At 69.4% G+C, this 56,465-nt stretch carries 53 protein-coding genes and 1 tRNA gene (2 of these 54 cut by a window edge); 21 read left to right on the top strand and 33 right to left on the bottom strand.

Annotated features, from left to right (window positions below):
• Together EAO79_RS10455 and EAO79_RS10450 are read left to right on the top strand one after the other, a co-directional pair.
• Positions 1-1,282: the 3' portion of an L-serine ammonia-lyase gene (locus EAO79_RS10455; protein WP_124768937.1), read on the top strand. Its footprint begins 92 nt before the window's first position; only the last 1,282 of its 1,374 coding nucleotides appear in the window; its start codon lies off the left edge, out of view; its stop codon occupies positions 1,280-1,282.
• A gap of 72 nt (positions 1,283-1,354) precedes the next feature.
• Entirely contained in the window at positions 1,355-1,816 is a 462-nt protein-coding gene (locus EAO79_RS10450; protein ID WP_124768936.1) for a rhodanese-like domain-containing protein, read from the top strand.
• Between the two features lie 34 nt (positions 1,817-1,850).
• Here the strand turns inward: EAO79_RS10450 and EAO79_RS10445 are convergent, their stop codons facing one another.
• The 12 genes from EAO79_RS10445 to EAO79_RS10390 form a co-directional block, all read right to left on the bottom strand.
• Positions 1,851-3,782, bottom strand: a complete 1,932-nt coding sequence (locus EAO79_RS10445; RefSeq protein WP_124768935.1) for a thioredoxin domain-containing protein — start codon at positions 3,780-3,782, stop codon at positions 1,851-1,853.
• 21 nt (positions 3,783-3,803) lie between these two features.
• Positions 3,804-4,583 (bottom strand): DUF1684 domain-containing protein, encoded by a 780-nt coding sequence (locus tag EAO79_RS10440; RefSeq protein WP_079705432.1) that lies wholly within the window; start codon positions 4,581-4,583, stop codon positions 3,804-3,806.
• A 132-nt stretch (positions 4,584-4,715) separates the two neighbouring features.
• Positions 4,716-5,651: an ABC transporter substrate-binding protein gene (locus tag EAO79_RS10435; protein ID WP_079705431.1), complete on the bottom strand. Its 936-nt coding sequence runs from the start codon at positions 5,649-5,651 to the stop codon at positions 4,716-4,718.
• A gap of 89 nt (positions 5,652-5,740) precedes the next feature.
• Positions 5,741-6,547: an ABC transporter permease gene (locus EAO79_RS10430; RefSeq protein ID WP_079705430.1), complete on the bottom strand. Its 807-nt coding sequence runs from the start codon at positions 6,545-6,547 to the stop codon at positions 5,741-5,743.
• Positions 6,544-7,254 (bottom strand): ABC transporter permease, encoded by a 711-nt coding sequence (locus EAO79_RS10425; protein WP_079705429.1) that lies wholly within the window; start codon positions 7,252-7,254, stop codon positions 6,544-6,546. Before EAO79_RS10425 ends, EAO79_RS10430 begins: the two co-directional genes overlap by 4 nt.
• Positions 7,251-8,120 (bottom strand): ABC transporter ATP-binding protein, encoded by an 870-nt coding sequence (locus tag EAO79_RS10420; protein WP_124768934.1) that lies wholly within the window; start codon positions 8,118-8,120, stop codon positions 7,251-7,253. Before EAO79_RS10420 ends, EAO79_RS10425 begins: the two co-directional genes overlap by 4 nt.
• Positions 8,121-8,337: 217 nt before the next feature.
• Positions 8,338-9,837: an aromatic amino acid lyase gene (locus EAO79_RS10415; protein ID WP_124768933.1), complete on the bottom strand. Its 1,500-nt coding sequence runs from the start codon at positions 9,835-9,837 to the stop codon at positions 8,338-8,340.
• Positions 9,838-10,036: 199 nt separating this feature from the next.
• Positions 10,037-10,792 carry an ABC transporter permease gene (locus EAO79_RS10410; RefSeq protein WP_124768932.1) on the bottom strand — a complete coding sequence of 252 codons (756 nt, stop codon included), beginning with the start codon at positions 10,790-10,792 and terminating at the stop codon, positions 10,037-10,039.
• On the bottom strand, positions 10,792-11,703 hold the full coding sequence (locus EAO79_RS10405; protein ID WP_124768931.1) for an ABC transporter ATP-binding protein: 912 nt from the start codon (positions 11,701-11,703) through the stop codon (positions 10,792-10,794). Before EAO79_RS10405 ends, EAO79_RS10410 begins: the two co-directional genes overlap by 1 nt.
• The gene (locus EAO79_RS10400; protein WP_079705424.1) at positions 11,700-12,011 is read right to left on the bottom strand and encodes a transcriptional regulator; all 312 of its coding nucleotides are present in this window, start codon (positions 12,009-12,011) and stop codon (positions 11,700-11,702) included. The genes EAO79_RS10405 and EAO79_RS10400 overlap by 4 nt, the downstream gene beginning before the upstream one ends.
• 3 nt (positions 12,012-12,014) lie before the next feature.
• Positions 12,015-12,677, bottom strand: coding sequence for a hypothetical protein (locus EAO79_RS10395; protein ID WP_124768930.1), 663 nt, complete (start codon positions 12,675-12,677; stop codon positions 12,015-12,017).
• 328 nt (positions 12,678-13,005) lie between these two features.
• Positions 13,006-14,277, bottom strand: a complete 1,272-nt coding sequence (locus tag EAO79_RS10390) for an HNH endonuclease signature motif containing protein (RefSeq protein ID WP_124768929.1) — start codon at positions 14,275-14,277, stop codon at positions 13,006-13,008.
• A gap of 188 nt (positions 14,278-14,465) precedes the next feature.
• Here EAO79_RS10390 and hrpA point away from each other — a divergent pair, with 188 nt between their 5' ends.
• A complete protein-coding gene (gene hrpA, locus EAO79_RS10385) occupies positions 14,466-18,341 on the top strand; it encodes an ATP-dependent RNA helicase HrpA (RefSeq protein ID WP_124768928.1) in 3,876 nt (1,291 codons plus the stop codon).
• 147 nt (positions 18,342-18,488) lie between these two features.
• Here hrpA and EAO79_RS10380 read toward each other — a convergent pair whose 3' ends face one another.
• On the bottom strand, positions 18,489-19,340 hold the full coding sequence (locus tag EAO79_RS10380; protein ID WP_124768927.1) for a sulfurtransferase: 852 nt from the start codon (positions 19,338-19,340) through the stop codon (positions 18,489-18,491).
• 199 nt (positions 19,341-19,539) lie between these two features.
• Here EAO79_RS10380 and EAO79_RS10375 point away from each other — a divergent pair, with 199 nt between their 5' ends.
• From EAO79_RS10375 to EAO79_RS10365, 3 genes are all read left to right on the top strand, one after another.
• The gene (locus tag EAO79_RS10375; protein ID WP_205125846.1) at positions 19,540-20,172 is read left to right on the top strand and encodes a flavin reductase family protein; all 633 of its coding nucleotides are present in this window, start codon (positions 19,540-19,542) and stop codon (positions 20,170-20,172) included.
• A 96-nt stretch (positions 20,173-20,268) separates the two neighbouring features.
• Entirely contained in the window at positions 20,269-20,649 is a 381-nt protein-coding gene (locus EAO79_RS10370; protein ID WP_079705419.1) for a DoxX family membrane protein, read from the top strand.
• Between the two features lie 128 nt (positions 20,650-20,777).
• Complete coding sequence (locus EAO79_RS10365; RefSeq protein WP_124768926.1) at positions 20,778-20,993, top strand: hypothetical protein; 216 nt, start codon at positions 20,778-20,780, stop codon at positions 20,991-20,993.
• Positions 20,994-21,081: 88 nt separating this feature from the next.
• Here the strand turns inward: EAO79_RS10365 and nrdF are convergent, their stop codons facing one another.
• A complete protein-coding gene (nrdF, locus tag EAO79_RS10360) occupies positions 21,082-22,056 on the bottom strand; it encodes a class 1b ribonucleoside-diphosphate reductase subunit beta (protein WP_056007612.1) in 975 nt (324 codons plus the stop codon).
• Positions 22,057-22,115: 59 nt separating this feature from the next.
• Between nrdF and EAO79_RS19080 the strand changes: the two genes are divergently transcribed.
• The gene (locus tag EAO79_RS19080; protein WP_164486926.1) at positions 22,116-22,259 is read left to right on the top strand and encodes a hypothetical protein; all 144 of its coding nucleotides are present in this window, start codon (positions 22,116-22,118) and stop codon (positions 22,257-22,259) included.
• A gap of 143 nt (positions 22,260-22,402) precedes the next feature.
• Here EAO79_RS19080 and nrdE read toward each other — a convergent pair whose 3' ends face one another.
• The 3 genes from nrdE to nrdH all read right to left on the bottom strand — a co-directional run bounded on the left by nrdE (position 22,403) and on the right by nrdH (position 25,263).
• On the bottom strand, positions 22,403-24,508 hold the full coding sequence (nrdE, locus tag EAO79_RS10355; protein ID WP_079706251.1) for a class 1b ribonucleoside-diphosphate reductase subunit alpha: 2,106 nt from the start codon (positions 24,506-24,508) through the stop codon (positions 22,403-22,405).
• Between the two features lie 23 nt (positions 24,509-24,531).
• Complete coding sequence (gene nrdI / locus EAO79_RS10350) at positions 24,532-24,945, bottom strand: class Ib ribonucleoside-diphosphate reductase assembly flavoprotein NrdI (RefSeq protein ID WP_064296523.1); 414 nt, start codon at positions 24,943-24,945, stop codon at positions 24,532-24,534.
• An 84-nt stretch (positions 24,946-25,029) separates the two neighbouring features.
• Complete coding sequence (gene nrdH / locus EAO79_RS10345) at positions 25,030-25,263, bottom strand: glutaredoxin-like protein NrdH (protein ID WP_056007615.1); 234 nt, start codon at positions 25,261-25,263, stop codon at positions 25,030-25,032.
• A 353-nt stretch (positions 25,264-25,616) separates the two neighbouring features.
• On the opposite strand from nrdH, the gene EAO79_RS10340 reads away from it, so the two are divergent.
• On the top strand, positions 25,617-26,825 hold the full coding sequence (locus EAO79_RS10340; protein WP_079705417.1) for an MFS transporter: 1,209 nt from the start codon (positions 25,617-25,619) through the stop codon (positions 26,823-26,825).
• Positions 26,826-26,836: 11 nt separating this feature from the next.
• Here the strand turns inward: EAO79_RS10340 and EAO79_RS10335 are convergent, their stop codons facing one another.
• On the bottom strand, positions 26,837-27,403 hold the full coding sequence (locus EAO79_RS10335) for an NADPH-dependent FMN reductase (protein ID WP_124768925.1): 567 nt from the start codon (positions 27,401-27,403) through the stop codon (positions 26,837-26,839).
• A 48-nt stretch (positions 27,404-27,451) separates the two neighbouring features.
• On the opposite strand from EAO79_RS10335, the gene EAO79_RS10330 reads away from it, so the two are divergent.
• The 4 genes from EAO79_RS10330 (at position 27,452) to EAO79_RS10315 (ending at position 31,415) form a co-directional block, all read left to right on the top strand.
• Complete coding sequence (locus tag EAO79_RS10330) at positions 27,452-28,303, top strand: aldo/keto reductase (protein ID WP_124768924.1); 852 nt, start codon at positions 27,452-27,454, stop codon at positions 28,301-28,303.
• Between the two features lie 22 nt (positions 28,304-28,325).
• Positions 28,326-29,174, top strand: coding sequence for an alpha/beta fold hydrolase (locus EAO79_RS10325; protein ID WP_124768923.1), 849 nt, complete (start codon positions 28,326-28,328; stop codon positions 29,172-29,174).
• Between the two features lie 139 nt (positions 29,175-29,313).
• Positions 29,314-30,228 carry a DUF4349 domain-containing protein gene (locus EAO79_RS10320; RefSeq protein WP_124768922.1) on the top strand — a complete coding sequence of 305 codons (915 nt, stop codon included), beginning with the start codon at positions 29,314-29,316 and terminating at the stop codon, positions 30,226-30,228.
• Positions 30,225-31,415: an acyl-CoA dehydrogenase family protein gene (locus EAO79_RS10315; protein WP_124768921.1), complete on the top strand. Its 1,191-nt coding sequence runs from the start codon at positions 30,225-30,227 to the stop codon at positions 31,413-31,415. Before EAO79_RS10320 ends, EAO79_RS10315 begins: the two co-directional genes overlap by 4 nt.
• Positions 31,416-31,465: 50 nt before the next feature.
• On the opposite strand, the gene EAO79_RS10310 is transcribed toward EAO79_RS10315, so the two are convergent.
• Positions 31,466-31,744, bottom strand: coding sequence for a metal-sensitive transcriptional regulator (locus EAO79_RS10310; RefSeq protein ID WP_064296530.1), 279 nt, complete (start codon positions 31,742-31,744; stop codon positions 31,466-31,468).
• An 83-nt stretch (positions 31,745-31,827) separates the two neighbouring features.
• Here EAO79_RS10310 and EAO79_RS10305 point away from each other — a divergent pair, with 83 nt between their 5' ends.
• Positions 31,828-33,105 carry a DUF445 domain-containing protein gene (locus EAO79_RS10305; protein WP_124768920.1) on the top strand — a complete coding sequence of 426 codons (1,278 nt, stop codon included), beginning with the start codon at positions 31,828-31,830 and terminating at the stop codon, positions 33,103-33,105.
• Positions 33,106-33,117: 12 nt separating this feature from the next.
• Here the strand turns inward: EAO79_RS10305 and EAO79_RS10300 are convergent, their stop codons facing one another.
• Positions 33,118-34,224 (bottom strand): hypothetical protein, encoded by a 1,107-nt coding sequence (locus EAO79_RS10300; protein ID WP_124768919.1) that lies wholly within the window; start codon positions 34,222-34,224, stop codon positions 33,118-33,120.
• 130 nt (positions 34,225-34,354) lie between these two features.
• On the opposite strand from EAO79_RS10300, the gene EAO79_RS10295 reads away from it, so the two are divergent.
• The 3 genes from EAO79_RS10295 to EAO79_RS10285 all read left to right on the top strand — a co-directional run bounded on the left by EAO79_RS10295 (position 34,355) and on the right by EAO79_RS10285 (position 37,016).
• Positions 34,355-35,701 carry an MFS transporter gene (locus EAO79_RS10295; protein ID WP_241160848.1) on the top strand — a complete coding sequence of 449 codons (1,347 nt, stop codon included), beginning with the start codon at positions 34,355-34,357 and terminating at the stop codon, positions 35,699-35,701.
• Between the two features lie 72 nt (positions 35,702-35,773).
• Positions 35,774-36,739, top strand: coding sequence for an aldose 1-epimerase family protein (locus tag EAO79_RS10290; RefSeq protein WP_371413638.1), 966 nt, complete (start codon positions 35,774-35,776; stop codon positions 36,737-36,739).
• A 25-nt stretch (positions 36,740-36,764) separates the two neighbouring features.
• Entirely contained in the window at positions 36,765-37,016 is a 252-nt protein-coding gene (locus EAO79_RS10285; protein WP_079001938.1) for a response regulator, read from the top strand.
• A 62-nt stretch (positions 37,017-37,078) separates the two neighbouring features.
• Here EAO79_RS10285 and EAO79_RS10280 read toward each other — a convergent pair whose 3' ends face one another.
• Positions 37,079-38,539, bottom strand: coding sequence for a serine hydrolase (locus EAO79_RS10280; RefSeq protein ID WP_124768916.1), 1,461 nt, complete (start codon positions 38,537-38,539; stop codon positions 37,079-37,081).
• Between the two features lie 229 nt (positions 38,540-38,768).
• On the opposite strand from EAO79_RS10280, the gene EAO79_RS10275 reads away from it, so the two are divergent.
• Positions 38,769-40,232 carry an MFS transporter gene (locus EAO79_RS10275; protein ID WP_079705402.1) on the top strand — a complete coding sequence of 488 codons (1,464 nt, stop codon included), beginning with the start codon at positions 38,769-38,771 and terminating at the stop codon, positions 40,230-40,232.
• 13 nt (positions 40,233-40,245) lie between these two features.
• On the opposite strand, the gene EAO79_RS10270 is transcribed toward EAO79_RS10275, so the two are convergent.
• The 8 genes from EAO79_RS10270 to galU form a co-directional block, all read right to left on the bottom strand.
• Positions 40,246-40,908, bottom strand: a complete 663-nt coding sequence (locus tag EAO79_RS10270; protein WP_206428227.1) for a MurR/RpiR family transcriptional regulator — start codon at positions 40,906-40,908, stop codon at positions 40,246-40,248.
• A 185-nt stretch (positions 40,909-41,093) separates the two neighbouring features.
• Entirely contained in the window at positions 41,094-42,269 is a 1,176-nt protein-coding gene (locus EAO79_RS10265; RefSeq protein ID WP_086474686.1) for a mechanosensitive ion channel family protein, read from the bottom strand.
• Positions 42,270-42,920: 651 nt separating this feature from the next.
• A complete protein-coding gene (locus EAO79_RS10260) occupies positions 42,921-44,096 on the bottom strand; it encodes a N(5)-(carboxyethyl)ornithine synthase (RefSeq protein WP_124768914.1) in 1,176 nt (391 codons plus the stop codon).
• Positions 44,097-44,221: 125 nt separating this feature from the next.
• A tRNA-Ala gene (locus tag EAO79_RS10255) sits at positions 44,222-44,298 on the bottom strand.
• 51 nt (positions 44,299-44,349) lie between these two features.
• Positions 44,350-45,003 carry a hypothetical protein gene (locus EAO79_RS10250; protein WP_124768913.1) on the bottom strand — a complete coding sequence of 218 codons (654 nt, stop codon included), beginning with the start codon at positions 45,001-45,003 and terminating at the stop codon, positions 44,350-44,352.
• Positions 45,004-45,110: 107 nt separating this feature from the next.
• Positions 45,111-46,136 (bottom strand): hypothetical protein, encoded by a 1,026-nt coding sequence (locus EAO79_RS10245; protein ID WP_121289799.1) that lies wholly within the window; start codon positions 46,134-46,136, stop codon positions 45,111-45,113.
• An 84-nt stretch (positions 46,137-46,220) separates the two neighbouring features.
• Complete coding sequence (locus EAO79_RS10240; protein ID WP_241160847.1) at positions 46,221-46,874, bottom strand: GNAT family N-acetyltransferase; 654 nt, start codon at positions 46,872-46,874, stop codon at positions 46,221-46,223.
• A 135-nt stretch (positions 46,875-47,009) separates the two neighbouring features.
• Positions 47,010-47,903: a UTP--glucose-1-phosphate uridylyltransferase GalU gene (gene galU / locus EAO79_RS10235; protein ID WP_124768911.1), complete on the bottom strand. Its 894-nt coding sequence runs from the start codon at positions 47,901-47,903 to the stop codon at positions 47,010-47,012.
• Between the two features lie 153 nt (positions 47,904-48,056).
• Here galU and EAO79_RS10230 point away from each other — a divergent pair, with 153 nt between their 5' ends.
• From EAO79_RS10230 to mscL, 3 genes are read left to right on the top strand one after another with little or no spacing between them, the layout of a single operon-like run.
• Positions 48,057-48,656, top strand: coding sequence for a 5-formyltetrahydrofolate cyclo-ligase (locus EAO79_RS10230; protein WP_085511023.1), 600 nt, complete (start codon positions 48,057-48,059; stop codon positions 48,654-48,656).
• A gap of 32 nt (positions 48,657-48,688) precedes the next feature.
• Positions 48,689-49,030 (top strand): FmdB family zinc ribbon protein, encoded by a 342-nt coding sequence (locus tag EAO79_RS10225; RefSeq protein WP_124768910.1) that lies wholly within the window; start codon positions 48,689-48,691, stop codon positions 49,028-49,030.
• A gap of 51 nt (positions 49,031-49,081) precedes the next feature.
• Complete coding sequence (gene mscL / locus EAO79_RS10220) at positions 49,082-49,528, top strand: large conductance mechanosensitive channel protein MscL (RefSeq protein ID WP_124768909.1); 447 nt, start codon at positions 49,082-49,084, stop codon at positions 49,526-49,528.
• A gap of 36 nt (positions 49,529-49,564) precedes the next feature.
• Here mscL and EAO79_RS10215 read toward each other — a convergent pair whose 3' ends face one another.
• The 3 genes from EAO79_RS10215 to EAO79_RS10205 form a co-directional block, all read right to left on the bottom strand.
• Entirely contained in the window at positions 49,565-49,780 is a 216-nt protein-coding gene (locus tag EAO79_RS10215; RefSeq protein ID WP_124768908.1) for a hypothetical protein, read from the bottom strand.
• A gap of 16 nt (positions 49,781-49,796) precedes the next feature.
• On the bottom strand, positions 49,797-53,498 hold the full coding sequence (locus tag EAO79_RS10210; RefSeq protein WP_241160846.1) for an AAA family ATPase: 3,702 nt from the start codon (positions 53,496-53,498) through the stop codon (positions 49,797-49,799).
• Positions 53,499-53,633: 135 nt separating this feature from the next.
• On the bottom strand, positions 53,634-54,848 hold the full coding sequence (locus EAO79_RS10205; protein WP_124768906.1) for an ROK family transcriptional regulator: 1,215 nt from the start codon (positions 54,846-54,848) through the stop codon (positions 53,634-53,636).
• 116 nt (positions 54,849-54,964) lie between these two features.
• On the opposite strand from EAO79_RS10205, the gene EAO79_RS10200 reads away from it, so the two are divergent.
• Entirely contained in the window at positions 54,965-56,167 is a 1,203-nt protein-coding gene (locus EAO79_RS10200) for a glycosyltransferase family 1 protein (protein ID WP_124768905.1), read from the top strand.
• On the opposite strand, the gene EAO79_RS10195 is transcribed toward EAO79_RS10200, so the two are convergent.
• On the bottom strand, positions 56,130-56,465 hold the 3' end of the coding sequence (locus EAO79_RS10195) for a Gfo/Idh/MocA family protein (protein ID WP_124768904.1). 699 nt of this gene lie beyond the right edge of the window; only the last 336 of its 1,035 coding nucleotides appear in the window; the start codon falls outside the window, past its right edge; its stop codon occupies positions 56,130-56,132. The genes EAO79_RS10200 and EAO79_RS10195 overlap by 38 nt on opposite strands.

The raw sequence follows: 56,465 nt of genomic DNA, 5'->3' as shown, positions 1-56,465 counted from the left end.
CTTCGCCACCGGGCTCGCGGACGACGGCCTGCTCGACCGGGTCGACCGCGTCACGTGCTCGTTGTACGGATCGCTCGGCGCGACCGGCATCGGCCACGGCACCCCCGACGCTGTCGTCGCGGGACTCCAGGGGCTCACTCCCGAAGGGTGCGATCCCGCCGAGGTCCGCCGGGCCTGGAGCGACCACCCCGACGGCGCTCCCCTCGCGCTCGCCGGGACGCGGGCCATCGCGTTCTCGAAGGACGACGTCTCGTTCGTGCCCAGGACGAGGCTGCCGGGCCACCCGAACGCCATGACGCTGCACGCCTGGGATCAGCGGAGCGACCTCCCGGTGCGCTCCGAGACGTACTACTCGGTCGGCGGCGGCTTCATCCGTCGTGACGGCGACGACCCGAGCACGGTGCTGCCGTCGACACCCGTGCCGATGCCGTTCCGGACCGCTGAGACGCTCATCGGCCTCTGCGACGAGACAGGGCTCCCGATCGACGCGATCGCGAGACGCAACGAGGAGGCCCTGCGGTCCGCGGTCGAGGTCGACGCCGGCCTCGACGCCATCTGGACGGCCATGCACGAGTGCGTGACCGCCGGGCTCGCCGACACCGGCACACTCCCGGGCGGTCTCGGCGTCAAGCGCCGGGCGCGTGCCGTCCGTGAGCGCCTCGACGTGGCCGAGGCCGAGAGCGGGCGTGAGCTCCCCACGGAGTGGCTGCACGCGTTCGCCCTGGCGGTCAACGAGCAGAACGCCTCCGGCGGGCGGGTCGTGACCGCACCCACGAACGGGGCCGCGGGGATCATCCCGGCCGTCGGGAGCTACTACCTGCGGTTCGTGCCGGGCGCCTCGCTCGACGGGATCCGTCGGTACCTGCTCACGGCGACCGCCATCGGCTCGCTCTTCAAGGCGAACGCGTCCATCTCCGGGGCCGAGGGCGGCTGCCAGGCCGAGGTTGGCTCGGCCTGCGCCATGGCCGCCGGTGCCCTGTGCGCCGTCCTCGGCGGCACACCGCGTCAGGTCGAGAACGCCGCGGAGATCGCGATGGAGCACCACCTCGGCCTCACGTGCGACCCGGTGGGCGGGCTCGTCCAGGTCCCGTGCATCGAACGCAACGCGATCGCCTCCTCGACGGCCGTCAGCGCCGCACGCCTGTCCCTGCACGGCGACGGGACGCACCTGGTGTCGCTCGACACCGTGATCGAGACCATGCGCCAGACCGGCGTCGACATGTCGACGAAGTACAAGGAGACGAGCGAGGGCGGTCTCGCGGTCAACGTCATCGAGTGCTGAACCGCGGCGTCGTGTGACCGCGTGTTGCCGACCACCGTGGTCATCCGGGCCGCGGCCTCCTACGGTGGGCGCATGACCTCCACGCACGCGCCGTTCCTGGTGGACCCGCTCGTCTCCACCCAGTGGCTCGCGGACCATCTCGGCAGCGAGAGCCTCATCGTCCTCGACGCGAGCGTCGTCGAGCTGCCTGCGCTGGACGGCGGCCCGGTGCGACTGGTGAGCGGCTACGACCTGTACCTCTTCGACGGCCATGTGCCCGGTGCCGTGTTCGTCGAGCTGTTGGACGCGCGTCAGGGGCTCGGAGCATCCTCCCCGGACGAGGTCCGACGCGGCGCGGCGGCCATCGGCGTCACGGAGCAGCACACGGTCGTCCTGTACGACCAGTTGGACGGGCGCTCCGCCGAGCGCCTTCGTGCGGCGCTGACCGGAGCTGGATACAAGCGCGTCGCGCTCCTCGACGGCGGCCTCGGGCGCTGGCGCTCCGAAGCCCGCGAGCTGCGCTTCGGCCGACCGGACGGCACCTTCGGGGCCTGACCCACCCAGGTGTCGGGGCGACGGGCGCGCTGGTTCAGCGGGCGTCGAGCTGCGCCACATCCGTCACGGGGAGGCGGCAGACGAAGTCCCGGCAGTGGTAGGCGGTCAACCGGCCGTCGCGACTCGTCCGTTCGGCGAAGACGTCGAACCCGCTCGTCGTCCAGGCCACCGCCTGCCGCTCGGAGACCACCGCCACGACGTCGTCCCGGCGCGTCCTGACCGCGTCGCGCATCGCCCGGTTCGCCGTCGCGCGAGCCTCGTCCTCATCCGGATCCGCCCGATCCGGCCCGACGACGATCAGTTGCGACGCCGGCCCGGTGAGCGATGCCGCGAGGGCCAGACTCGCGCCGAACGCGGTCGGTGCCGACAGCGCAGCCGACGCGGCGAACCGGACCGCGCTCTCGGCGGCGTCCCGGAACCGGCCGTCTGCTGTCAGCTGGAACAGCAGCAGCGACGCGCGTCCGAGCGAGGAGATCCCCGAGGGATACGCGCCCTCCGACGGGTCGCCGTCGATCCGCATGCCCTGGGCCGACAGCACCGGGTCGCCGCCGCCCGGCAGGATGAAGCCGGCCACCGTGGCGGAGGAGGTGTCAGTCACGGTCTCGTCCGTCACGGTCTCGTCCGGCAAGCACCGGTCGACGAGGTCGCGGGCGACTTCCGCGTAGCGGACCTCGCCCGTCGCGAGGCCGAGACGCAGGAGTCCCTCCGCGAGCATCCCGTAGTCCTCGAGGGCCGCAGCCGCACCCGACCGCCGTTCGTCGAGCGAGGCCCGGGCGAGCGTGCCGTCCGAGGCGAGGTGGTTCTCGACCACCGCGTCCGCCGCCCACCTCGCTGATTCGATCCATTCGGGGCGGTCGAAGACCGTCGAGGCCTCCGCCAGCGCGCCGATCGCGAGCCCGTTCCAACCGGTGAGCACCTTGCGGTCAACGGCCGGCGGGGTCAGCGTCGCCCGGCCGTCGGCATCGCGTCGGTAGTAGCCACCCTCCGATCCGATGCCGTCGACGACGCTCTCGGAGTCCTGCGCCGACCCGAAGCCGCCGCTCGGCTGCTGCAGCGTGCCGATGAGGAACTCGGCGATCCCGGCGGCGACACTGGCCGCCCACGAGCTCGGGCGCTCGGCCCAGGCCCGCGTGTACGCGGTGAGGAGGAGCGCGTTGTCCGTCAGCATGCGTTCGTAGTGCGGCTCGGTCCAGTCCCGGTTGACCGCGTACCGGAAGAACCCGCCTTCGACCGGATCCCGGAGCGCCGATGCCCCCATCGTCCTGAGGGTGCGTTGCGCGAGGTCGACACCGCGGCGGGCGACCTCCCCCTCGCGCGGCGTCAGCAGGAAGTCGAACAGCGGGGCCATCGGGAACTTCGGAGCCGTGCCGAAGCCGCCGAGCTCCTGGTCCTCCAGCGCCTCGACCGCCACGATCGACGCGTCGAGGTCTCCGGGTTCCGGCAGTAGGGCGTCATCCGTGGACGACATCGTCTCGGCGATCGCCAGCGCGAGTCCGTCGGCGCTCGCGACGACCTGCTCCCGTCGCTCGGTCCACGCGACGCGGACGGCCTCGAGCACCTGCGGGAACGAGGGATGCCCGCGGAGCGGGACGGGAGGCGAGTAGGTCCCCGCGTGGAAGACGTGTCCGCGCGGCGTCACGAACACGTTCAGCGGCCAGCCCAGGTCACGGGTGAACGCGCCGGCGGCGGCGAGGTAACTGGCGTCGACGTCGGGATGCTCCTCGCGGTCCACCTTCACCGCCACGAAATCGCGGCGGAGGAGCTCGGCGATGTGCTCGTCCGAGAACGACTCGCGTGCCATGACGTGACACCAGTGACACGTCGAGTAGCCGATCGAGACGAGCAGGGGGACGTCACGACGGGCCGCTTCGGCGAAGGCCTCCGGCCCCCAGGGGTACCAGTCGACCGGCTGCTCGGCGTGCGAACGGAGGTACGGGCTCATCGCCTCGGCGAGCCGGTTCGTCATGCGGGATCCGTGGCCCGGGACCTACTGGCCGAGCGGCAGTCGCTCGCCCGCCGTGATCCGCGTGCGGAGCCGGTTGTTCGGCGCAGGCAGCGGGCACACGTAGTGGTCGCTGAACGCGCACGGCGGCAGGTACGCGCGGTTGAAGTCGACGAGGACGTGGCCGTCCGCGGTCGGGGCCGGCATGCTGATGAACCGGAACCGGTAGCTCTCGTCGCCACTCGTGCCGTCGGAGAAGACCGCCCAGAGTCCGTTCGGTCCGCCCGTGACCGTCAGCGAGACCGCTTCATCACCGAGCTCGAACTCGACCCGGCCGACGGGGGTCTCGGTCGTGACGTGGCCGTCGATCGACTCGGTCTCGACCGTGACGTCCGGGGACGGCACGAACCGCGCCGGCCGGATCCAGGCGACGTCGGGGGCGAACGCGCTGATGCCCGCGAGCGAGGTCCGCGTCGGCGCCTCCGGGTCGAGCACGCGGAGGGCGTAGACGCCGTCTCGCTCCATACCTCGGAGGAGCGCGTCGCCGAAGTGCAGTTCGTCACCGTGGACCAGCTCGACGCGGTCGGTCATGATCTGCGCGCCACTCGGCGTGGTCAGTCCGGTGCCCGTGAGCCGCTCACCGACGATGCCGGTCGCGTCCGCACGCCAGGTGCCTGGCGCGCCCTCGAGAGCGGTCGCCTCCTCGGTCAGCCAGTGGGTGAACCGGAGGGCGGCGATACCGTGGGGTGCTCGGACGGAACGCTCGCGAGCGGTGTGCCAGGCGGTCCAGGACGCGATGAACTCTGCGGGGGTCTCGGAACTCATACCCTGACGCTATCAACTCCTCAGGTGTCGGAGACCCCCTGGACATCCGGCTGCAGCCGGATGCGCTCCCCGCGAACAGCGCGATGGCGCCGCCCGGAGAACCGGACGACGCCATCGACGTGTGGCTGCTGCTCAGCTGAAGAGCTTCTTGTCCTTCAGCCAGTCGGCCGCGAGGGTCTTCGGAGCGGCCTTCTCGTCGCCCTGGTTGCGGGCGTTGAGCTCGATGAGGTCCTCGGTGGTCAGCTCCGCGGACACGGCGTTCAAGACCTCCTTGACCTTGTCGCTGGCCTTGGCCGAGTTGATCAGCGGCAGGACGTTCTGCGGGAGGATCAGGTTCTCCGGGTCCTCGAGCGTGACGAAGTCGTTCTCGGTGATCGACGGGGTCGTGGTGTAGATGTCGGCGAGCTGGACCGTGCCGTCGAGCAGGGCCGCGGTGGTCTGTGCGCCGCCGCCGTCGCTGATCGGGACGAAGGTGAGCTTGTCGGCGGGGACGCCGTACACCTCGGTCAGGCCCTTCGGGCCGTACGGGCGCTCAGCCAACTCGGGTGCGCCGCCGATGGCCAGCGGGATGGTTAGGGCCGCGAGGTCGGCGAGGCTCGTGACGTTGTTCGCCTCGCTGAACTCCTTCGTGACGTTGTAGGAGTCCTTGTCCTCCGCCTTGGACTGGTCGAGGACCTCGTAGCCCTTCGGCGTGGCCTCCTGGAGGGCGGAGTAGACCTCGTCGCTCGACGTGGCCGTGGCGGAGTCGTCGAAGAACTGCAGCAGGTTGCCGCTGTAGTCGGGGACGAGGTCGATCGAGCCGTCTTCGAGCGCTGCGATGTAGACGTCGCGCGCGCCGATGTTGAGGGACTCGGCCGTCTTGATGTCGTTGGCCTCGAGCGCCTGGATGTAGATCTGGGCGATGATCTCCGACTCGGGGAATCCGGCGGAGCCGACCGTGATCGTGTCGGATGCCGCGGTCTCCCCGGCGGTCGGGTCGCCTGCGGAGCAGGCGCTGAGCGCGAGGGCCGCGACGGCGGTCGCGGCGATGCCGACGGCGAGGCGTCGACCCTGTCGAACTGTGAACATGGTGTTTCCTATCTGTGATGGGCGAGAACGGTGGTGCCGTTGTGGGTCTGGGAGCCGGGCGGTGCTGTCACCCGGGATGATGGGACGCGTCAGTTGTTGCGGTATGCCGCGGTCTGCATGTTCGCCTCCGCTTCTGCGACGACGGGGTCTGGTGCGGTGGACCGGTCGTCGCCGGTGGTGGCGTGACCCCGGGTCTCGTCGACCCGCGTGTGGGTCGCCTGGACACCGCGCGGCACGACCGCGCGCTGCAGCAGCGAGAAGACGCCCTCGAGGATGAGGGCGAGCACGATGATGATGATCGAGCCGGCGAGCATCTGCGCGTAGTCGCGTACCGGGAGGCCGTCGAGGATGTAGCGACCGAGACCGGGGCCGTTGGTGAGGAACGCGACGACGGTGGCGGTCGCGATCGTCTGCAGGACCGCCGAGCGGACGCCACCGATCATGAGCGGGAGGGCGAGCGGGATCTCCACCTTGCCGAGGATCTGCCACTCGTTCATCCCGACGGCACGCGCGGCGTCGATGGTCTGGCGGTCGATCGACTCGACCCCGCCGTACGCACCGGCCAGGACGGGCGGGACGGCGAGCACGACGAGTGCGGTGATCGCGGGGACGAGACTCGTGCTGGAGAAGCCCCACCCGAGCGTGATGAGCGCGAGGAGTGAGAGCAGACCGAGGGTCGGCAGCGCCCGGAGCGCGCCGGTGATCGCGACCGCGATCTCCCGTCCCTTCCCGGTGTGCCCGATGAGGAGCCCGAGCGGGATCGCGATGACGCAGGCGATGAGGACGGTCAGGCCGGTCACGGCCAGGTGCTGGAGCACCCGCACGGGGATGCCGCCTGGGCCCTCCCAGTGCGCGGGGTCGAAGATCCAGGCGAAGGCGGCGAGGAAGTTGATCATGCTGCTCCTCCCCCGGCGGTCGCCAGCTCACGGGCTTCGGTGGCCGCGCGACGACGACGGATCGCGCCTTTCGAGCTGATCCGCGTCCACGGCATGAGGAGTCGGCCGAGGAGCACCAGCAGGACGTCGAACACGATCGCGATCACGACCGTCCCGACGATGCCGGTCAGGATCTCGATCGGGAACTGCCGGTTGTAGCCGTCGGTGAAGAGGTAGCCGAGGTTCGTGACGCCGATGAGGGCGCCGACGCTCAGCAGGCTGATCGTGCTCGCGGAGACCACCCGGATGCCGGCGAGCATGAGCGGACCCGCAAGCGGGAACTCGACCCGCCAGAACCGCTGGCCGGTGGAGAACCCCACGGCCTGTGCCGACTGCCGCACCCCGGCGTCGACGGCGTCGAGCGCGTCGGCGACCGTGCGGACGAGCAGGGCCACGGCGTAGATGGTGAGCGCGATCACGACGTTCGCCGGATCGAGGATCTTCGTGCCGATGAGGGACGGCATGAGGACGAACAGCGGCAAGGACGGGATCGCGTAGAGGATGCCGCTCAGTGTGAGCAGCACGCCACGCGACCACCGGTACCGGTGTGCGAGCCAGCCGAGGGGGAGGGAGATGAGGAACCCCAGGATGATCGGGGGCAGGCTCAGCTGGACATGGGTGAGGGTGAGGTCCCAGATCATGTCCCAGTTCGCGATGACCCAGCTCATGTGGATGCGCCGTCCTTCCGGACGTCCAGGCCAGGGCGGTCGCCTGCGCCGGGCCCGGCTCCGAGGACGCCGGCGGGGCGGCCCGACTCGTCGACGACCACGTCGCGTCCGTCGACGCGCTCGACGTGGAGCGTCCGCTGGCCACGATCGGCGCCGATGAACTGGGCGACGAAGTCGTCGGCAGGGTTGGCGACGATCTCGGCCGGCGTGCCGACTTGGGCGATCTGGCCACCCTTCTGCAGGATGACGACCTGGTCGCCGAGGAGGAAGGCCTCGTCGATGTCGTGGGTGACGAACACGATCGTCTTCGCGATGTCGCGCTGCAGTCGGAGCAGCTCCCGCTGGAGCTCGGCACGCACGAGCGGGTCGACGGCGCCGAACGGCTCGTCCATGAGCAGGATGTTCGGGTCGATCGCGAGGCCTCGTGCCACGCCGACGCGCTGCTGCTGGCCGCCGGACAACTGACTCGGGTACCGGTCGGCGAGCGCGCGGTCGAGTCCGACGGTGTCGAGGAGGGTGAGGGCGTCCGCCCGGGCCTGCTTCTTGTTGACGCCGGTGAGCATGGGCACCGTGGCCACGTTGTCGATCACGGTGCGGTGCGGGAGGAGACCGGAGTTCTGCATGACGTAGCCGATGCGGCGACGGAGACGAACCGGGTCGACGGCGGAGACGACCTCGTCGTCGATGACGATGCGTCCCTCGCTCGGGTCGACCATGCGGTTGATCATCCGCAGGAGCGTGGTCTTGCCGCAGCCTGAGGACCCGACGAAGACCGTGGTGGACCGCGACGGGATCGTGAGGGAGAAGTCGTCGACCGCGAGGGTGCCGTCGTCGAAGCGCTTGGAGACGTGTTCGAAGGAGATCATGCTGGACCGATGCCTCTTCTCTGCACGGCTGTTCGTGACAGGTCGTCTTCCAAGGGTCGTCGCCGCCGCGGTCGGTGGCTCGCTGAACGTCTCTCGGTCGGTGGTCCGAACCTACCGGAGGGCACTGACATCGCCCACCCCCTCGACACGTGTCGAAATACATGGCATGCGACGACGTGGGTGCGCCCTCGCACGTTCGCCGGCCGGCCGCCGTCGCTCAGGATCGGTCGACGCCCAACGCGGCGAGCGCCGCCGTGACGAGCTGCTGACCGTGCAGCTCCTGCTCGATCGCCGACCGGAGGCCGGCGTGGGCGACGGAGAACCCGACCGACCATCCGTCGTGCTCCGCCGGGCCGAGCGCGTCCGCCGCGACGACCGCCTCGACCGCCAGCACGTCCGCGAGGAGGGCGGTCGAGCGTTCCAGCAGTCGCAGCGAGGTCCCGGCGAAGGAGGCCGGGTCGTCCGAGTCCTCGTCCGGCACGCCGGCGGTGACGACCGGGGTCGCGAGCACGCGCAGTTCAGCGACGAGGTCCGCCGCCGACTGACCGAGCCGACCCGGTACGAGCCCGTGCCCGGTCCCCCGCGGGTCGACCCCGCCTCCGGTGATGCGTCCGAGCCGTCGCTCGGCGGCAGCAGCGGTGTGCGCGATGGCCGCGCGGAGCCCGTCGAAGGCGCGGGCGAGCCGCGCGCCATGCAGCAGCCCGCCCGTCCGCAGGACGCCCGACGCCTGATCGACGAGTGGGTCCTCCGAGGCCGTTCCGAGCGTCGCTTCCACGAGCTGGACGGCCGCCGTGACCTCGTCGGCGAGCGCACCGTTGATCTGCGGGGTCGCCCGGAGCCGCAGTCCGTCCCGGTCCCGTCCGCCGCGCGCACCCTCCGGGCCGACCGGCGTCGCCAACAACTCGGAGATCCGCTCGCCGCTGGCCCGGATACCCGCCGACGGGCTGCCGGCGAGGACCCTCGCGTCGAACGCCGGTCCTCGCCCGCCGAGCCCGGACCGCGCAGCGGCCCGCGACGAGAGCGCGCTCGTGGTGTCCGCCAGTCGGCTGAGCGCGCCGAGCCGGTGGAGTGCGAGCGCACCGACGCCGAGCGAGTAGGCGTTGTGGTGGACGAACGCCAACCCCTCGTGCACAGCGAGGTCGAGCGGTGCGAGCCCGACCCGCGACAGGGCGACCTGGGCGGAGAGCCGCTCACCCGCGAGGACCGCTTCCCCCTGCCCGATCACGAGCGTCGCGACGGACGCCAGGTGGGTCTCGTCGCCGTCGCCGAGGGAGCCGACGGACGGGATCACCGGGGTCACCCCACGGTTGAGGAGCTCCGCGACGAACACGGCCGTCTCGAGGCGGATCCCGGATGCGCCACGGGTCCATCCGGCGAGCCGGGCGGCGACCACCGCCCGAGCACGGTCCACCGAGAGCGGCAGTCCGATGCCGCCACGGCGGTCATGGACGACACGCTCCTCCACGGCCGAGGCATCGAGCGTCGCGGTGCGCGGAGCCGCTCGTCCCCCGGCGGGACCAGGGATCCGTGGACCCTGGGACCGAGGGCCCGGAGCACCGACGCCGATCGGCGTCGTCTGCCGGTCGACGACGGCCCGGCCGGCGCCGATGCGGTCGAGCGCCGGGGTGTCGAGGACGACGATGGCGTCGTCGCGGGACACGGCCACGAGGTCGTCGACCGAGATCGGGCCGATGCCGAACACGACCGGGGCTCCCATCAGTGCGCGCCCGTCGATCGGTCGGCGGCGTTCGTCTGGTCTGCGCTGTTGGACACGGGTCGCTCCATCCGCTCGTCATGGGCCGTGGTCCGGCCGGGATGGACGTCAGCGTACGAGCGCCTGGCGGCCGGTGCACGGTGTGTGTCGACGTGTGACAGCACACGGGGACGGTCGGTGCTCGGCGAGGTGTCCGTCGACCTCAGCGGTAGCGGCGGCCCTCGTCGCGACGGTAGAGAGCGAGGACCACGACGGTCAGGACGAGGGTCCAGGCCAGGACGCCGACCCACGACCACCACGGCAACTCGCCACCCTGGACCGCCCAGACGACGAGCTCCCGGGTCTGGCGGCTCGGGAGGAACATCGACAGCCGGTCGAGCCACGGGGCGAAGAGGAACGGTGGGATGAACAGTCCGCCGGCGAAGGCCAGCGAGAACATGACCACCTGCACCACCGCGATCGCGGCCTTGCTGGGGAGGGCGTACCCGATCGCGGTGCCCAGGAGCATGAACGGCAGGGCACCCACCAGGAGCGCCACGATGCCACCGAGCAGTCCTGTCGGAGTCGTGGTGGCGGCGGTCACGAGCGCACCGAGCACGACGACCGGTATGACGGCCGCGAACCCGAGGAGACCGACCGAGCACAGGTGCGAGAGGACACGGGCGACACCCGTCACCGGAAGGGTGCGGAGGTACGGATCCCACGCCTGCTCCCTCGCCTGGGCGATGGTCAGGCCGAAGCCGAACAGGGAGTTGGCGAGCACCGCGAAGACGATGAGGGAGATGACGGCCTGGGTCGCGATGACGGGATCGCCGGCGACCTGCGCCTGCGGGACGACGAAGAACAGCAGCGAGAGCGCGGGGAAGACGAGCGAGCCGATCAGCGCGATCGGGACGCGCACGGTCTCGAGCAGGGAGTACCGCGCGTGCAGGGCGGTGAGCTGGAGTGTGGTGGCCATCAGGCGGCGCTCCGTTCGACGTCCGCCCGGGCATCCGCGGTGAGGGTCAGGAACGCTTCCTCGAGGGTCGCGCCGCGCACGGCGAGATCGGTGAACGGGACCTCGGACCGGACGAGATCGCGCACGAATGCATCGGCGTCGCGGACGTCCAGTTCGACGACGTCACCGTCACGACTCGCCTGGACGACTCCGGCGAGCCGCTCCACCGCTCCGGGGTCGGTGGTCCGGAGCCGCACCCGGTGGATGCCGACGAGCCCGAGCACGTCGCGCAGTGGGGCATCGGTGATGACCCGTCCATCCCCCAGCACCACGACGCGCTCGGCGAGCGCTTCGATCTCCTCGAGGTAGTGACTGGTGAGGACGATCGTCGCCCCGAGCTCGTGTTGCCGGCGGATCGCGTCCCAGAGGGTCCGGCGGGCGTCGACGTCGAGGCCCGTCGTCGGCTCGTCGAGGAGCACGAGACGCGGTCTGCCGACGAACGCGAGTGCGACCGCGAGGCGGCGCTGCTGGCCGCCCGAGAGCGAGCCCGTCTGGCGTCGGAGGAGGTCGCCGAAACCGAACTGCTCCGCCAGGGCGGCCGTCGGCACGCGGTCTGCGAAGTGCCGTCCGACGAAGTCGACGACCTCTCCCACCCGGAGCGTGGGCGGCAGTGCCGTCTCCTGCGGTGTCGATCCGAGCCTGGTGCGGTTGACCGCTTGGGCGGGATCGCCGCCGAAGAGCGTCACCGTGCCGGTCGTCGGACGTCGGGTGCCCTGCAGCAGGGACAGCACGGTGGACTTGCCGGCGCCGTTGGGCCCGAGGAGCCCGACGAGCGAGCCCGGCTCGATACTGAGGTCGACGTCGTGCAGCGCGGTCACGTCGCCGTAGCGTCGTGTCACGCCCTCGAGGGTGGCCAGTGATGTGATCGTCATGATGTCCCCGTTCCCGACGCGCCGCCGAGCATCGCTCGGAGGCCGGTCATGTAGTCCTCGAACGCGCGGCGCCCGAGCGTGGTGAGTTCCAGGTAGGTGACCGGGGTGCGTCCCCGGTGGGTCTTCGTGACGAGGACGTAGGCGCCGTCCTCGAGTTTCCGCAGGTGTGTGGACAGGTTCCCGGCGGTCATGTCGAGCATCTCCTGCAGGCGGGGGAACGACATGCTGCTGTCCGCATCGATCGCCGCGAGCGTCGACATGATGCGCAGGCGGGCCTGGGCATGGATGAGGGGGTCGAGTTCCTCCATCGGTCACGCCGCCGATCGGTGGGCACGCCGACGGCGGGTCGCCTCGAGGAAGGTCGCGTACACGAGGAACCCACCTCCGCCGGCGATGGCCATGATGAGCGCGTTGCCAGGCGAGCCGAAGAACGGCGCGGCCATGCCGACCACGATGATCCAGATGCCCATGCCGTACATGAGGCGGTCGCGCCAGACTGCTCCACCTGCGAGGTACAGCAGACCGACCACGAGGCTGTAGATGGCCGGGTAGAAGATGGCGGCGAGTGCGGGTGCCATCCCGGCAGCGAACAGAGCGCCGCCGAACACCGCCGCTGCCGTGCACCCGATCGCCCAGGCGATGCCGTACATGGTCCCCTGCACCTGCTGTGCTCCCTGGATCCCGCGAGACACGCGGGAGCCGATGATCGACGACGAGACGATGCCGCCAACCATCAGGATCCCGAAGAGCCACCCGGCGACCGCCGGCGGGGTGGTGAACCAGGGGTTCTCGTCGCTCGCGGACCAGAGCGCGAGGAACCCGACGGTCCACGCGACACCCCAGATGTACACGATCGCGATGGTGGGCCTCGTGAAGATGTCGTCGACACGGCTCGCCTGTCGCTCCTGCAGAGCGAGCATGGCGGCCGGGTCGAGCGCATCCGAGCCGTCGGTGGGTTCCATCGGTGAAGTCATATCTACTTTGTAACGCAAACCACTCTGCGAAGCAACCCTATTTGCGACACAGCGCTAGACGTGCCCGCTTCACACCGAGGTGCCACAGCCCAACTGCCCTTCGACAGGCTCAGGGACCGGGTTCATCCGGCCGCCCCTCTCCCGCTCACCCTTCGACAAACTCAGGGACCGAATCACCTTCAGTGAACCTCTCCCGGTCACTGAGCCTGTCGAAGTGCGGCACAGCTCGGGGACCGAAGCGGTACGACAGACTTCTCCCGCTCACTGAGCTTGTCGAAGTGCCCACGAGGACCCACCCCCCTTCGACAGGCTCAGGGACCGGAACTGGTCAGAACGGTGCGGGGTCCGGTTCCGTTCGATGGCGTTTGCCGTCGGGTGTTGTCCACTCGAGGACCCCGCCGGGTCCATGATCGAGGTTCCACCCGGGGAGATGCTTCATCCGGTGATGATGTCGGCAGAGACAGGCGAGGTTACCGACATCCGTCGTCCCGCCGTCTTCCCATGCGACCGAGTGGTCGAGGTCGCAGGCCCGGGCTCGCCTGCCGCAGCCTGGTGCGCGACAGGTGCCGTCCCGCAGGCGGACCGCGCGTTGCAGGTCGGCCGGGACCCGGTATTGATTCCGCCCGACGGAGAGGACGGCGCCGGTTTCCGGCTGGACGAGGATCCTGGTGAAGCTTGGTGCGTTCACCGCGATGCGAGCCGCGGTCTCGGGGTCGATCGGGCCGTACCCGTCGAGCATCGCCGGGGCATCGCTCACGCCCGCCATGCTGAGCGCCGGCACCGTGATCTGCACCGTCGGCTTGATGTGCTCCTGCACCTCGATCGGATGCGGAAGCACCGGGCTCGACATCACGTCCTCGGGCGTGACGCCGGTGAGCGCGAGTGCTGCGAGGGCGTCGGCCTGCAGCTGGGCGCAGGTGCGGGTGTAGCCAGCTGCGCGAGATTCCGAGGCCGCTGCTTCGACGCGCTCGATGATGCCCTGGGCGATGGGTGCGGTGGTGAAGAGGTGCACCCATGCCATGCCGTCGGCTTCGGGTTCGAACGCGACCCGGCGGTCGGCTTCGGAGCGGGTTGCACGTGCGGTGATCGACTCGGGGTGGAGTCGCTCGCGCAGCACGCGGGCGCTCGTGCGGAGGCCAGCGGCCGTGGTGCGCTCGGCGACGACGAGGACGCGGTCGAGGAACACCGCCCGTCCAGCAGCAGGGACGTCGCAGAGCTGATCGGTGATCACCTGCGCATGCCGCGCCGAGATGTGGCCGGCCTCCAGCGACGCCAGCACGGCCGGTGCGTCATTGACGAGACGTTCGGCGTCGTTCGTTGCAAGCTGGACCGTCCGCTCCGGCATCCGGGTCGCCATCGCGAGAGCCGCACACGTCGACCGACGGGACAGCGCCCGACGCTCAGCTGGCGGAAAGGTCGCCGGGACCGTGACGTCCGCGAAGGCATCGGCATAGGCGGCGGAGCGGGCCAGCAGACGCGCCTTCCGTGCGTCCAAGACGGCCTGCTGCCGGTGGATCTCAGTCCACTCGTCCGAGAACTCCGCCAGCTGCGCGGCGTATTCGTCGCCGACGCGGATCGCGGCTGGCGTGGTCTCGGTCATGGAACAAGTTCATCATGGACCACTGACATTCCAGATGCCGAGTCGAAGCGACTGTGGAAGTTCCTCGTGCGCCCTTCGACAAGCTCAGGGACCGAAGGAGGTTACTCAGGGACCGGAGGAAGGGTTCGCCGCATCAGGAGGCCCGGAGCGGCAGCACACCGCGTCCAGCCCGATACGATGGAGGGCTGATGTCCGACCTCCGAATCTCCTACCCGCCCGAGCTGCCGGTCAGTGCCGCCCGCGCGGACATCGCGCGTGCCATCAGCGAGAACCAGGTCGTCATCGTCGCCGGGGCGACGGGTTCCGGCAAGACCACGCAGCTGCCGAAGATCTGCCTCGAGCTCGGTCGCGAGTCCATCGGGCACACGCAGCCCCGACGACTGGCCGCGCGCACGATCGCCGAACGCATTTCGGAGGAGCTCGGCCAGGAGCTCGGTGGCATCGTCGGCTACCAGGTCCGCTTCACCGATCAGGCGTCGAAGGCGACGAAGATCAAACTGATGACCGACGGCATCCTGCTGAACGAGATCCACCGCGACCGGATGCTGCGCAAGTACGACACGATCATCATCGACGAGGCACACGAGCGCAGCCTCAACATCGACTTCCTGCTCGGCTACCTCAAGCAGCTCCTCCCCCAGCGCCCCGACCTCAAGGTCATCATCACGTCCGCGACGATCGACCCGGAGAGCTTCTCGAAGCACTTCGACGGAGCACCCATCGTCGAGGTCTCCGGCCGCACGTACCCGGTCGAGATCCGCTACCGGCCGCTCGTGGCCGACGAGCCCACCGACGACGACGAGGACGCCCCGGAGTCCGAAGCCGCCGACCGCGACTACCTCGAAGGCATCAACGCCGCCCTCGACGAGCTGGCGCGCGAGTCGATGGGCGACGTCCTCGTCTTCCTGTCCGGCGAGACGGAGATCCGCGACGCCGCCGACGCCATCCGCGGGCGCAACCTGCCCGGCACCGAGGTGCTGCCACTCTACGGCCGGCTCTCCTCCGCCGACCAGCACCGCGTGTTCCAGCCATCGACCGTGGCAGGTCTCCGACGGCGCATCATCCTCGCGACGAACGTGGCCGAGACGAGCCTCACGGTGCCCGGCATCAAGTACGTCATCGACGCCGGAACCGCCCGCATCTCGCGCTACAGCGTGCGCTCCAAGGTGCAGCGGCTCCCCATCGAGGCGATCTCGCAGGCTTCGGCGAACCAGCGTTCGGGTCGGTCCGGCCGTACGAGCGACGGTATCGCCATCCGCCTCTACTCGGAGGACGACTTCGCGAAGCGCCCGGAGTTCACCGAACCGGAGATCCTCCGCACGAACCTCGCCGCGGTGATCCTCCAGATGATCTCCCTCGGCCTCGGCGACATCGCCGCCTTCCCCTTCCTCCAGCCACCGGACGCCCGGGGCATCAAGGACGGCGTCGATCTGCTGTCCGAACTCGGCGCGATCGAGACGCGCACCTTCGCCGACGGCTCACCTCGCGGCGGCGGTCCACGCCTCACGCGGGTGGGGCGCGACCTCAGCCGCCTGCCGATCGATCCGCGGTTCGCGCGCATGGTCGTGGAGTCGAAGCAGCACGGGGTGTCGCGGGAGGTGCTCGCGATCGTCGCGGCGCTCACCATCCAGGACCCACGCGAACGACCGCTCGAGCACCGACAGAAGGCCGACGAACTGCACCGCCGGTTCGTCGACCCCACGAGCGACTTCCTCGCCCTCCTGAACCTCTGGAACTACCTCGAGGAGAAACAGGACGAGCTGTCGTCGAGCGCGTTCCGTCGGCTCTGCAAGAACGAGTTCCTCAACTACCTCCGCGTCCGCGAGTGGCACGACGTCTACCGCCAGCTGCGTCAACTCGCGAAGCCTCTCGGCCTGACGATCAACGAGCCGGCGGTGAACCCCGACGGCATCCACAAGTCGCTCCTCGCGGGGCTCCTCTCGCACATCGGGCTGAAGGACCAGACCGTCGCTCCGGTCGTGAAGGGCCGGAACGCTCCACCGGCGACGAAGACCGCGAAGAAGGGCGACTACATCGGCGCCCGCCAGACGCGCTTCGTCCTCTTCCCCGGGTCCGCGCTCGCGAAGAAGCAGCCGAACGCCGTCATGAGCGCGGAACTCGTGGAGACGAGCCGGCTGTTCGCCCGCACCAACGCCTCGATCGACCCGGCGTGGGCGGAACAGATCGCCGGCGACCTCTGCAAGCGCTCGTACAGCGAGCCGCACTGGGAGAAGAACCAGGGCTCCGCCGTCGCCTTCGAGAAGGTGACCCTCTTCGGCGTGCCGATCGTGCCGCGCCGCCGGGTGCAGTTCGGTCGCATCGACCAGGAGCAGGCCCGCGAACTGTTCCTGCGGCACGCGCTCGTCGACGGCGAGTGGACCCACGACATCGGTCGCGACAAACTGTTCGACTTCCACCGCGCGAACCGACGGCTGCGCAAGGAGCTGAGTGAGCTCGAGGAGCGGACGCGACGCCGCGACATCCTCTTCGACGACGAAGCCGTCTTCGACTTCTACGACGCCCGCGTCCCTTCCGAGGTCTCGACGACGCGGGGCTTCGAGTCCTGGTGGCGCAAGACGCGCGTCGACCAGCCCGAGCTGCTCACGATGCGCCAGGAGGACCTCCTCCCCGAGGACGCTCCGGCGGTGGACGAGGACCGCTTCCCCGCCGAGTGGGTGCAGGCCGACCAGCGGTTGAAGCTCAGCTACCGTTTCGAGCCCGGAAGCGACGACGACGGCGTGACGGTCATCGTCCCGCTCGCCCTGCTCGACCGACTCTCGCCCGCGGGTTTCGACTGGCAGGTCCCCGGTCTCCGTCGGGACCTCATCACGGCGATGATCAAAGCGCTCCCGAAAGCCCTGCGTCGGAACATCGTGCCTGCGGCCGACTGGGCGGCGAAGCTGCTCGCCGAGCTCCCCGCCGACGTCCCGGCGGTCGCCCCCGGCAGTCCCGCCGCCGAGGACTCCTTCGCCACCCGTCTCGCGAACGCGATCAAGCGGCTCTCCTACATGGACATCTCAGCCTCGGACTTCGAGATGGAACGCGTCCCCGAGCACCTGCTCGTGACCTTCCGGGTCATCGATGAGCGCGGCCGGACGCTCGCCAGCGGCAAGGACCTCGTCGAGCTGCAGCAGCGCCTCAAGCAGCGCACCCGGGCGAGCGTCGCCAAGGTCGCGGCCGCCAGAGTGCCCAACGCCATCGAGCGCTCCGGGTTCACCAGGTGGGACTTCGACGACCTCCCCCGTTTCATCGACATTCGCCAGGAGGACGGCGTGATCCGCGGCTACCCCGCGATCGTCGACGACGGTACGAGCGTGTCGATCCGGATCATGAGCACGGAGGCCGACCAGGCCCGCGCCATGCCCGCGGGGGTGCGCCGCCTCCTCCTGCTCGCGATCCCGTCCCCGACGGCCTATGTGCAGCAGCACCTCAAAGCCAACGAGAAGCTCGCGCTCGCGACGAGCCCCTACCGGTCGACGCCGGCGTTGTTCGAGGACTGCCTCGCCGCCTGCATCGACGACGTCCTGTTCCGTGTGGTGCCCGACGGACAGGTGTTCTCCCGGCTGCAGTACGAGACGCTTCGCGACCGCGTGTCCGCCTCGGTCATGGACCGCATGTTCCAGACGGTCGCCATCGTCGCCCGCATCCTGCAGGCCGCGCGCGACACGGAGAAGGCCATGAAGGCGGCGACGAGCATGACGCTGCTCGCGGCCCTCACCGACATGCGAGGCCAGCTCGACGGACTGGTCTTCCCGGGCTTCGTCTCCCGGACGGGCTCAGCACGACTCGAACATCTGCCCCGCTACCTCGCCGGCATCCGTTACCGCGCCGAGCGACTGACGGACAACCCGAACCGCGACCGGGTGTGGATGACGGAGGCGCAGACGGCGTCGGCGCGGTTCGAGGCCGCCGGCGGCACGATCCCACTGCCCGCCGAGGCTCCGGAGCACCTCGTGAAGGCCCGGTGGATGCTCGAGGAGCTCCGGATCAGCCTGTTCGCCCAGCAGCTGGGCACGGCCGAATCGGTCTCGTTGCAGCGCCTGCAGAAGGTCCTCGCGAGCTAGCGCTCCCCGGTCCCTGAGCCTGGCGAACGAAGGGCTCCGCTCGCGGACCCCGTCCCTGAGCCTGTCGAAGGGCTCCGCTCGCGGACCCTAGTCCCTGACCCTGTCGAAGGGCGCATCTCGACGAGCTCGTTGTCCGGAGTCGGCGATTCAGGCGTCCGGTCCCGTCGCCACCGGACGCTCCGGGTGGTTCGCCCACTCGCTCCACGACCCCGGGTACAGCACCGGTTCGAAGCCGGCCAGGGTGAGTGCGACCGCGTTGTGCGCCGCGGTCACCCCACTGCCGCAGTAGGTCGCGACCGTCGCGTCCGCAGGCACGCCCGCGGCGAGGAACTGCTCGTGGAGGGCCTCGGGCGACAGGAATCGGCCGTCGGCGCCGACGTTGGCGGTCGTCGGCGTGCTGAGCGCTCCGGGGATGTGACCGGCCCGAGGGTCGATCGGTTCGACCTCGCCCCGGTACCGTTCGCCGGCGCGCGCGTCGAGCAGCACCCGTCCCTCGCCCGCCCACGTCGCGGCGGTGTCGATGTCGATGGTCGGCAGGACACCCGTCGTCAACGTGACCGTCCCGGGTTCCGGGACGACCTGGCCGCGCTCCACGGGCAGTCCGGCGTCCGTCCACGCCCGGAACGCGCCGTCGAGGATGCGGACGTCCGCGATGCCGGCGTTCCGCAGCACCCACCAGGCCCGTGCCGCCGACAGGCTCCTGAGATCGTCGTAGACCACGACGACGTCGCCGTCGTCGATGCCCCACGATCGCGCGGACGACTGAAGCGCCTCACGGTCGGGCAGGGGGTGGCGGCCTCGGACGGACGGTTCTCCGGTCGGCACGTGGTCGGCCAGCTCGTGGTCGAGGTCCACATACACGGCGCCGGGCAGGTGCCCCTCGAGGTAGGCGGGCCGGCCGTCCGGCGCGTCGAGTCGCCACCGCACGTCGAGGACGCGCACCGGCGTCTCGGAGGCGATCAGGGCTGCGAGGTCGTCCGGGGCGATGAGGATGGGCATGCGTCCAGCGTACGCACGCGAGGTCGACGCGACCCACGCCCGACCGCTCGGTCACCGTCACACCGGGTAACAGAGTTGCAGCTCCGGCTGGATGAGCGAAACGTAGCCTGTGCAGCGTCCACCGAATCGGCGTTGCAGCAGTCGTCCACAGTCGTTCGAAGGATCCCCCGTGAGCTCAGTCCACCCGGCAGCCGCCTCCGTGACCACCTTGCCGTCTCCCGTCGACGGTGGCGAGGTCGCCCCCGGTTTCGCCTCCCTGTCCCCCGACGACTTCAAAGCGGCGTTCCGTCAGCACCCGGCCGGCGTCTCGGTCATCACCGCGGACGACGGCAGCGGGCCGGTGGGACTCACCGCCACCTCGGTCTTCTCCGTCAGTGCGGAACCGCCGCTCCTCGTCTTCTCCGTGTCGTCGCTGTCCTCGAGCGCGCCGACCATCACCGCGTCCGACACCGTCGTCGTCCACCTCCTGGGTTCCGAGCAGCTGCACATCGCGAAGCTCTGCGCGACGAGTGGGATCGACCGTTTCGCCGACACCTCCATCTGGGACCGCCTGCCGACGGGCGAGCCGTACTTCACGGGCAACGGCGTCTGGATCCGCGGACGCATCGTCAACCGCATGGAGGCGGGCACCTCGACGGTCATCGCGGTGCACGCACTGGAGTCGAGCGTCTCGCAGCCACAAGCGGCCGAGGAGCCGGTCCGGGCCGAGCCTGCCGCCGAGGCGCCCGCTCCCGCCGCCCCGACGTTCAGCCCCAGCTTCGACGGCGCGCCGCTCGTCTACCACAACCGCACCTGGCACCGTCTCGACGCGAACTCGCAGATCGACGGCTGAGCGGCCTGCTGCTGGACATCTGTGCACTCGCAACCCGCCGTCGGTCCACCGATCTCCGGATAGCGTGGTGACATCACCATCGTCGAGAGGACCCTCATGGCTGGATCGAAAGCCCGCACCGCCGCACGTCTGCTGCTCGGAGGCGCACTCGTGTTCGCCGGCATCAGCCACCTGACCTTCGCTCGGAAGGACTTCCAGGCGCAGGTGCCGGAATGGGTGCCGATCGACGAGGACACCACCGTGCTCGCCTCGGGCGTCGTCGAGATCGCGCTGGGTGCGGCACTCGCCTCAGGCGTCAAGCGGACGGCCGTCGGCAACCTCGCTGCGGCGTTCTTCACCGCGATCTTCCCGGGCAACCTCTCCCAGTGGCTCAACCGCCGCGACGCCTTCGGTCTCGACACCGACAGCCGCCGGTTCACCCGGCTCTTCTTCCAGCCCGTGCTCATCGCCTGGGCCCTCTGGTCCACCCGCCGCTGACCACCAGCCGTCGCTGAGTCGCCCGAATCTGCGCGTTTCCGCGTCGGATTCGAACATCCTCGGGCGAGTCAGCGGCGCACGGCGGATCGCCAGGTAGTGTCGAGGACACCAGAGCCACAGGGAGAACGATGCTGACGACCGAAGCGACCATGGACGAGCTGCTCGTCGCCGAATCCGTCGAGACGCCGAGCGCCGGACGCAACGGTGTCGTGAGTCTCGTCTCACTCGTCGCCATCCTCACGATCGTGGTCACTGCGATCGCGGCGCTGTTCCTCCCGGTCGTCCAGGGCGCGACGGCGTTCTTCTACTTCTTCCTGGCCGGCTTCGGTGGCCTCGGCGGCTGACGCCGCTACACGCTGAACGCCTGAGGGCCGGATGGAATCGTGGATTCCATCCGGCCCTCGTGTGTTCAGCGCAGTGCTTGCGCGGTGACTAGAAGTCCCAGTCCTCGTCTTCCGTGACCACGGCCTTGCCGATCACGTAGGAGGAGCCGGAGCCCGAGAAGAAGTCGTGGTTCTCGTCGGCGTTCGGGGAGAGCGCCGACAGGATCGCCGGGTTCACGTCCGTGACCGTCTTCGGGAACATGGCCTCGTAGCCGAGGTTCATGAGCGCCTTGTTGGCGTTGTAGTGCAGGAACTTCTTGACGTCCTCGGTGAGACCGACCTCGTCGTAGAGGTCCTGCGTGTACTGCACCTCGTTGTCGTAGAGCTCATAGAGCAGCGAGAACGTGTAGTCCTTGACGTCGTCGCGCTCGGCCTGCGTCAGCTTCTCGAGTCCCTTCTGGAACTTGTAGCCGATGTAGTACCCGTGCACGGCCTCATCGCGGATGATCAGGCGGATCATGTCGGCGGTGTTGGTGAGCTTCGCGCGGCTCGACCAGTGCATGGGCAGGTAGAAACCCGAGTAGAAGAGGAACGACTCGAGCAGGGTCGAGGCGGCCTTCCGCTTCAGCGGGTCGTCACCGTGGTAGCGGTCGAGGACGATGGACGCCTTCTTCTGCAGGTTCGGGTTCTCGACCGACCAGCGGAACGCCTCGTCGATCTCCTTCGTGCTGCTGAGCGTGGAGAAGATCGAGGAGTAGCTCTTCGCGTGCACCGACTCCATGAACGCGATGTTCGTGTAGACGGCCTCCTCGTGCGGGGTGATCGCATCGGGGATGAGGGCGACGGCGCCGACGGTGCCCTGGATCGTGTCGAGGAGCGTGAGGCCCGTGAACACGCGCATGGTGAGCTGCTGCTCCTGCGGCGTCAGGGTGTTCCACGACTGGACGTCGTTCGACAGCGGGATCTTCTCGGGCAGCCAGAAGTTGTTGACGAGGCGGTTCCAGACCTCGACGTCCTTCTCGTCCTCGATCTTGTTCCAGTTGATCGCCTGGACGCGGTCGACCAGCTTGAGCTTCTCTGACATGAATTGGTGTCCTCTATCGGGAAGTGGGGTTGGCCCTTCGACAGGCTCAGGGACCGGTGATGCTGATGGCCCTCGACGGACCGGTGATACTCGTGGCCCTCGACGGACCGGTGATGCTGATGGCCCTCGACGGACCGGTGATACTCGTGGCCCTCGACGGACCGGTGATGCGGATGCCCTTCGACAGGCTCAGGGACCGGTGATGCTGATGGCCCTCGACGGACCGGTGATACTCGTGGCCCTCGACGGACCGGTGATGCTGATGCCCTTCGACAGGCTCAGTGACCGGGACCGGAATCCCGGTCACTGAGCCTGTCGAAGTGCGGATGACGAAGCGCGAAGCTCCTTAGAGCATGCAGCTGACGCAGCCGTCGACTTCCGTGCCCTCGAGCGCGAGCTGGCGGAGACGGATGTAGTAGATGGTCTTGATGCCCTTCTTCCACGCGTAGATCTGCGCCTTGTTGATGTCGCGCGTGGTGGCGGTGTCCTTGAAGAACAGCGTCAGCGACAGACCCTGGTCGACGTGCTGCGTCGCCGCGGCGTACGTGTCGATGATCTTCTCGGCACCGATCTCGTAGGCGTCCTCGTAGTACTCCAGGTTGTCGTTCGTCATGAACGGAGCCGGGTAGTACACGCGACCGAGCTTGCCTTCCTTGCGGATCTCGATCTTCGACGCGATCGGGTGGATCGACGACGTGGAGTTGTTGATGTAGGAGATCGAACCGGTCGGCGGGACGGCCTGGAGGTTCTGGTTGTAGATGCCGTACTCCTGGATGGACGCCTTGAGGGCCGTCCAGTCCGCCTGCGTCGGGATCTGCACGCCGGCCTGCTCGAAGAGCTCGCGGCCACGAGCCGTCTCGGGCTCCCAGACCTGGTCGATGTACTTGTCGAAGAACTCACCCGACGCGTACTGCGAGTCGGCGAAACCGTCGAAGGTCTCCCCGCGCTCCTTGGCGATGAGGTTCGAGGCACGCAGCGCGTGGAACACCACCGTGTAGAAGTAGATGTTCGTGAAGTCGATGCCCTCGGGGCTGCCGTAGTGCACGCGCTCGCGGGCGAGGTAGCCGTGGAGGTTCATCTGGCCGAGGCCGATGGCGTGCGACTTGTCGTTGCCATCCTCGATCGAACGCACCGAGGAGATGTGGCTCTGGTCGGACACGGAGGTGAGGCCGCGGATGGCGGTCTCGACCGTGCGACCGAAGTCGGGCGAGTCCATCGTGAGCGCGATGTTCAGCGAGCCGAGGTTGCAGGAGATGTCCTTGCCGATCTCCTTGTACGAGAGGTCCTCGTTGTAGGTGGTCGGCGTGTTGACCTGGAGGATCTCCGAGCAGAGGTTCGACATGTTGATGCGGCCCTTGATGGGGTTCGCCTTGTTCACCGTGTCTTCGAACACGATGTACGGGTAGCCGGACTCGAACTGGATCTCCGCGATGGTCTGGAAGAACTCGCGGGCGTTGATCTTCGTCTTCTTGATGCGGGAGTCGTCGACCATCTCGTGGTACTTCTCGCTCACCGAGATGTCGCCGAACGGTACACCGTAGACGCGCTCGACGTCGTACGGGGAGAACAGGTACATGTCCTCGCCCTTCTTCGCGAGGTCGAAGGTGATGTCGGGGACGACGACGCCGAGGGACAGCGTCTTGATCCGGATCTTCTCGTCGGCGTTCTCACGCTTGGTGTCGAGGAAGCGCAGGATGTCGGGGTGGTGTGCGTTGAGGTATACCGCGCCGGCGCCCTGACGCGCGCCGAGCTGGTTCGCGTAGCTGAAGGAGTCCTCGAGGAGCTTCATCACGGGGATGATGCCGCTCGACTGGTTCTCGATCTGCTTGATCGGTGCACCGGACTCACGGATGTTCGACAGCGAGAGCGCCACGCCGCCGCCACGCTTCGAGAGCTGGAGCGCGGAGTTGATGCCACGGGCGATCGACTCCATGTTGTCCTCGATGCGGAGGAGGAAGCAGGAGACGAGCTCGCCGCGCTGGGCCTTGCCCGAGTTGAGGAAGGTGGGCGTCGCCGGCTGGAACCGACCCGCGATGATCTCCTCGACGAGCGCGACCGCGAGCTGCTGGTCGCCGTCGGCGAGACCGAGGGCGGTCATGACGACGCGGTCCTCGAACCGCTCGAGGTAGCGCTTGCCGTCGAAGGTCTTCAGCGTGTACGAGGTGTAGTACTTGAACGCGCCGAGGAAGGTCTGGAAGCGGAACTTCTTCGAGTAGGCCAGGTCGTTGAGCTCCTGGATGAAGTCGAACGAGTACTTGTCGAGCACCGCCTGCTCGTAGTACTCCTTCTCGACGAGGTAGTCGAGCCGTTCCTTCAGCGAGTGGAAGAAGACGGTGTTCTGGTTGACGTGCTGGAGGAAGTACTCCCGCGCGGCCTCACGGTCCTTGTCGAACTGGATCTCGCCGTTCGGGCCGTAGAGGTTGAGCATCGCGTTGAGCGAGTGGTAGTCCATCTGGCTCGTCGACGGTGCGTCGATCACTGAAACTGGCGCTGCTGCCAAAATGATTCCAATCCATTGTGGACGGTGGTGACATCGTCCTGGGTTCCGAAGAGTTCGAAGCGGTACAGGTGCGGGACCTTGCATTTGCTGGCGATCACGTCGCCGGCAAGGCCATAGGCCTCGCCGAAGTTCGTGTTGCCGGCGGCGATGACCCCGCGGATCAGGGAACGGTTGGCCTCCACGTTGAGGAACCGGATCACCTGTTTGGGCACCGCTCCGTCGCCGTTGCCCCCGCCGTAGGTGGGGGTCACGAGGACGTAGGGTGCCGTGGCGTGCACGGCTTCGTCTTTCGCATACAGCGGGATCTGCAACGAGGGCAGGTCGAGCTTCTGCATGAAGCGATGCGTGTTGCCGGAAATGCTGGAGAAGTAGATCAGCCGTGGTTGCACGGGTGGCCTCCTCGTCGACGTCCGGACGGTCGGATGGTGCGGTGCTGCTGGAGCCGGCTCATGATGACGCCTGCGACCGTGGGCTCAAGCCAGACGTGCGGCGAGCTCTTCGATCTTGTCGGGACGGAAGCCCGACCAGTGGTCTTCCTCGGTGATGACGACCGGTGCCTGCAGGTAGCCGAGGGCCTTGACCTGCTCGAGCGCGTTCTCGTCGACCGAGAGGTCGAGGATGTTGTACTCGATGCCCTTGTTGTCGAGTGCGCGGTACGTCGCGGTGCACTGCACGCAACTGGGCTTCGTGTAGACCGTGATTGCCATAGCTCTTCGTGCCTTCCCCTCAAAATCTGGTGATTCCCACGGCGTCCTGCGCCGGGGTTCCAATACTACATATAGATGGCGGTCTTCAGGTCGACCACAAGGGCTAGTAGTTACAGCCCTGTAGTTTTCCACCGGGTTCTCCACCGTTTCGGGCGAGTTATCCACCGGTTCTCCACTGGGTACAACGCTCGTGGGCGACGCGAAAATCCCGGATTGACGGCCTTTTCTCCCCCGTCTGAGGGATATCTATCCACAGGCGAGATTCTCCGCCGCACCTCCGACATCCGTTGTCGGTTTGGGCGTGTCGCGGGCGTGTCGCGCGTGTCGGAACCGGTCCCTAGACTGGTGTCCTTGTGAGCAGCTACCGTGACCTTCTTCGTACCCCCGGCGTCGCCCGGATCATCGCGGCGCAGCTCACTGCACGCTTCCCGTTCGGGATGCTCTCGCTGGCCTTCCTGCTCCACATCGAGCAGGTCACCGGGTCCTACGGGGCCGCCGGGCTCGTCCTGGCCGCGACGAGCATCGGGCAGGCGATCGCCGGGCCTCTCACGAGTCGGTGGATGGGCGTCTGGGGCATCCGCAAGGTGCTCCTCCTCACCCTCGCGGTCTGTGCCGTCTCCGTCACGACCATCGCCCTCGTCACCATGACCGTCCCCGCCTACATGGCGGTCGGATTCGTCGCCGGGCTGAGCACGCCGCCCGTCCAGCCCGCGGTCCGCACCATCTACCCGAAGCTCGTCACCTCCCAGCAGCTCACCCCGCTGTTCTCCCTCGACGCCTCGGCCCAAGAGATCATCTGGGTGCTCGGGCCCGTCGTGACCACCTTCGTGTCCACCCAGGTCGGCACGGTCTGGGGCATCGCCCTGGCGGCGGTGATCATGGTCGTCGGCTGCCTGTGGTTCATCTCCTCACCGGAGGTCGGGCGCGTCCGCATCCCGAGGAGCCGTCGCAAACTCGGACAGGTGCTCAAGCGCCCACCGGTCCTCCTCGCCACCGTCGTCGGCTTCCTCCTCATCGGCGCCTGTTCGGCCGTCGAGGCGGGCGTCGTCGCGACCTTCGGGCACGACGGCCTCGAGGCCGGTATCGTCCTTGCGATCTTCTCGGTCGGCTCGCTGGCCGGCGGCCTCGCCCTCGGACACACCCCGATCGGTCCCTACGCGCTGGCGCGGCGCATCTTCATCGTCTTCGCCGGACTCGCCGTCGCGAGCCTCTTCCTCAACGCCTGGTGGCTGTCGGTCACCCTCTTCATCGCCGGCATCGGCATCGCTCCGGCCCTCGCCGTGCTGTTCGCCATCGTCTCGGCGAGCGTGAAGTTCAGCGACACCGCCGAGGCCTACGGCTGGGTCGGCACCGGCCAGCTCATCGGTGCCGCGATGGGGTCGGCGGCGGCCGGCTTCCTCATCGACGGCTCCGGAGCGGTCGGCGCGTTCTGGGTCGCCGGCGTGTTCGCGCTGTTCGGCTTCGTCATCCCGTGGATCGGTCACCGGTGGCACCCCGACCTCCGCGGCCGCGATGCGAGCCCCATCCCCGATACCGAGCCGATCAACACCCACCCGTCCTGAGCCGCCCTGCTTCAGTCGGCGGCGCGCAGCGGCGCGAGGGCCCCGTCGAGTGCGGCCAGTTCGCCCAGCAGCATCGGGAGCATCGTCGTCTGGCGGTCGTTGGGCGTCAACACCCCGTCGGCGATCTGCCGTGAGACGTACGGGATCTCCACGTTCGCACCGGTACTGACGAGGCCGAGTGCCTGCAGGACAGGTCGAAGCGCGACGACACCGCGGGTTCCGCCCGACAGCCCGCCGTAGCTGACGATCCCGACCGGCTTCCGCGCCCACTCGTGCATGAGGTAGTCGAGCGCGTTCTTGAGGGCGGGCGCGTAGCTGTAGTTGTACTCGGGCGTCACGAACACGAAGGCGTCCGTCCGATCGACCCGCTCGCTCCAGGCGATCGTGTGCGGGTGGACGTAGGCGCGCTTCCGCGGGTGCGCGGGCTCGTCCATGAACGGCAACGCCAGCTCCCGGAGATCGACCGCATCGACGGTGAACCGCTCGTCCGCCTCGGCCACACCCGCGACCCAGTCGGCGACGGCACCGCCCACCCGCTCGGGACGGACGCTCCCAGTGACGATCATGAGTTGCGGCATGGGCTCCCTTTCGACGGTGACGGTGGCCCTGTCGAGGATACTGGTGCCATGGCAGACAGCACCCCGACCGTCCCCCTCAACGACGGGCACACGATCCCCCAGCTCGGCTTCGGCGTCTACAAGGTCCCGGACCTGGCCAGCACCGAGATCGTGCAGACGGCGCTGGAGGTCGGGTACCGCCACATCGACACCGCCTCGCTGTACGGCAACGAGCGCGGCACCGGCGTCGCGATCCGCGAGTCGGGCATCCCCCGCGACGAGCTCTTCGTCACGACGAAGGTCTGGAACACCGATCAGGGGTACGAGGAGACGCTGCGCGCGTTCGACACGAGCCTCGACCTCCTCGGCCTCGACCACGTCGACCTGTACCTCATCCACTGGCCGGCCCCGCGCCAGGACCGGTACCGCGAGACCTGGCGCGCGCTCGAGCGGTTGCGGGCCGAGGGACGAACCCGCTCCATCGGCGTCTCGAACTTCCACCGCAGCCATCTCGAACGGCTCCTGGAGTCGGCGGAGGTCACCCCGGCCGTCAACCAGATCGAACTCCACCCGTTCCTCCCCCAGCGGGAGTTGCGCGCCGTCAACGCGGCACACGGCATCGCGACCGAGGCCTGGTCACCACTCGCCCGCGGCCGCTTCTTCACGCCCGCCGCGGACGGATCCGACGCCACCTCCGACCTCGGGGCCATCGCACAGAAGCACGGGCGCACGGTCGCGCAGGTCGTGCTGCGCTGGCACCTGCAGCTCGGCAACATCGTCATCCCCAAGTCGGCCACACCGGCGCGGATCTCGGAGAACTTCGCCGTGTTCGACTTCACCCTCGACGCCGACGACCTGGCCGCCATCTCGGCGCTCGAGAACGGCGAGCGCATCGGCACCGACCCGGACCGGCTCGACTGACGCGAGACCGTAGGCTGAACGCATGACCGAGCCCGTCGTCGACACCGCTTCCAGCCTCGCCGCCCGCACGATCACGCCCGTGGAGCTCCCACGTCACCGCTGGGGTCGCCACGACGCGCCGGCTCGGGCGCTCGTGGTCCACGGACTCGGCAGCAACGGTCCGAGCACCTGGCGCATCTGCGCAGCCCTGGCCGATCGCGGTTGGCTCGTGGAGGCGGTCGACCTCCGCGGCCACGGCGTCGCCCCTCGTGCGTTGGACTACCGGGTCGAGGCCTACGCCGCCGATCTGCTGGCCACCAGGCCGACCCCCGTGCCCGGCGTCGGGCACGCCGCGTGGGACCTCGTCGTCGGACACTCGCTCGGAGGCGCCGCCACGGCGGTCGCCGCCGCAGCCGATCCCCGATGGGCGGCGGCAGTCGTGCTGCTCGACCCCGCCATCGCGCTCGACGACCACGACGCCGAGATCATCCGGGCCAGCCAGGAGGCCGCCTTCGCCGACCACACGATCGCATCCGTCCGCGCGAAGAACCCCGAGTGGCACCCACTCGACGTGGAGATCAAGGTCCAGGCGGTGTCCGAGGCGAGCCGGTGGGCGATCGAGCAGACGAGCGAACAGAACCATCCGTGGGACGTCCGCCCCGCGGCGGCCGCTCTGCGCAACCCGACCTTCGTGATCGCCTCCGACCCTGAGGTATACAGCCTCTTCCGCGGCGCGCTCGCCGCCGAGGTCCTCGCCAACCGCCAGGTCAGCCTGACGATCGTCCAGGGCGCCGGTCACAACGTGCACCGGGACCGCCCGGCGGAGACCACGAAGGCCATCGGCGATTGGGCCGAGCTGCAACTCGAACAGCGGTCGCGTCGCGAGACCTGATCACGACCCGCTTCCCACGGTCCCTGCACCTCCGCGGTGCAGCGGCTCCCTCGGGTGATGCGCGTCGCGAGACCTGATCGTGACCCGCTTCCCAGGGTCCCTGCACCTCCGCGGTGCGGCGGCTCCCTAGGGTGATGCCATGAAGCGCTCCGCAGTGACCCGCACCACCACCGTGTTCGTCTCCGCCGTCCTCGTCGGGCTCGTCCTCTCGGGCTGCTCGGCCGGGTCGAGCACCGAGGCCGGCAGCGACTCGCGAGCTGCGATGCCCGCGCCCGGCCAGGTCGCCGGCGACGCGCAGGTCGGCGTCGACGGCGCCGCCTCCCCCGACCTCACGCAACAGCAGGTGGTCACGACCGGTTCACTCACCGTCACCGCTGACGACCCGATCAGCACCGCGACGGACGCCACCCGGATCGTCACCGACGCGGGCGGGCGCGTCGACAGCCGCGACGAGACTCCGGGCACCTCCGACCAGGCCGCGCAGGCGACCCTGATGGTCCGCATCCCTGCCGACGACTTCGACGACGTGCTCGCGCAGCTGCAGGCGCTCGGCACGGTGAACAACCTCTCCGTGTCCGCGGTGGACGTCACGGCACAGGCCGCCGACCTCGACGCGCGGGTCACCGCCCTCCAGGCCTCGGTCGACCGACTGCTCGGACTCATGGCGGCTTCGACCACGACGGCCGACCTCCTCGCCGCCGAGACCAGCCTGTCCCAGCGGCAGGCGGAACTGGACGGGCTGGTCGCCCAGCGCGACGCGCTCGCCGATCAGGTCGACTTCTCCTCCGTGTTCGTGAGCTTCGTGGCCCCAGGCGTGGTCGCGCCGGGTGTGCCCACCGACTTCTGGGGCGGCGTGGTCGCCGGGTGGAACGCGCTCGTCGCCGCCGCCTCGGGACTGGTCGTCGTGGTCGGCGTCCTGGTGCCGTGGCTGCTCCCCCTCGCAGTCGTCGCCGCGGTCGTGGTGCTCCTCGTCAGGTCGGGCCGTCGGCGCGCTGCTCGCCGCTCGCAGACACCTGCCACCTCGGCCGGGCCCGATGCGACAATGGACCGGTGACCGCTCAAGCGCAGCACCACCCGTCCGACCGATCGTTCGACCCTGCCTCGATCCTCAGTGACGGGCTCGTCGAGCGCATCCGCGAACGTGCCGCCGTGGCGGACCGTGAGAACGCCTTCTTCGACGAGGACCTCGCCGAGCTGCGAGCGTGCGGCTATCTCCGGGCGTTCGTCCCCGGGGAGTTCGACGGCCTCGGCCTCGGCCTGAGCGAGGTCACGCTGCTCCAGTCCCGGCTCGCGACCGCCGCCCCGGCGACCGCTCTCGCGATCAACATGCATCTCGTGTGGACGGGGGTCGCGCGACTGCTCCACGCCCGAGGAGACGACTCGCTCCGCTTCGTCCTCGAGGGAGCTGCCGGGGACGAGCTGTACGCGTTCGGGGTCAGCGAAGCGGGCAACGATCTCGTGCTCTTCGGATCCGACACCGAAGCCCGTCCGGGCCCCGACGGTTCCTATCGGTTCCACGGCCGGAAGATCTTCACCTCGCTGTCGCCCGCGTGGACCTGGCTGGGGACGACCGGGCTCGACACGACCTCGGCCGACGGTCCGAAGGTCGTCTACGGCTTCATCGATCGCTCACGCGGCGGTTTCGAGATCCTCGACGACTGGGACACCGTCGGGATGCGCGCCAGCCAGAGCAGGACGACCCTGCTCCAGGGGGCCGAGTCGACGGCGGAGCACATCGTCCGACGCCTCGATCCCGGGCCCAACCCGGACCCCATCGTCTTCGGGATCTTCGCCTGCTTCGAGACCCTCATCGCCGCCGTGTACACGGGCATCGGCGAACGCGCCCTCCGACTCGCGGTCGAGACCGCCCACCGGAAGACGTCGAAGAAGGCCGGAGGTGCGAGCTACGCGGCGGACCCCGACATCCGCCGTCGGATCGCCTCGGCCGCCATCGCGTACGACGGCATGCTGCCACAGCTCGCCGGCATCGCCCGGGACCTCGACGACGGGGTCGACCATGGCGCGCTCTGGTTCCCGAAACTCGTCGGGCTCAAGGTCCGCGCGACGGAGACCGCCCGCGAGGTCGTCGATCAGGCGATCCGGGTCGCCGGCGGCGGCAGCTACTTCGCCGCGAGCGAGTTGGGCCGGCTGTATCGCGACGTCCTCGCCGGGATGTTCCATCCCTCCGACGACGAGTCCGCCCACGCAACGGTCGCGAACGCCTGGCTCGGGCCCGCGTGACGGCTCTGCTCGGGCCCGTGCGACGGCTCGGGCCGGCCTGACGGCCCGGCTCAGCCGCGGTTGTTGCTGAGCTCGAAGATCCGCAGGAGCTCGCCGACCGCGGCGTCCTTGCTGTCCCCGCCCTCCTCGAACATCTGCGTGACGTGCGTCAGCAGGTGGTTCTCGACGAGCAGCTTGTTGAGGGACCCCAGCGACTTCTGGATGGCGAGCGACTGCGTGATGATGTCCATGCAGTAGTCCTCGTTCTCGATCATCTTCTCGAGGCCACGCATCTGGCCCTCGAGGATCTTCGTCCGGTGCAGGGCCCGCTTCTTGATGTCTTCGATCACCGGCTCAGGGTACCACCAGGGGGTACGGTGTCCTCCTGCTCCATCGGACCGGAGGACACGGGCGACGAGCCTAGGATGGGCGGATGACGAGCTCCCCCACACTCGAACTCACCGCTGCCGACGCGGACCGCGCGCGAGCCCTGCGCTCGATGAAGCGCCTGGCCACCGGACTGCTTCTCGTCATGGCGGTCATCTTCGCCGTCGCGTTCGCACTCGAGGGACGCTACCCGTGGTTGGCGTACGTCAGGGCCGCTGCGGAAGGCGGCATGGTCGGGGCGCTCGCGGACTGGTTCGCCGTCACCGCCCTCTTCCGGCACCCGCTCGGCATCCCGATCCCCCACACGGCGATCATCCCGAAGCGCAAGGACGAGATCGGCGTCAGCCTCGGCGAGTTCGTGGAGACCAACTTCCTCTCCGAGGAGGTCGTGCGGCAGAAGCTCGCGTCCGTCTCCGTCTCGGAGAAGCTCGGCGGATGGTTGTCCGAGCCCGCGAACGCCGAGCGGGTCACCGCCGAGGGGTCCATCGCGGTGCGGGGTCTGCTGGAGACGCTGTCCGACGACGACGTCCGCGAAGTCATCGAGGCGTTGGCGTCCAAACACCTCATCGACCCGCAGTGGGCCCCGAACATCGGCCGTTGGGTCGAGCACATCGTCGGCGTCGGCGCGCACCACGACGCGGTCGACCTCCTCCTCGACCGCACGGGTGAATGGCTGAGCACGAATCCGAAGGCGTTCGAACGCCTGGTCTCGAGCCGTCTGCCGACCTGGGTGCCGTCCTTCGTCGACCGGCTGGTGGACGACAAGCTCTACCGGGAGGCCGTGTCCTTCGTCCAGGCCGTCCGCGCGGACCCCGACCACCAGCTCCGTCATGCCCTCGACGGCTACCTCGGCGAGCTCGCGGAGCAACTGCAGCACGACGACGCGACCATCACCCGCTTCGAGAACGCCAAGCACGAGGTCATCGACAGTCCTCGTGTCCGGGAGGTCGCCGGTAAGACCTGGGCGGCCGCGAAGAGCGCGTTCCTCGAGGCACTCGACGCCCCCGACAGCGACCTCCGCGTGCGGATCGCCGGCACCATCGCGGACTTCGGCCGGCGACTGTCGACCGACCGGGTGTTCTCCACCCGCGTCGACACCCGCGTCGCGGACGCCCTGTCCTACGTCGTCACCCGCTACCGGCACGACATCGCGAGCATCATCACCGAGACCGTCGAGCGTTGGGACGCCCGGGAGACGACCCAGAAGATCGAGCTGCTCGTGGGACGCGACCTGCAGTTCATCCGCTTGAACGGCACCATCGTCGGCGCGCTCGCCGGCCTCGCGATCTTCACGGTCGCGCAGGCGGTCCTCCGCGCGTTCTGACGACGGGACAGGTCAGCGCTTCGGCAGCAGCTCCACGGAGATGAGGTTCACGACGTCGTTCGCGAGCAGGTCGAGCGACGCCTGATCGCGGCAGGTGAAGGTGAAGACGACGAGGATCCCCATTTTCGTGAGCGACCGGACGCCCCAGTACGTGCGCTCCCCCGAGGGCTGGGTCCATGACAGGACCCGGAACTCGATGAGGCCTCCACCGCTGTTGTAGTTCAGTTGTTCCGTCGTGCCGTCCGCTTTGACGTAGTCGGCCCCGACGTACTTCGCCATGTAGGCGTCGCTCGACTTCTCGTCGTCTCCGACCGCGATCTCGTCAGGCGTCAACGCGATGTTGCCGAGTCCGACGTCGCAGGAGGTCGCCGCGTTCCGGTAGATCTCGACGCCGTTCCGGTCCGGACCGATCGCCGCCCAGGACGAGTCCAGGTCGTTCGTCAGGTAGGCCGTCCATTCGGTGGGGACGTCCTGCCCGGCCGCGAAGTCGAGGTCGGGCGGGATGGAGACGTAGGTCTTCGTCGGCTCCGGCGTCGAGTCCGTCTCCGTGGGCGTCGGAGAAGCGGTCTTCGTCGGGGTGGCCGAGCGGGTGGGGCTCGGGTCCGCGACCGGTGCGCCCCCCTGCGTGAGCACGAGGGCGACGACGGTGATGATCGCCGCCAACACGAGCGGGACACCGACGGCCAGGGCGATGATGAGCCCCGTCCGCTTACGCTTCGGGGCACCGGGAGGCGGCGGTTGCTGGCCGTACCCGGGAGGGCCTTGCGGCGGCTGCTGCTGGTACGGGTTCTGCTGCGGCTGATACGGCTGCTGCGGCTGGTATGGCTGTCCGCCGGAGAGGTTCCGCTGCCCGCCATACGGGTTCTGCTGGTACGGGTTCTGCTGCTGCGGTCCCTGTCCGTACGGCGGCTGCTGCTGTCCGTGCGGGTTCTGCTGCTGCGGTCCCTGTCCGTACGGCGCCTGCGGCTGCTGCTGACCGTACGGGTTCTGCTGCTGCGGTCCCTGCCCGTACGGCGCCTGCGGCTGCTGGCCGGAGGGGTGCTGCGGCTGCTGACCCGTCGGCCAGTGCGGCGGGCGGGCGTCAGGCTGCTGCGGGTCGGGAGACGGTGCATCGGTCACGGGAGTGGCCTTTCGACGGAACGGCGGGCGGAGCGGGTGAACTGCCCGGCCGCACGCCTGCAGTTCGATGCCGTCAGCCTATCTGCGACGGACCGGCGCCGGTGGGCACATCCTGCACCAGAATGGTGACGTGTCCACCGCCCCCACCACACCCCGCACCCGCAGCGAGCGCCTCGACGCGCTCCCGTTCACCAAGGCACACGGGCGACTGCTCGTCGGTTCCGGCGTCGGCTGGGCCCTCGATGCCATGGACGTGGGACTCGTGTCCTTCGTGCTCGCCCAGCTCGCCGTGCAGTGGCAGCTCGGGAACACGGAGCTCTCCTGGATCGCCTCAGCCGGGTTCCTCGGCATGGCCATCGGTGCGACGCTCGGGGGCTTGCTCGCCGACCGGGTCGGACGGCGCCACGTCTTCGCGATCACCCTGCTCGTGTTCGGCATCGCGACGGGCGCGTCGGCCCTCGCCTGGGGACTCGGCGTGCTCATCGTGCTGCGATTCGTCGTCGGCCTCGGACTCGGCGCCGAGCTGCCCGTCGCCTCGACCCTCATGAGTGAGTTCGCCCCGCCACGGATCCGCGGGCGGATCATCGTGTTCCTGGAGGCGTTCTGGGCGATCGGGTGGATCGCCGCCGCCCTCATCGGCTATCTGGTCGTGCCGACGAGCGACGACGGGTGGCGCTGGGCGCTCGCCATCGGCGCGTTGCCCGCGGTCTACGCGGCCATCGTGCGGACGCGACTGCCGGAGTCGGTGCGCTTCCTCGAGTCGCGTGGGCGCCACCGCGAGGCGGAAACCGTCGTCCGCGAGTTCGAGGCCTCGGCGGGCGTCGCCCACCCGGAGCCAGCCGTCGACACCACCACCGACACCCCCGTGAGCGCCGGTCTCTCCGCCGGCGAGCGCCTCCGTGGGCTGTGGGTACCCACGCACCGCCGCGACACCGGTTCGCTCTGGATCGTGTGGTTCTGCGTCAACTTCTCCTACTACGGTGCGTTCATCTGGATCCCGACGATCCTCGTCGCCTCCGGGTTCTCCCTCGTCCGGTCCTTCGGTTTCACCCTGATCATCACCCTCGCCCAGATCCCGGGCTACGCCGTCTCGGCATGGTTGATCGAGGCCTGGGGCCGGAAGCAGACCCTCGCGACCTTCCTGGCGGGCTCCGCGGTGTCGGCGGTCCTGTTCGGCACGGCGACGACCGAACCGACGATCATCGTGTTCGGGATGTGCTTGTCCTTCTGCAACCTCGGCGCCTGGGGCGCCTTGTACGCGACCACCCCGGAGCTGTATCCGACAGCGCTCCGTGCGACGGGGGCGGGATGGGCCGCCGGCATCGGCCGCATCGCCTCGATCATCGCCCCGCTGTCGGTCCCGGTGCTCCTCCTCGCAGGACAGGCCCTGCTCTTCTCCGTGTTCGCCGCCTTCTTCGTCGTCGCCGCGGTCGCCGCACTGTTCCTCTCGGACATGCGCGGCCGCTCCCTCGACTGAGCCGCGTCCCACCGCCCGACCCGCACCGCCAGTCGGCCGGGTCGGTCGGCGTCGATGCGACAGAATGGGGCCGTGACCGAATCCACCAGCGCCGTGTCCCCGTCCGCCTCCGTCGACCGACGTCCGATCTCGGGACGTCGTGTCGATCTCGAGCACGGTGCGTACACCGCGTCGATCGCCTCGGTCGGTGCCTCATTGCGGTTCCTGCGGCACGACGGCCGAGACCTCGTGGTCCCGTTCGACGCCGAGGAGGTCCGTCCGGCGTTCCGCGGCGCCATGCTCGCCCCGTGGCCCAACCGCGTCGTCGACGGCCGATACACCTTCGCCGGCGTCGACCACCAGCTCGCACTCACGGAACCCGCTCGCGGTCACGCCCTCCACGGACTCGCCGCCTGGTCGGAGTGGGACCTCGTGTCGTCGAGCACGGCGTCGGCGGCGTTCCGCGTGGTCATCGAGGCGCAGGAGGGCTATCCGTTCCGCGTCCAGGTCACCGCGACCTACACGCTCGACGACGACGGACTCCGCACCGACGTCGAGGCGCTGAACCTCGGCGACGTCGACGCGCCCTACGGCACGGGACCGCACCCGTACCTCGTCGCGGGTGAGGGCCGTGTCGACGACTGGACGCTCGAACTGCCCGCCGCCGTGGTGCTCACCGTCACGCCGGACCGGCTCATCCCGGTCTCGCTGGAGCCGGTCGACACGGAGGCGACGGAGCACTTCGACTTCCGGTCACCCCGGGCCATCGGCGACACCTTCGTCGACCACGCGTACACGGCGCTCGATCGCGACGTCGACGGCCGGGTCACGGTGCGCGTGGCGACGCCATCCGGCAGCGGCGTCGCCATGCACTGGGGTGACGGTCTGCCCTGGGTCCAGGTGCACACGGCCGATCAGCCCGTCGCGGAGCTGAACCGACTGGGGCTCGCCGTCGAACCGATGACCTGCCCACCCGACGCCTTCTCGACCGGGACCGACCTCGTCGTCCTGGCTCCCAATACACCACACCGGGTGTCCTGGACCATCGCAGCACTCTGACAGTCGTCGGGGCTAGGCTGGCGACATGTCACAGACTCTTGCGAAACTCACCGGCGGCCCGCTCGACAGCGAGATCATCCCGCTCGAAGACGGTCAGGACGGCGAGCTCGTCCTACCCTACGGCGAAGGCCAGCTCATCTACCGTCCCGTCGGCGAAGCGACGAACACCGGCGACCACGACGGCCCGACGACGACCGACTACGAGTACGTCGAGTCGACGGAGGACATCTCCCCGACGAACCGCAACGGCAACGGCGACGACGACTCGATCGGCTGAACCGAGCCACACCGTTCCACCTGAACGCCGGTAGCTGAGCCTCAGCTGCCGGCGTTCGGCGTTCACTCCCGCTGGTCGTCGACCGTCACCGTGAAGGTCTGGACCCGGAGCGGAAGCACGGGTGTCATCCGGACCTCCAGGCGGAGGCGGCCCTCCGTCCCCTCGACGAACCAGACCAGGTGGTCCGGCGAATCGCAGATCGGCGTCGCACGTCCCGAAGCCACCTCGGCGATGCCACCGACGGCGGTGACAGCGGCGTCGACCGCCTCGCGTCGCTCGTCCAGCGGGCGGTCGAGGGCGACGTTCTCGGCGAACAGCGACGCGGCGACGCGGTCGTCCCAGTGCGACAGCAGCCCGGTCGCGGTCATCGACGCCACGAGGGTCTCCGGCCAGGGGCGGATCGCCGGTTCCGGCAGCTCACCGGAGGCCTTGGCGCCCGCGATCGCCAGCCGCAGGGCCTGTTCGGCGGGCTTCGCCACGGCGGCGTAGCCGGCGTTCTCGAAGGCGACGACGCCGAACCCCGATGTCGGGTGCCACCGCATGTGGGCGCTGTAACCGGGGTAGCCGCCCGAGTGCGAGACGAGCGTCCCGAGGTCGGCGTCCTCTTCGACGAAGAGGCCGAAGCCGTAGCCGAGCGCGAGTCTCGGCGGCACGCCGTCGAGGGTGGGCCGCGACGGAGCCAGCCGGTGCAGCTGCTGCATCTCGCGGCGGCTGGCGCTCGACAGTGGTCCGGTCTCGTCCCCGGTCCAGGCGCCGTCGAGCCAGCGCACCCATCCGATCAGGGTGGAGGCCGAGGCGAAGAGTCCGCCGATCGAGGAGAAGACCCCGGGGCCGGAGAACGGGACCTCGACGAATCGGCCGTCTCCATCGACGGCCCGTTCGCGGCGGACACGATGACCGGTCGCCGTGACCGCCCCGTCGCCCTCGGGTCGCTCGAACACGGCGCCGAGTCCGAGCGGCTCCAGCAGGAGCGAGGTCACCGCGTCGATGTAGGAGCCACCGGTCACACGCTCGATGACCTGCCCGAGCAACGCGTAGCCGAGGTTCGAGTAGGAGAACGCCGTCCCGGGTGTCGTGACGCATCGGACGCCGCGCACGAGCAGCCGCCGGAACTCGTCCACGGTGATCGACTCCTGGCGGTCACCCCACGGATCGTCCGTTCCGAGCCCACCCGACATCGTCAGGAGCATACGCACGGTCGGCCGGACGGCGACGCCGTCAGGGAGCACCGGCGCGAACTCCGGCACGAACCCGTCCACCGGCGCGTCCAGGTCGAGGCGACCGGCGTCGCGGAGGATGAGGAGCACGGCCGCGGTGAAACTCTTCGTGCAGGAGGCGATGCGGAACAGCGTGTCTGCGTCGGGCACCGGACCGCCCACGGTGACCCCGCCGAACCCCTGCTCGAACCGGACCCGCTCGCGGTCGAACACGGCGACGTACGATCCCGGGGCGACGCCGGAGGTGATCCGGTCCTGGAAGACCCGCGTGATGTCCGTCTCGGTGCTGTCCTCGACCAGGTGCATGCCGCCTCCTCCTCGACGGCCCTCGGCAGCCGTCCGCGATCTCGTCGCGCTTCGAGCGTACGACCACTCCGCGCCACCGGGCGCCATCGCACGGGGTGCCGGGCGTAGGGTGCTCCTCCGCCAGGACGAAGTCAAGGGGCACCGATCAGCGACGTCCGATGCCCGCCGCGGGAGTAGCGTCATCTCCCGGATCGACCGTCGACGGGACGGCCGTGGAAGGAGTCATTCCATGTCGAACACGTCGACCTCCGGGCTACCTGCCCCGGTGCGGAGCCTCGTCCCCGCCAGGATGGACCGATTGCCGTGGACCCGGTTCCACTGGATGATCGTCGTCGGTCTCGGCTTCTCGTGGGTGCTGGACGGCCTCGAGATCCAGATCGTCGCCTCCGCCGGGTTCCAGAAGTCGCTGGGTCTGTCGGCGGCGGAGGTCGGACTCCTCGGGACGATCTACCTCCTCGGCCAGGTGACGGGCGCCCTCGTCTTCGGCCGCATGGCGGACCGCCTCGGCCGCAAGAAGCTCTTCATCCTGACCCTCGCGATCTACCTCGTCGCGAGCGGCATCGCCGGCCTGTCCCCCACGTTCTGGTTCCTCGCCATCTTCCGGTTCTTCGCCGGCATGGGCATCGGTGGCGAGTACGCGGCGATCAACTCGGCCATCGACGAGCTCATCCCGTCGAAGTACCGCGGGCACGTCGACATCGCCATCAACGGCACCTACTGGGGCGGCGCCGCCCTCGGATCGGCGGCGAACCTGTTCCTGCTGAACACCGACTACTTCGCCGAGGACGTCGGCTGGCGCATCGGGTTCTTCATCGGCCCGGTCCTCGGTCTCGCCATCATCTTCCTGCGCCGCCACATCCCCGAGAGTCCGCGGTGGCTCATGACGCACGGTCGGGAACAGGAGGCGGAGGCCACGGTCGACGACATCGAGGCCACCGTCCGCAAGCAGGGCGGGACGATCGAGCCGGTCGACGAGTCGAAGGCGCTCACGGTGCAGGCCCAGGGCCACATCCCGATCCGGACCATCTTCGGCGTCCTCTTCTCGAAGTACCCGAAGCGCACCTTCGTCGGCCTCGCGATGATGATCACCCAGTCGTTCCTGTACAACGCGATCTTCTTCACCTACGCGCTCGTGCTGCAGAACTTCTACGGCACGAGCCCCTCGTCGACGCAGTACTACTTCTTCCCCTTCGCAATCGGCAACCTGCTCGGCCCACTCCTCCTCGGCAGGCTGTTCGACACCTGGGGTCGTCGCCAGATGATCTTCCTCACCTACGGGGTCTCCGGGGCGGTCCTGGCGGTTTCGGCGGTGCTCTTCAACGCCGGTGCGCTCGACGCGACGACCCAGACGATCTTCTGGTGCGTCTCGTTCTTCTTCGCCTCCGCCGGTGCGTCAAGCGCCTACCTGACCGTGAGCGAGATCTTCCCGCTCGAGCTCCGCAGCCAGGTGATCGGCTACTTCTTCGCGATCGGACAGATCGCGGGTTCGGTCGCGCCGCTGCTCTACGGGATCCTGATCGGTGACGGCACCGACCGCGGGCCGCTCACCGTGGGCTACTTCGTGGGTGCCGGCGTGATGGTCCTCGGCGGGTTGATCGCCCTCATCTTCGGCGTCGACGCCGCGCGGAAGTCCCTCGAGGACATCACGGAACCCCTGTCGATCGTGCGCGAGGGGAAGGGCTCGGGAAGCTGATCCCGGTCCGCGCTCAGTGCTCGTCGGAGACGTAGACCCCGAGCGTCTCGGCGAGGCGCTCCCGCTCCACCGCCCGACGGCCGGCGCCCTTGGCGCTGGCCGTCGTGAGCGTGGCGAGGATGTGCAGGGTGAGCGCGATCCCGATCGAGGAACTCGGGTGGCCGTCCTCGGCACGGCCGAGCACGATCGTCTCGTCGGCGTACGGGGTCAGCGGGGCGTCCGGCGCGTCCGTGATGAGTACGAGGCTGCCTCCCGCCTCGGCGAACGGGACGACGGAGTCGATCGTGTACTTCCGGTACCGCTGTAGCGACACGGCGATCATGACGTCGCTCGTACGCACGTCGCTCAGGACGTCGAGGGGACGCACGATGGTGCCGTCGATGAGCGTGACGTTCGCGAGGCCGTAGCTGAGGTCCGCGGCGAGGAGGGACGCGTAGGTGAACGACTTCGACGCCCCGATGAGGAATCGTCGCCGGGCGGAGACGATGAGGGCCGCTGCGCGTTCGAGGGCGCCGTCCGCCTTGGCCGAGGCGAGAGACTCCTCGAACTGCTTGCGTTCCTGCTCGAGGAGTCGGTGCTTCAGGACGGACGCGGAGCGTCGTTCGAGACGCTGCTCCGGGCGTTCGCCGGGGACGGCGGTGTCCTCATCGGTGAGGAAGAGGGTGTCGTCGTTCACGCGCGGTCTCCTTCGCATGCCGTCGCCGGGGTTCGGGCCGGCGCCGTCCGTTCGTGTCGGCAGCAGCACCGACGGCCCGCCGGCAGGTCACCCGGCGAGGTTCCCTTGATGGTAGCGACGGGAAGCGCATACAGGATCGCCGGAACGACAACGATTCGGTGCACACGCGTCCGGTCGTGCGACGGTCAGCGTTCGGGCTCGTCGTCCAGGTCGGGCAGGGTGATCGAGGACGTGAAGAGGCTCGCGCGCTGTTCGGCCTCGGCGCTGCCGCTGAACAGCCCGACGGGCTCGGTGACCGGCCCGCCGCGCTTCGGCACCGGACGAGGCTCCTGCTCGACCATCTGCACCCGGTTGCGCGGGATCGCCGACGGGTTCTGCGCGAGGATCCACTCGACCATCTGCTCGCGCACGAGGCACCGGAGGTCGAAGAGGGTCGGTGCGTCCACCGCGGTGACGAGGATGCGGATGCGCACGTAGCCGCCCACGGCGTCCGTGACCTGCAGGACCTGCGCCCGGCCGTCCCAGAGGTCGGTGCGGTCGAGGATGCGCTCCAGCTCGGTCCGCATGACCGCGGGGCTCACCCACCAGTCGAGGTCGAACTCGACCGACCCGAGCAGCTCGCTCGTGTTCCGCGTCCAGTTCTGGAAGGGCGTGGAGGTGAAGTAGGTGGACGGGAGCACCATACGGCGATCGTCCCAGATGCCGACGACGACGTAGGTGAGGGTGATCTCCTCGATCCGGCCCCACTCCCCCTCGACGATGACGACGTCGTCGACCCGGATCGCATCGCTGAAGGCGAGCTGGATCCCGGCGAACACGTTCCCGAGGACGGACTGCGCCGCGAGGCCGGCGACGATGCTCACGACACCGGCGGAGGCCAGCACGCTCGCCCCGACGCCCTGGACGCCGGGGAACGTCAGGAGGATCGACGCGACACCGACGATGACGACGACCGCGATCGCCAGGCGACGGACGAGCGCGAGCTGCGTCTGCATGCGGCGGGCGACCTTGTTGTTCGGGACGTCGATGCGGTACCGAGCCTGGCCGAGCCCGATGACGAAGGCGAGCAGCGCGGCGACCAGCCACGTCGCTGCGGCGATGACGGCGATCCGGAAGGTCTGGTCGATGAACCCACGGGCGGTCTCATCGGGAAGCGTCGCCGCAACCGCCGGCCACACGGCGACCAGGATCACGAGGGCCCGGAAGGGGTGCCTGGCACTCCCGGCGAGCGCACCCGGCCAGTCGCTCCGCCGCGCCGCCATCCGGAATGAGACCGACACGATCACGATGACGACGAGCGCTGCGATCAGCGCTATCCCGGCTGCTGCGGCGACACCCCACCAGCTCTGCCATACGAACATCCATGCCTCCTCGAGCCGGTCGTGCACTACGTGTTCCTCCGCCGGCCGATGCCGCACGGCGCAAGCGTCCAGCGTAGGGGCCGGCGCATGCCACGCTCGACCGCTTGCGCGGCCTGCCACGAACCTCTCAGGCCGAGTTCACGTGGCTGGCGCGTCCCACGTGAACCGAGCGAACCTCCCCGTTCACCGAGGTGGCACGGCCCAGACTGCCCTTCGACAGGCTCAAGGACCGAAGCACGCCGAACAGACCGCTCCCGGTCGCTGAGCCCGTCGAAGGGCGGCACAGCTCCGGGACCGCAGCGGTGCGGACAGACCTTTCCCGGTCACTGAGCTTGTCGAAGTGCCCACGAACAGGCCTCATCGTTCCGATTCAGTACGGGTGCACCTCTTCCGGTCACTGAGCTTGTCGAAGTGCCTACGAATGCCCTTCGACAGGCTCAGGGACCGGAGGGGGCCGCTCAGGGACCGGAGAGGGTTGCTCGGGGACCGGAGGGGGCTGCTCGGGGACCGGGGTGAAGCCGGGTGCACCTCTCCCGGTCACTGAGCCTGTCGAAGTGCACACGAGAGGCCTCCCGGGCGAGGTGCCTCCGTCAGCGGTACACCGAGAGGCCCGCCGCGGCCCCACTGCTCGCGCAGTCTGCAAAGAACCGATCAGCCCGGCAGGACCTCGTGCGGGTACTCGGCCGACCGGTGCTGGAACTCGGTGACCGCCGGGTTGAGGATGACGCCGTCCTGGATCTCGACGGCCCGCTGGACGGTCAGGCTGTCGGCCCAGGCGGCCGGTCCGGCCAGGACGGTGGGCAGGAACGGCAGCAACGCCTCGCTGTTCTCCCAGCTGGACGAGTTCCACAGGAGCGACGGACTGTGGTCGACCGCGTAGTAGTTGATCTCCCCGCGCCCGACGGTAAACATCGGGTCGTCGAACCCGGTGGTACGCGCCCATTCGAAGGCCATGCCCTCATCGCAGGAGACGTCCACGATGAGGCTGCCGGGCCGGAACGCGCCGAGATCGTCCTCACGGAGGTAGAGCAGTGGTGCGTTCGGGTCCTGCAGCGTGCAGTTGACGACGATGTCGCTCTCGGCCAGGAAGGGTGCGAGCGGAACGCGGCCCTCGTCGGTGATGACCTCGCTGAGGTACGGGCCGTCGTCGTGGTCGAACTGGATCATGCGGGCGGAATGGATGGGCGCCGCGACCGCCGCGACCCGGCGGTTGGTGAGCACGCGCACGTCGTGGATCCCATGGGCGTTGAGCGCGGTCACGGCACCTCGGGCGGTCGCGCCGAACCCGATGACCACGGCGGTCAGGCGACGGCCGTAGCTGCCGGTGGAGCCGCAGAGTTCCAACGCGTGGATCACCGAGCTGTAGCCGGCGAGCTCGTTGTTCTTGTGGAAGACGTGCAACCCGAAACTGCCGTCGGCGGCCCAATGGTTCATCGCCTCGAAGGCGATCAGCGTGAGTCGTTTGTCGATCGCGAGCTGCGTCAGCGCGGCGTCCTGGACGCAGTGCGGCCAGCCCCAGAGCGTCTGCCCGTCCCGGAGCTCCTGGACGTCCTCGAGCTGCGGTTTCGGCAGGAGGACGACGTCCGCCTGCGCGATGACCTCGGCGCGCGTCGCGAACGAGCGGACGTAGGGCGCGATCTCCTCGTCGGAGACGCCGAACCGGGCACCATAGCCGTGCTCCACGACGATCCGAGACCGGAACTCCTCCGGGATGCGCTCGAAGTGCGCCGGGTGGATCGGCACGCGTCGTTCGTCGGGTTTCAGCGAGGTACCGATCACCCCGAGGACGGCGTCGCGCTGCACGGTCGGTTCGGATGCTGCTGGCATGACTGCTCGTCCCGTTCACGGGAACCGAAGCGGCGCCGTGCCCCTGACCGTACAGGACGCGGGCGCCGCCGACGCCCGGAAACGCGACAACCCCGCACCGTGAGGTGCGGGGTTGTCGTTGCAGCTGGTGGACCCAAGGGGATTCGAACCCCTGACCCCCTCGATGCGAACGAGGTGCGCTACCGGACTGCGCCATGGGCCCAACTACTCGTCCAGGCTAGCAGAACCGGCGAGCCGTTTCGAACCGGCCGCGCTAGTCCTCGTAGGGGTTCGGGCCGTCGTCGACCGGCATGCTGCCGTCCTTCGGATTGGCGGCGATGAGGGCAGCGAGGTCGAGATCGCGGAACCAGCGGAGCCGCTGGCTCCGGGCACGCCGATAGTGCTCGTCGACGACCGGCTCGTCGAGGACCCGGTCGAGCTTCGCCTGGATGGCGCGCTCCAGGTCACCCCACGCACGCTCACGAGCGGATTCCGCGATCGCCGCGACGAACTCCTCGTCCTCGCTCACCCGACGGAGTTCGGCGGCGAGCCCCGAATACACCTCGCGGCGACGGGACAGGGCACTCAGGTCGCCTGCACGGTAGTCGTGCTGGTGACGCGCACTCCCCCGACGCTGGAACGCCGTCTGGCGCGCCTCCCGTGCGAGGTCGGCGTACTCCTCCTGCTCGTCGGCCATGCGCCCCAGCTCACGCCGGACAGCCGCCTGCGTCGCCTCGGCGTCGTAGGACGCGCCGTCGCGGAGTGCGCGCTCGATGATCCAGTTCGTGACCTCGACCACGGTCCAGGACCGCGCGATGAGGAGGCCTTCCTCGACCGCGTGCTCGACCGGCGGCGGAGCCACCTCAGGGGGCGCGACGTAGGGCTTCATCGGCTTCCGCCGGCTCTTCCGCCACACGCCCATGGTCACCTTTCGCGTTCCAGGGCGTCGACGAGAACCGAGCGACGAACCCCCTCGACGAGTCTATCCGTCGCCGGTGACCGGTTCATGAACGACCGGACGGGCGCGGTCGGGACTCAGCCCGCGGCGCGGCGACGCTGCAGCAGGGTGGAGCCGCCGGCAGCGATCTCGCCCTCGTCGATGACACCCATCGAGGCGAAACGGCTCGGGGCCGGCTGCGGTTCGACGCGCTCGGGCTGCGGAGCGGCGACGGGCTCCGGACGACGGACGATCGTCGGTACGACCGGCGCGAGACGTTCGGCGCGGGAGGCGATGGCCTCCTGCATGGCCGCCTGGCGCAGGCGATCGTAGGCGTCGGCCTTCGCCAGCTCAGCGGCAGCCGACGATCCCTCGGAGAGGTGGAGCGGCTTCGGGATGGACGTCGGGGTCCACGTCTGCGCCTGCGACGCCGCCTTGACGGGCTCGTTGTACTCGAAGAGCGCCGACTCGACACGCCTGGTCGTGACTGCGACCGCCGGTACCGGCGCGACGGCACGGTGGGCGATGCGCGACATCCGGGAGAGCGCAGAGAGAGCGAGCAGACCGACGACCGTGGACGAGATACCGAGAACGAGACCGCCACCCGCGAGGAACGCGGTCACGCCGGAGCAGAACCCGATGATGGAGGCGACCAACACGGTGGTCGCGAGCAGTCTGGAGCGACGACGGCTTCGCGCGAGCTTCGCCGCTCGGGCGTTGCGCTGCACGGCACGGGCTGCGGCAGCGGCCGCACGACGAGCATCCTCCGCGGCACGGGCGGCGGCTTCGGCCTGCACAGCCCTGGCCTCCTCCTCGCGGCGGATCCGGTCGGCTTCGGCGAGTTCGACGCGCGCCGCGGCCTCGGCCGTCGCCTTCGTCCTGGCCTCGAGCTGCTTGAGGAGCTTGCGCTGCGCGGCGACCTCACGCGACGTCGCCTCGAGGCGGACGGCCTCCGGGACCTCAGCCGTCTCGGCGAGCACACGGAGCGTCTGCTGCAGCCGGATCGCGTTGCGCTCGCTGGCGGAGAACTGACTGTCACGCACCCACGACGGCACCAGGTATACCAGCCACAGCATCGCTGCGACCAGAATGATCACCCCACCGCTCAGGAATCCGCCGTCCATGTCCCTGACCGTAGCGGGTGCAACGACCGGAGACGGGCAGTCGTCGGGTGTGTCCCCGGATAGAGGGGGAAAACGGATACCGGGTCAGCGAGAGGGGAACGGCGACGCGGCCGCGAGACGGTCGGCCTCGGGGATCACGCACGCGTCCTTCGGGACCTGGCCGTCCAACCACCGGTTCAGGACGCCGCCTGGGACTTCTTCGCGGACGAGGCCGAAACAGAAGTGGTCGCGCCAGTCGCCGTCGATGTGGATGAAGCGGCGCCGCAGTCCCTCGTACCGGAACCCGAGCTTCTCGACGACCCGCAGGCTCGGAGCGTTCTCGGGCCGGATGCAGATCTCCAGACGATGGAGCTGCAGGGCGGTGAAGCAGTGGTCGGTGGCCAGGGCGGTCGCGAGCGGTGTGGCACCGAGACCCGCGAACCGCTGCGAGACCCAGTAGCCGATCGACGCCGAGGCCAGCGATCCGTAGGTGATGCCGGAGACGTTGAGCTGGCCGGCGAACTCCCCGTCGACCTCGATGACGAACGGGAGGCCTGCGCCCGAGCGTGCGTGGTTCTGCAGCGACCGGATCGCCGCACGGCTGTCGGCGGGGACCGGGCCGTAGGGGCTCGTCGCCTCCCAGCGGCGCAACCAGGCTCGGTTCTCCGCGAGCTCGCGCTCGAGCGGCCTCGCGTCACGGACCTTGATCGGCCGGATGCTCACTCGCCCACTGCTCAGAACGGGTACGACCTGCGCCACCGTGCCACCCCTCTCGCGTTCTGTGGTGAGCCTAGTGGAGCGCTCACCGATGCACCGACACCACGTCGTCGACAGCATCGCGCCCCGAGATCCGCAGCTGCGGACCCGGGGCGCGTGGTGTGTCGTCGGGTGGACTCAGTCCAGGTTCCCGGCGAAGCCCTTGAGCCACGGACGCAGCTCGGGACCGAGGTCTTCGCGGTCGACGGCGAGCTGCACGATCGCCTTGATGTAGTCGAGGCGGTCGCCCGTGTCGTAACGACGGCCGCGGAAGATGACGCCGTAGACGCCGCCCGTGCCTTCGACGTCGGCGGCCATCTCCTGGAGCGCGTCGGTCAGCTGGATCTCGCCACCCTTGCCCGGCTCGGTGCGCTCGAGGATCTCGAACACCTCGGGCTTCAGTACGTAGCGGCCGATGATGGCGAGGTTGGACGGGGCGTCCTCCTTCGCGGGCTTCTCGACGAGCCCGGTCACCCGGACGACGTCGGGGTCGTCGGTGGCCTCGACGGCTGCTGCACCGTACATGTGGATCGAATCGGGGTCGACCTCCATGAGAGCGATGATCGTCGCGTTGCGCTTGTCCTGCTCGTCGAGCATGCGCTCGAGGAGGACGTCGCGGGCGTCGATGAGGTCGTCGCCGAGGAGCACGGCGAAGGGCTCGTGGCCGACGTGGCGCTTGGCCCGCAGGACGGCGTGGCCGAGGCCCTTCGGGTCTCCCTGGCGCAGGAAGTGGATGTCGGCGAGCTCACTCGACTCGTTGACCTTCTCGAGGCGCTGGGTGTCGCCCTTCTTCGCGAGGTTGAGCTCGAGCTCGGTCACGCGGTCGAAGTGGTTGGCGAGGGCGTTCTTGTTGCGGCCGATGATCATGAGCACATCGGCGAGCCCGGCGCTGACGGCCTCCTCGACGACGTACTGGATGGCCGGCTTGTCGACGACGGGGAGCATCTCCTTCGGCAGGGCCTTCGTCGCCGGAAGGAACCGGGTGCCGAGACCTGCTGCGGGGATGACTGCTTTGGTAACACGAGTGGTCATGAGGGAAAACCTATCGTGTGGAGCCGGGGAAGTCGCCGAATACCCCCTCGATCGAGGGTGAAACCCCCTGAACCCCTGGACGAGGCGACGGATGTCGGCTATGAGGTCGGGCAACGAGCCGGGCGCGACGACGAGCCGTTTAGAATGGGTCGCATGACGAGCCCCGCCGAACACGAGAAACGAGCGCTGCGCGCCGAGCTCCGTGAGCGGCGGGAGCTGCTCACCTCCCTGGAGAAGGAGCGGTCGACCACCGGCCTGACGGACAACCTCCGAGCCCTCGTCTCCCGCTTCGGCGCGACCTCCATCGCCTGCTACCTCTCCTCCCCGAGCGAGCCCGACACCCGTCCCTTCCTCCAGTGGGCGCAGGAGGCGGGCATCCGCATCCTGTTCCCCATCACCCGCACCGACGGGCTCCTCGACTGGACGATCGGCGAGGAAGGCATCGAGACGGTGGGCTTCGCCGGCACCCCCGAGGTCGTGGGTACCACCCTCGGTCCCATCGCGATCAACGACGTCGACCTCATCCTCGTCCCCGCGGCCGCCGTCGACGCCCACGGCATGCGCATGGGCTGGGGTCGCGGGTACTTCGACAAGACGCTCGGCTCGATGGAGCGCTGCCCGCCCGTCTACGCCGTGCTGTACGACACCGAGATCCTCGACGAGGTCCCGAGCGAGATCCACGACGAACCCGTCGGCGGTGCCGTGACCCCGAGCCGCATCCTCGACTTCGACCAGGTCAGACCGCGCCGCTGAGCGCGCCGACCCACCACATCCCAGGAGACCCCGTGCCCACCTACGCCTACCGCTGCACCGAGTGCGGCAACGCCTTCGACGTCCAGCAGTCCTTCACCGACGACTCCCTCACCGAGTGCCCGGCGTGCTCCGGCAAGCTGCGCAAGCTGTTCAGCGCGGTCGGTGTCACGTTCAACGGCTCCGGCTTCTACCGCACGGACTCCCGCGCCGGTGCCGGCAAGGGCTCGAGCTCCATCCCGGCCTCCTCGAAGTCCTCGGAGGGGTCGTCGAGCTCGTCCTCCTCGGACACCAAGGGCGGATCCTCCTCGTCGGGCGGCTCCTCCAGCTCCGGCTCCAGCGCCACACCGGCCTCCGCCGGGAGCGCCACGTCCTGAGCCGGTAGCGTAGCCAGGGTCCTGCCCATCCCCGATCCTCAGGGAGACCCCATGCTCAAAGGCTTCAAGGAGTTCATCCTCCGCGGCAACGTGATCGACCTGGCCGTGGCCGTCGTGATCGGGGCCGCGTTCACCGCCATCGTCAACTCGCTCGTCGAGAACATCTTCAACCCGCTGCTCGGGGCGCTCTTCCGCGCGGAGAGCCTGAACGACGCGTTCAACGTCTCCATCCCGACGGTCGATGGCGACCCTGCCGTCATCCACTTCGGCGCGTTCATCGGCGCGACCATCCAGTTCCTGTTGGTCGCCGCCGTGGTCTACTTCGTCATCGTGCTGCCGATGAACCACTTCAAGCGCGTCACCACGAAGCCGACGATCGCCGACGAGGCCGCAGCACCGAGTGAGCTGTCGCTCCTCACCGAGATCCGCGACGTCTTGAAGACGGGCACGAGCGCTCCGCTGCCGCCCGCACGCGACGACACGACCGACGGCCGCTAGTCCGGCTCGTCCAGCAGCACTAACATCCCGTCCCGCTCACCAGTGGGGCGGGACGTTGCGTTGCAGCTCGTCGTCGTTGCCGCCGCCGCCAGCGGGTTCGACGGTGCCGCCCCAGGCGGCGTCGGTGTCCTCCGCCGCCTTGACGGGATCGGCCGGCAGCTGCGGCGCGGGATCCGTTCCGGGAGCACCGGGGCGGATCGCCCGCCTCGATCCTCGGGGGCGGACGATCCGTGGCTCCTGATCGTCCTGCATGATCAGTGTCCGACCATCAGTGGCGCGGGACCTGCACGGCGATCGGCGCGGTGTCGAGGTGCTCGGTCGTGTTGAGCCCGAGCACACCGGCCACACGCTGCGCGACCGCCTCGGCATCGGCGAAGAGGTCGAAGCTGTGCACGCGGACGTAGTGCCAGCCGAGGCGGCGCAGGACGTCGGGGCGGAGCCGCAGCGATTCACGGAGGCTCGCGTCACCCAGTTCCTCGTCGCACTCGACGACCACGGCTCGGCCACCCCACGAGGCGACCAGGGCGAGCTTGCCGCGGTAGCCCATGTCGACCCGCATCCCGAGCGTCTCGAGGCGCGTCGCGAGGTCGACGAGCATCGGCTCGGCCTCGTGCGTCGCCTGATCCTCGGAGGCGCGGCGCGACGTGTCCGTGAGGATGCGTGCGAGCGCGAGGATGCCGTGCTGGATCCGGTTCTGGTCGAGGTCTTCAGGGCGGACGCAGGAGACGATCACCATGGACCGCCGTGCGCGCGTCATGCCGACCGCGAGCAGCCGGTCACCGCCGGGCTGGCCCAGCGCTCCGAAGTCGGACAGGACCCGACCGTGCGGCGTCAGGCCGTACCCGATCGAGAAGATGACGCGGTCGCGGCTCTCGGCCACGGACTGCTCGAGCGTCAGGACGGTGAACGGTTCCGCCCGCTCGCGGAGGAGGAAGTCGGAGAGGTCGGCACGACGGGAGAACGCTGCGAGGACCGCCTGCTGGACCCGGACCGCGTGCTTGTCGCTCGCGGTCACGACCATCAGGGATTCCTTCGGACGGTTCGAGGCGTGCTCGAGGACGAGTTCCACCACTCGTTCGACCTCGACGTCGACACTCTCCACCGCTCCGGTGACCGGGTCGGGCATGCCGAGCCCGCCGGGCACGTAGTCGAGGCTCAGGCTGCCGTGGCCCAGGAACGAACCCGCCCACGGCAGGGAGTCGATCTGGCCACCGTAGAACCGCTCGTTGACGAGTTCTGCGAGGTCCTCGCCTCCCGCGCGGTAGGAGCGCGTCAGCATGAGGGTCGGCAGGACGGAGCTCAGCTGTTCGAGCGCGGAATCACGGTGCAGCTCGGCGATGTCGGCGTGCTGCTCGGGCGTCGCCTCCTGATCCGACAGACGGATCTCGAAGGGCGACGGACTCTGCGTGACCGGGTCACCGAAGGCGACGACCTGACGCGCACGACGGATGGCGTCCACGTTCTCGGCGAGGAGCGTCGCCCCAGCGTCGACGAGGAAGACGGCGTCGAAGGACGCACTCTCGGGGATGCGAGGCACCTCGTACGGCGAGACGAGCCAGACCGGAGCGAGGACGCGGGACAGCGTGGGTGCCGCCTGCTCGAGCTCGGCCGCTCGGAGTGGTCGATCGCGCTTGAGGAGCGCCCGGAGCGCCATGCCCTCGGTGGCATGGTCGACGAGACCGATCTTCCAGGTGTCGGCCAGCAGCGAGGCGAGGAGCTGCCCGGAGGCGGAGGCGTGCGCCTCGTCCACCAGCCGGAAGTCGGACTCGAGACGCTCGACGACGCTCGTGTTCGCGCCGAGCAGGCCGCGGTCCTCGGTGAGCACGAGTTCGAGCATCGACTGCCACCAGGCGAGTTCGAGCTCGTCGGCGAGGCGCGTCCGCGGCACGTGCCGCTGGGACAGGTCGATGATGAGCTCGCCGAGACCCTGCTCGCGCAGGCCGGCGAGGATCGCGGTGCGCTCCTGGAGGTTGTGGAGGACCTCGGACTCGGCGGCGAGCTCGGAGATGGTGCGGACGAGACTCGGGATCGCGAGGCGTCCGAGGCGGTCCGGGGTGTCGGCGATACCGAGCGGCTGGTCGACCAGCTCGAGCTTCGCAGCGACCGTCTGGTACGCCTGCTCGACGTCCGCGATGCCGAGCGGCACCTCGGGCGGCGCGCCGGTCGTCACGTAGCGCTGCCACAGGGTGCGCTGCTGCTGGATCCGACGGAGGGCGGCGTTCATGTCGGGCACGTGTGCGCCGGGCCGCAGGTACTCCTTGGCCAGGGCTTTGAGTCGCCGGCGGCTCGCCGACGACATCGCGGCGGAGTCCTTCCGCGGGCTCGTCGCGACGATGAGGTCGGCGAGCGACCGGTCGAAGACGTCGGGCTGGAAGCGGTCGAGCGTCTCGCGGATGTCCGCGAGGAGTCGCAGGTAGATGCCCAGCTCGTCGATGGACTCGAACGGCCGCATCTGCGTCTGCCCGATGAGCCCGTACGCGCGCTCCAGGAGCTGCGGCAGGTCCTTACGGTGCAGGCGCTTGGCGAGGTCGTGGGTCTCCTGGGCTTCCGCGGTCGTGTCGAACGACGCGCCGTACCAGGGCGAGTCGCCCGGACCGTAGCGGAACTCGCCGAGGGCGGCCGCGCCTTCGAGCGCCTCCGCCGCGCGGGAGCGGCCTGCGGCGAGCCCGACGAGCGTCTGGCGGTCGAGCCGGACCAGGGTTCCCGGAGGGTGCGGCAGCTTGGAGAGCTTCGAGAGTGCTTCGAGCGCTTCGATGACCGAGACCCGCAGGTCCGGGTCCTTCGCCTGCAGCGAGGTGCGGTAGTCGATGAGGACCCGACGCAGCCGGACGAGTGCGTCGTCGACCTCGCCGACCTGCGGCGGGATCGCGCGCTCGTTGCGCGTGATCGCCTGGATGAGGTCGCGGCGGAGGGTCGACGGCGACGCGCACAGACCGGGCAGACCGACCTTGGTCAGGCGGTGGCGGATGCCCTCGAGCGTGGAGCGGCGGGGGCTGACGACGAGGACGCGCTTGTGCTGCGACGCGAGCACGCCGATCGCGTTCACGATGGTCTGCGTGCCGCCCGTGCCCGGAAGCGTCGTGACGACGAGCGAGTTGCCGGCACCGATCTGCGCGATGACGTTCTCCTGCTCGACGTCCGCGTCGAGCAGGAGGGTGTCGGTCGACGGCGGGCGGTCGTCCTGGCCCGGCGCGTCGACGGGCGTGAAGCTGCTGCGCACGAGGCCGACCGCACCCTCGTCGCCGGCGACGGCGTCGAGGATCGGGTGGTCGAGCTTGGCGGCGTCGTCGAGCAGGGAGTGACCGACGGCGGCGAACGAGGAGACGAGCAGACGCGGCTGGACGGTGAACCACTCGAGCCCGGCGGCGAGCGAGCGGAGGCGGTCGATGACGGGCTGCGGCTTGAAGACCCCGCCCGATTCACTCAGCGCGACGAACTCGTCGGGATCGAGGACGATGCCGAACTGCTCGCGGAGGGCACGGACGAGTTCCGGGTTCGCGGTCGTGGCGCCGCGCAGCTTGACCTCGTAGTCGCGACCGTACCGGCGGATGGCCAGCGGCCGGAGCAGGACCGGCGCGCTGAAGTCCTCACCCTGATGCGTCCACTGGGCGAGACCGACGGCGAGGTGGACGGCGTCGATGCCGCGGACGGTGGAGAGCTCGATGCCCTTCGTCGTGATGCGGTCGGCGGCGCGCTTCGCACCGCGGAGCGCGATCTCGTCGCGGATGAGGTTCGACAGCAGCGTCGATTTGCCCGAGATGAACTGCGGCAGACCACCGGGATGCGTCGAGCTGAGCTCCACCCGGGTCGTCGGGGCGTCCACGAAGTGGAGCAGCGGCGATGGGCCGCCGACCGTGCTGAGCTGCTGACGCCAGGCGTGCAGCGCCGTGTCGACCACGCCTGCCGATGCCGCCACGGGACCCTCGCGGAGTTGCGCCTCCGCTGCTTCCCGTTCGACTCCGGACGTCACGTCGCCGTCATCCCGTCTCTTCTCTAGCCGCCACACACTTGCACCATACGTGCCCGGTAGTGGAAACACCGGGAAGCGGTGCGGTTTTTCGCCGAGTCCGCCGAGGAAATGTGCGACGCGCGCGTCGTCCGAGGGTCAGGAGACGCCGAGGAGGCCGGAGAGCACCATCACCGCGGTGCCGCGCAGGACGATGTCGGCGCCCTGCTCGCTCATCCGGATCTGCACGCCGCCGTGGAACTCGGTCATCGTGCGCGCCCGCACGGTCTCGATCGCCGCGTCGAGGAGCACGCCGGCGAGCAACTCCTCCGGGCCGCTCACCACGATCTCCGACAGGTTCAGCGCACCGACGATCGCGGCGAGCGAGACACCGAGGCGCTCCCCTGCCGCGCGCAGGATCTCCTCGCGACGCTGCTCGACCTCCGCGGCGGGAAGATCGCTCGCCTCGGCCGCCGCGAGGAGCTCGCGCAGGTGCGGCACGGCCAGCCAGGCCTCGAGACACCCCCGCTTCCCGCAGGCGCACAGCGGCCCGCCGTCGGTGCCGACGACCACGTGGCCGATCTCACCGGCGGCGAACCGGCTCCCGAAGAGCGGATGGCCGCCCACGAGCAGCCCTGCCCCGACGCCGTTCCCGACGCTCACGAGCATGAGGTCGCCGTCCGCCCCGCCGAAGCTGTACTCTGCGAGCACCGCGGCGTTGGCGTCGTTCGCGACGAGGACCGGCACCTGGGCGACCTGCTCGATCGCCCCCTGGAGGTCGACGTCGGTCCAGCCGAGGTTCGGGGCGCTGCGGACCGTGCCGGTCATGTCGACGACGCCGGGCGAACCGACCCCGATGCCCAGCACCTCGACCGTCGCCTCCTCGACGAGGTCTGCGGCGAGCGCGACGGCCTTCGCGATCGCGTCCGTCCCCGTGGCGCCGTCGAGCGGTACCTCGAGCATCGTCACGACCTCGCCGTCGAGGGTCAGCACAGCACCTCTGAACACCTCGGTGTCGGAGAGGTCGAGGCCGACGATCTGGAACTCGTCGCGGTTGATGTCGATGAGCGTGGCGGGCTTGCCCGGGCGAGAGGTCTCGCGGAGGCCGACCTCGACGATGAGGTTGTCCGCGATGAGCGAGGCGACGAGGTCGGAGATGCTCACCCGGGTCAGGCCGGTGGCGCGGGCGATGTCGGCCCGACTCATGGCACCGCTGGCGAAGAGGGTCTGGAGGACGAGCGCCCGGTTGTGACCACGGGCGTGCTCCGGCAGGACCTTCGCGTTCGGCCGCAGCCGCCGCGCCGGGGTGTACGAGAAGGATTCGATCCGCTCCGACGCGATCCCGCCGCCGCTTCCGAATCCACCAGCACTCATGCGATAAGTAAAGCAGGCTGCGCCTCATCGTGCGGCACCGCGATGTCACCCGATGGTCACCGACACGTCGCCCGCCGGGCACCGCTGCGACCCGTACGACGCGGAGCATCATGGGTGTGAGGATCGCAATCGTGACCGAGTCGTTCCTGCCGCAGATGAACGGCGTCACCCACTCCCTGCTCCGCATCATGGAGCACTTCGCGGACCGAGGGGACGAGGTGCTCGTCATCGCCCCCGGCGCCGGAGCCTTGACGCCACGGCTCCACGAGGGCTTCCGGGTGGACGGCGTCCCGTCGATCCCGCTCCCCCGCTACCGGAACGTGCGGGTCGCCGCCGGCGGAGTCGGCCGGATCACCGAGCTCCTCCGCGGCTTCCGCCCCGACGTGGTGCACCTGGCCTCGCCGTTCGTCCTCGGCTGGCGCGGTGTCCAGGCCGCCGAGCGCTTGGGCGTCCCGACCGTCGCCGTGTACCAGACCGACATCCCGGCCTACGCCGGACGGTACGGGTTCCCGGTCGCCGAAGCGTTGCTGTGGCAGCACGTCGAGCGCCTCCACGGCCGGTCGACGCTCACGCTTGCGCCGTCACGGCAGTCGATCGCTCAGCTGGAGGCGCACGCCATCCCGCGGGTCCGCCTGTGGGTGCGCGGCGTCGACGCCGTGCGGTTCTCACCGGAGCGGCGCAGCGAAGCCTGGCGTCGTTCCGTCGCTCCCGGCGGCGAACGGATCGTGGGCTACGTCGGTCGGCTCGCGGCCGAGAAGCAGGTCGAGGACCTCGCGGTGCTCGGTGGGCTCCCGGGCGTCAAGCTCGTCATCGTCGGCGAGGGGCCACTGCGTGCCTCACTCGAACAGCGGCTGCCGAACGCGGTCTTCACCGGATTCCTGGGCGGCGAGGACCTGGCGGTCGCGATGGCGGGACTGGACGTGTTCGTCCACCCCGGCGAGTCGGAGACCTTCTGCCAGACCATCCAGGAGGCGATGGCCTCTGGCGTACCCGTCGTCGCGACCGGTCGAGGTGGGCCGGTCGACCTCGTGGACTCCAGCCGCACCGGGTGGCTCTACGAACCCGGCAGGCTCGACCAGCTGCGCGGGTTCGTGCAGGACCTCGTGGGCGACGAGGTGAAGCGGGCGGCGTTCGGTGCCGCGGCTCGGGCAGGCGTCCTGCCGCGCAGCTGGAAGAGCGTCAGCAGCGCGCTGATCGGGCACTACAGTGACGCCATCGAGATGCACGAGGGCGCTCGGGCACGACGGAGCGGTCTCGACCCGCGTGTTCAGATGCCTCGGGTCACTCGCCCGGGTACCGGACGCCGATCTGGCGCCTGACCTCATCGAGGGTCTCCATGATCGCGACCGTCTCGGCGAGCGGCATGATGTCACCGGAGAGGCGGCCCTCGGAGGCGAGCCGTTCGAGCTCCCACGCCTGGAAGTGCATGCCGCGGCCGTCCACCTCGGAACGGTAGGTCTCGACGACCTCGCCGTCGGTGCCGAACACTCGGAAGGTCGTCGCCGTGTACCAGACGCGGTCGAACTCGATCCAGCCGTCGGTCCCGACGATGGCCGCGCGGTTCGGGCCGACGGTGTTGCTCGCCGACAGGGTGTTCGCCACCTGGCCGTCCGCGTA

This window comes from Plantibacter sp. PA-3-X8 (genome assembly GCF_003856975.1).
Taxonomy (GTDB): Bacteria; Actinomycetota; Actinomycetes; order Actinomycetales; family Microbacteriaceae; genus Plantibacter; species Plantibacter auratus.
This window is presented reverse-complemented; position numbering and strand designations above follow the sequence as displayed.

Coding starts and splice junctions, on each gene's coding strand:
- EAO79_RS10450 (WP_124768936.1), top strand. CDS start 1,355: ATGACCTCCACGCACGCGCCGTTCCTGGTGGACCCGCTCGTCTCCACC.
- EAO79_RS10445 (WP_124768935.1), bottom strand. CDS start 3,782: ATGACGAACCGGCTCGCCGAGGCGATGAGCCCGTACCTCCGTTCGCAC.
- EAO79_RS10440 (WP_079705432.1), bottom strand. CDS start 4,583: ATGAGTTCCGAGACCCCCGCAGAGTTCATCGCGTCCTGGACCGCCTGG.
- EAO79_RS10435 (WP_079705431.1), bottom strand. CDS start 5,651: ATGTTCACAGTTCGACAGGGTCGACGCCTCGCCGTCGGCATCGCCGCG.
- EAO79_RS10430 (WP_079705430.1), bottom strand. CDS start 6,547: ATGATCAACTTCCTCGCCGCCTTCGCCTGGATCTTCGACCCCGCGCAC.
- EAO79_RS10425 (WP_079705429.1), bottom strand. CDS start 7,254: ATGAGCTGGGTCATCGCGAACTGGGACATGATCTGGGACCTCACCCTC.
- EAO79_RS10420 (WP_124768934.1), bottom strand. CDS start 8,120: ATGATCTCCTTCGAACACGTCTCCAAGCGCTTCGACGACGGCACCCTC.
- EAO79_RS10415 (WP_124768933.1), bottom strand. CDS start 9,837: ATGGGAGCCCCGGTCGTGTTCGGCATCGGCCCGATCTCGGTCGACGAC.
- EAO79_RS10410 (WP_124768932.1), bottom strand. CDS start 10,792: ATGGCCACCACACTCCAGCTCACCGCCCTGCACGCGCGGTACTCCCTG.
- EAO79_RS10405 (WP_124768931.1), bottom strand. CDS start 11,703: ATGACGATCACATCACTGGCCACCCTCGAGGGCGTGACACGACGCTAC.
- EAO79_RS10400 (WP_079705424.1), bottom strand. CDS start 12,011: ATGGAGGAACTCGACCCCCTCATCCATGCCCAGGCCCGCCTGCGCATC.
- EAO79_RS10395 (WP_124768930.1), bottom strand. CDS start 12,677: ATGACTTCACCGATGGAACCCACCGACGGCTCGGATGCGCTCGACCCG.
- EAO79_RS10390 (WP_124768929.1), bottom strand. CDS start 14,277: ATGACCGAGACCACGCCAGCCGCGATCCGCGTCGGCGACGAATACGCC.
- hrpA (WP_124768928.1), top strand. CDS start 14,466: ATGTCCGACCTCCGAATCTCCTACCCGCCCGAGCTGCCGGTCAGTGCC.
- EAO79_RS10380 (WP_124768927.1), bottom strand. CDS start 19,340: ATGCCCATCCTCATCGCCCCGGACGACCTCGCAGCCCTGATCGCCTCC.
- EAO79_RS10370 (WP_079705419.1), top strand. CDS start 20,269: ATGGCTGGATCGAAAGCCCGCACCGCCGCACGTCTGCTGCTCGGAGGC.
- EAO79_RS10365 (WP_124768926.1), top strand. CDS start 20,778: ATGCTGACGACCGAAGCGACCATGGACGAGCTGCTCGTCGCCGAATCC.
- nrdF (WP_056007612.1), bottom strand. CDS start 22,056: ATGTCAGAGAAGCTCAAGCTGGTCGACCGCGTCCAGGCGATCAACTGG.
- EAO79_RS19080 (WP_164486926.1), top strand. CDS start 22,116: ATGCTGATGGCCCTCGACGGACCGGTGATACTCGTGGCCCTCGACGGA.
- nrdE (WP_079706251.1), bottom strand. CDS start 24,508: ATGGACTACCACTCGCTCAACGCGATGCTCAACCTCTACGGCCCGAAC.
- nrdH (WP_056007615.1), bottom strand. CDS start 25,263: ATGGCAATCACGGTCTACACGAAGCCCAGTTGCGTGCAGTGCACCGCG.
- EAO79_RS10335 (WP_124768925.1), bottom strand. CDS start 27,403: ATGCCGCAACTCATGATCGTCACTGGGAGCGTCCGTCCCGAGCGGGTG.
- EAO79_RS10330 (WP_124768924.1), top strand. CDS start 27,452: ATGGCAGACAGCACCCCGACCGTCCCCCTCAACGACGGGCACACGATC.
- EAO79_RS10325 (WP_124768923.1), top strand. CDS start 28,326: ATGACCGAGCCCGTCGTCGACACCGCTTCCAGCCTCGCCGCCCGCACG.
- EAO79_RS10320 (WP_124768922.1), top strand. CDS start 29,314: ATGAAGCGCTCCGCAGTGACCCGCACCACCACCGTGTTCGTCTCCGCC.
- EAO79_RS10305 (WP_124768920.1), top strand. CDS start 31,828: ATGACGAGCTCCCCCACACTCGAACTCACCGCTGCCGACGCGGACCGC.
- EAO79_RS10285 (WP_079001938.1), top strand. CDS start 36,765: ATGTCACAGACTCTTGCGAAACTCACCGGCGGCCCGCTCGACAGCGAG.
- EAO79_RS10280 (WP_124768916.1), bottom strand. CDS start 38,539: ATGCACCTGGTCGAGGACAGCACCGAGACGGACATCACGCGGGTCTTC.
- EAO79_RS10275 (WP_079705402.1), top strand. CDS start 38,769: ATGTCGAACACGTCGACCTCCGGGCTACCTGCCCCGGTGCGGAGCCTC.
- EAO79_RS10265 (WP_086474686.1), bottom strand. CDS start 42,269: ATGTTCGTATGGCAGAGCTGGTGGGGTGTCGCCGCAGCAGCCGGGATA.
- EAO79_RS10260 (WP_124768914.1), bottom strand. CDS start 44,096: ATGCCAGCAGCATCCGAACCGACCGTGCAGCGCGACGCCGTCCTCGGG.
- EAO79_RS10245 (WP_121289799.1), bottom strand. CDS start 46,136: ATGGACGGCGGATTCCTGAGCGGTGGGGTGATCATTCTGGTCGCAGCG.
- galU (WP_124768911.1), bottom strand. CDS start 47,903: ATGACCACTCGTGTTACCAAAGCAGTCATCCCCGCAGCAGGTCTCGGC.
- EAO79_RS10230 (WP_085511023.1), top strand. CDS start 48,057: ATGACGAGCCCCGCCGAACACGAGAAACGAGCGCTGCGCGCCGAGCTC.
- mscL (WP_124768909.1), top strand. CDS start 49,082: ATGCTCAAAGGCTTCAAGGAGTTCATCCTCCGCGGCAACGTGATCGAC.
- EAO79_RS10215 (WP_124768908.1), bottom strand. CDS start 49,780: ATGCAGGACGATCAGGAGCCACGGATCGTCCGCCCCCGAGGATCGAGG.
- EAO79_RS10205 (WP_124768906.1), bottom strand. CDS start 54,848: ATGAGTGCTGGTGGATTCGGAAGCGGCGGCGGGATCGCGTCGGAGCGG.